Raw genomic sequence first — 56,888 nt, forward strand, 5'->3', positions numbered from 1 at the left:
ACAGCCGCTATTTCTGTGGTGTTGGAAGCTTTGTTTCTAGCCATAATGAATAGCCCTGTGGCAATAACTCCCGAACATAGCGCCACAATAGCAGTGCTAGTCAGTTGCCCCACAGATGGCGCCTCGGGTTGCACTACTGCTACCAGAACTAACCACAATGGTATGGTCCCCACCGAGAGCAACCATAATTTGGCAAAGACATCATTTAATAAGGGGCTTTTAATATGAGGAATGCGCTTGTGGGTGCCATACTTCGCTTCCCACAGTATTTGATTACCTAGCGGATAGCAAAATGCGGCAATCAGCACTGGTACAGCACCATAAATCAATTGATCCGAAGTCATGGTATGTAGGTGGCTTAAATTCACCAATACCACGCCAGCGAAAATAACGATAGCGAAGACCCAAACCAGTGGATGGAAGCTTTTTCCTAGTAAACCAAAGATAATTAAGCTCGCCACCAGCGTAAACTGCCAGGTAGCGGAAATAATCCAACCCGGCGTGTGATCAGCGCTATAACACAGAAACAAGTAGAAAAAGCCAAAACCGATAGTGCCGGTTATTGTCCAGAAGCTTTTGTACTCCAGTAACAACCTCGTTAACTCCTTTAAATAGGAAACACCTTTTCGCATTAAGAGAAACAGAGTTAAGAATATGATGACAAAGCCATAACGAAGACTGGCAGACCAAAGCCAATGACCGCCGGCGGCACTCATCGCCTCATTAAGTACAAAGGTTGCACTAAAGAACAACCCAGAGAGTATCCCCAAACCTATCAGTTTTAACATGTCTAGAACTCAAAGCTTTCGTGGCCGCTATTATCGTGTAAATTACTGGGTTTGGATAGAAGATTTAACGCTAAATTTCGTAACTATAATTCTTTTATTTTGATCATTTGTGGAGCTGATGCGGGCTCGTCATCATTGATGATTTTTTCATTAAAGCCGCATTCGATACACTCACGCACAAAGATTTCATCTTCGTAATAACAAACGGTTGTATCCATTTGCTGGCACTTAGGGCACTTAGCCCCAGCGACAAATCGTTTCGCGGTAACTTTTTGCTTCATTGAATTTACTGACCGATTGCTATAAGGTGCTTTTTCGACCTTACAACAAAGAATGACTTAGGCTTAACAGTCTAACATAAAACCTTAAAACCTATGAGTTGGTTAAGCATCTTACCGCCAATCGTGGCCATTATATTTGCCATCTGGAAGCGCGAAGTCACCATCGCCCTATTGTTGGCAATATTCACTGCGTCCCTCATTCTTGTCGGCGGCAACCCAATCTATGCGTTTACTGACAGCGTCGATCGTATTATTAACGTCTTTTCCAGCGCCTATAACACTCGAATCTTAATGTTCAGCCTGTTAATCGGCGCACTAATCCAACTTATCAAAATTTCTGGTGGTGTTACTGCTTTTGTCGATTGGCTAACTCATAGAAGTCTAGTCGATAATCAGCGCAAAGCTGGTCTACTGCCCACAATTTTAGGAAGCTCCATCTTTATTGACACCAACATGAGCGTCTTAACCGCTGGCCTCTCGTCGCAAGCTCTATTCGATAAGCTCAAGATGAGTCGACTTCGCTTAGCCTACATCATCGACTCGACCTGTGCGCCGATTAGCGTATTAATCCTGCTAAATGGTTGGGGCGCAGCTATTTTAGGCCATGTTGAAAAAACAGCGGTTACCGATCCGACGGCGGTTATGGTGGGTAGTATTGGACTTAATTTTTACGCTATCGTCACTCTGTTGATTGTTTTTTATACGGTGCTCAGCACCAAAGTACATGGCCCACTGAAGACCATGGAAAACAAAATCACCCATCAGCAACAAGCCGAACAAGACCTACCTAAAGCGACAAAAAAGCGCTACATGCTAGCACCCTTGATTCTTATGGTAGTGAGCATACTCATCTTTATGTTTATTACCGGCGACGGTGACTTACGCCAAGGATCTGGCTCTGAATCGGTGCTTTGGTCAGTAATCCTATCGACGCTTTTAGCGCTTGGCTTATTGCGCTATGACGCAAAAGTGCCAACTAAAGAGCTCATGACCGAAAGCTTCAAAGGATTAGGCAATCTTTTACCATTGGTCACACTGGTGCTATTAGCCTTCGCTCTCTCCTCGGTCATGGGCGAGCTTAAGACAGGTGAATTTGTAGCACAAGCGGTCGGTGACTTTATTCCGTTATGGTTAATCCCAGCGCTAATATTCGTCTTGGCGGGCTTTATCTCTTTCACCACAGGCACCTCTTGGGGCACCTTTGGTATTTTAATCCCTATCGCTGTTCCATTAGCTTTGGCTTTGGGTATTTCGCCGAGCCTCGTGTTAGGCGCAGTGTTGGGCGGCGCCGTGTTCGGTGATCATGCTTCACCAATTTCTGACACCACTGTGATTTCATCGCTAGCGGCTGGTTGTGACCTACTCGATCACGTAAAAACCCAGCTACCCTACGCCATGACCGCAGGCGGTATTAGTATCATTTTATACATTATTTTTGGTCTAATGCAGTAGCAGGCTTTCTAGATAAAACTATGAGCAAACCACTTCGCTACGGGGTTGTCGGCAACCCCATATCACACAGCTTGTCGCCACAGCTGCATCAACAGTTTGCGAGACAGACTGGCTTAGATATTGTGTATTCCAAATACTGCCCAAGCCATAAAGGTTTTAACCGCGTGATTAATGACTTTTTTCAAAGCGGTGGCAAAGGGCTTAACGTGACCGCACCTTTTAAGCTCGATGCTTTAGAATATGCCGACCTTATTACTGATCGCGCCAAAGATTCTAATAGCATCAATACATTGGTTTACACTCCCGAAGGCATTCTCGGCGACAGCACCGATGGCATGGGCTTCTTACGTGACCTATACGCCAAGCAAAAAGAACACAACATCGATTTCCAAAACAAGCGCGCAGTGCTCTTAGGCGCTGGCGGCGTCGCCCGCTGTATCGCTCAGTCGTTATTACTCGACGGCTTTGAGGTTTACCTCATTAATCGCACGCTAAGCAAGGCTGAACAGCTCGCCAATGACCTATCGCACCTCGGTACCATCAAGCTCTATTCTGAATCAATCGCGGTTGACCTCATCGTTAACTCCGTTAGCTTTAATGCTGACAAGTACCTAGACCAAGTTACTTTTGCCGATAATGCCGTTGCTTATGATCTTAATTACGGCGACAAGGCAGGGCAGTTCCTCAACGCCGCAAAGCCGCATACCAGCCACCAATTTCATGGCCTCGGCATGCTAATTGAACAAGGTGCCGAATCATTCGGGCTTTGGACTGGGAAGTATCCGGATACATCGTTGGTTCAACTAGATATCTAATTCACTCGTTTAACATCTTTGCATAATAACGGTATTATGAGAGGAAGGATTAACATAACAATTAACTTTTATCTATGGAAACTACAATAACTATATCAATAGCAATACTTACTAGCTTATTTGCTATAGCTCTTTCTAAGCCTGATTTTTACATCAAATATGTTTCACTAAAGATCTTTCTTTTGATTCTACTCTTAGCTTTCATGGCTTTTTCCTACGAATTAGGACTAACACTTGCTGAACTGTCGTTGCCAGATAGTTTAGATAAAGCTACTAAGAAGGTAATTGTTGATGCTATCAAAAGCTATGAAATACCTAGAGCTTGTATAACAATAGGCCTTGTTAGCATCATCTCAAACTTTATTTTTGAGTCCTTATCAAAAAGTTTAATTAAACATCAAAAGAACGTTTCATGAAAACTATGTGACAGGTATAACCTCGTAGAAGCCTAGACTCCTTCGAGGTTTTAGCTAATTAGTAATAGTAGAAATACAAGCTTCTTCCTTCAAAGTCATTGGTAATGACCGCTTCCATGTCTTTGATTAAATCAAGACTTTCCAGTTGTTGTGAAATTGCAAACATTTTAGGCATACGCTTTTTTATGTCGTCGACAGTAGCGTTCACTTCGAATCGTAACCGGTATGCAGCTTCACGACACTCCACACCAGAAAATACCACGCCTTTATCAACTAACTTGTCGTAGATCTGGTTTTCGTGGATGTAATTATTGATTGTGGCTTCATTAGCACTAGATTGCGCGTTCGACTGACTTTCTTCAAACGCTTCTACTACGCTATCAACGGTTTCTGTGATTTCTTCCTCGGACACTGTATCCCTCAATACCTTTTCAGCCATTTCTATTTTTGCTTTACTCACAGCGGCATCTAACTCTTCTTGCGTGTATAGGCGCTCTTTTTTATCACTAGTTTGCTTTTTATTAGCATGATCGCTTTTTTTTACCCCTTTTTCAGAGCTATTCTCGTAACTTGATGTGAGTTTTTTAGTCGAAGAACTTTCGGTTAGTCTATTTTCGAGCTGTTCCGATTCTTTTGATGTTTCCTTTGGCTCCATTAAAAATAATGTTGCCCCAACAATTAATGCTACTCCTAGCACCAAGACGATTATCTTTTTCAAACTTTATCTCCTTTTCCTTGTTAAATATTTAAATATTATCTTTGTTCATCCCCCCCTACTCTAGCTTCTGAGCTAAGGCAAGGCGCGGCAAAATGTCCTGAAAAAGCGCAGTGCACATCAAGTACATGAGCACGTTTTCAGGATATTTTAACAAAGCATTGCCGACGATCAGATGCTAGATACGATTGGTGGGTGGTGAATCATCTGCACCCGGTTCCCATCCGGATCCAAGCAATAAAAGCTGGTGGCGCCGTCGCGGTGTCTGCGTGGTTCGGTCAGCATCTGCACACCGTTTTCTTTCAAAAACTCATACCACTGGTCCACTTCTTCAGCTGTGTTCATGATAAAGCCTAGGTGATCGAGCTTTTGCCCGCCTGAAGTGTCTAAATCGGGCTGTTTGCTGTGTAGGGCTAGGTTGTCATGGCCTTGTGAGGTTAAATAGACGTTAGCGTCGTCTGGGCGCCATTCGACGTCCATTCCAAGCAATTCGACATAGAAATGCTCTGCTGCGGCTAAATCCTCGACAAACAGCGCTAGGTGGCGCATTCCTAAGTGTTTTGCGGGCCTTTTCATAACAGCTCCTTACACTGGCACTATTTGATAGCTGGTTTCGACAGGCATATTCGGATCGAGCGAGTGCATCACTGAGCAGTATTTCTCAACCGACAAGTCGATCGCTTTTTTAACCTGCTTTTCCGATAGACCTTTACCGCGAACGACAAACTTCATTCTCAAGCCTGTAAAACGGCGCGGTGGCTCGTCGGCTCTGTCAGAGTCTATCTCACAGTGACAGCCTGTAATGTCTTGGCGAGCTTTTTTAAGGATCATTACCACATCTACCGAGGCGCAGGCACCCACTGACATCAGTAAATTCTCCATTGGCGAGGCATAATCGCCTTCAGCGCCAAACATAACTTTTTGTCTTTTGCTGTTTTTCCCAATAAAATTAAGGTCGTTGACCCAGTCAATTGTTACTTTCATAATGATTTGTGACCTAGTTAAAGCTTTTAGAGGCTATATAGTGCCATATCGAATTTGATTTTAAAGGGGTACGGCACTAAGATTTCATGCTATATTCTGAATGATTACAACAAAATAGGAAATATCACATGGCGTTACCTTATCATCTGGCTCAAGACGAGACCATTCAGTGGTTCCTAAATCACTGTCAGAGACGCCGTTTCCCAACCAAAAGCACCCTTATCTACGCGGGTGACTCTTCTAACACTTTGTATTTTTTACTTGAAGGCTCGGTAACAGTATTAATCGAAGACGACGAAGGTCGTGAGTTAGTACTTGCTTACTTAAACCCTGGCGATTTCTTCGGTGAGATGGGTTTATTCACTGATGATCACGATCGCACGGCATGGGTAAGAACCAAAACCGAGTGCGAAGTTGCGGAAATCAGCTATGAAAAGTTCCGCCAGCTAACTAAGGATAATCCTGACGTTTTATTCAAGCTGGCCACTCAATTAGCGAGTCGTCTCCAAAAAACCAGCCGCAAGGTTGGTGATTTAGCCTTCCTCGACGTCACAGGCCGTGTTGCTCACGCTCTTCTTGAATTAGCTAAAGAGCCTGATGCGATGACACACCCTGATGGCATGCAAATTAAAGTTACTCGCCAAGAATTAAGTCGTATCGTCGGCTGCTCACGAGAAATGGTGGGTCGAGTATTAAAAGCTCTAGAAGAGCAAGACCATATCCATGTTAAAGGAAAAACTATGGTCATCTTTGGCGCCCGCTAATAGCACGCCGAGATACAATTATTGTTAGCCCTGCAATCGCAGGGCTTTTTTATGCCTGTTTACCTGTTTCAATAAAGTTCTTTAGCAGTTGGTGGCCCTTCTCGCTTAAGATCGATTCAGGGTGAAACTGTACCCCTTCTAGCTTCAAGCTTTTGTGCTTGATGCCCATAATGTATTCCAACTCGCCTTCTTCGTCTTCGGTCCATGCTGTTATTTCAAACTCTTTAGGCAGACTCGGCGTATCGACGACTAGCGAATGGTAACGTGTTGCCTGAAATGGATTGGGTAAACCGTTAAAGACGCCTGTGTCATTATGGTATATCTCTGAGGTTTTGCCGTGCATGACTTGCTTGGCCTTAATGACATTACCGCCAAACACTTGCGCCATCGCTTGGTGGCCTAAGCACACGCCTAAAATCGGGTAGTCGCCAGCAAGTTCTTTAATAATCTCCAAGCTCACACCCGATTCATTTGGCGTACAAGGCCCTGGCGAGATGACGATAAAGTCTGGCTCCATCTCACTCACCTCTTCAACCGACAGTTCATCGTTACGTTTTACGATGACATCGAGCCCAAGCTGGCCAAAATACTGCACTAAGTTGTAGGTAAACGAATCGTAATTATCGACCATTAACAGCTTTTTACGGCTCGCTGGTGGCTCTTTAATTATCAAGGAAGCAATTAGAAAGGCGATACTCAAGACGAGCATTGTCATTAATGGCCAGTGGTTATTTACAAAGCCGCTCTCGCCATCATAGATACTTTGTTTTGAGCAGAGGTGCTTATCGTAATGATAACTGTCGCCAGCGCTCACACACTGCTCAATCGCACTTAGATCGCTCATGTAGTGGCCAAGTGTCGCGACGATCATTAATGTCGCTAAAATCCACCATACTTTACGCATATATCACCTCAACCAGAGAAACCTTACGCATAGGCATCTCTCTCAACCGAAATCAAAGGGGTTAGTTGCTCTAAACTGTCGACAACAGTGTGCTTCACGCCTTGGGGACGAATATCACTAGGATTCAACGCATAACCATAAGTCACACCAACAAATGGCATTTTGGCGTTAACGGCGGCCTCTGCGTCCTTTGACGAATCGCCCACCATCCAGCACTTGTTGGGCTCGACCTTAAGCTCTCGGCAGACATGAAGCAGTGGCTCTGGGCTTGGTTTTTTCTCAGCCAAACTATCGCCTCCTAAGACAAGCTCGAAATAATCATCCAGCTTTAGATGTTTTATAATGGGGCCAATCAGTTCATGGGGCTTATTACTCACCACCGCCATTTTGACTCCCGACTGCTTTAACTGATCGAGCAATGTTTGTACGCCATCAAACATCACGGTCCTATCCGCCGGAAGGGCGCGATAAAACTGCATGAAAAGGCGATAGGTTTGTTCAAACCACTCGGGTTTGCCGAAATACTCTAGAGCTTGCTCAACAAAGACTTGAGCGCCACCACCAATCCAGCGTTTAATCTGATTCAATGGTTGCTCAGGCAAATCGAGCTCTTCAAAGGTATTATTAGCCGCAACCTGAATGTCGCCAGCACTATCAACGAGGGTCCCGTCGAGGTCAAAAATGACCAAGTCGGGAAAAGTAAGTTTGGTCATACTTATCGTGATGCGCCTTTCTCGGCATTCGCTTTCATCTGGCTGACCGTAGCTTGATAATCATCGGTATTAAAAATCGCCGAGCCAGCGACAAAGGTATCGACGCCACAGGCTGCGATCTCTTCGATGTTATCAATTTTCACGCCACCATCAATTTCCAAGCGAATATCACGCCCCGACTCATCGATTAGTTGGCGTACTTGCTGACACTTGCGCAAAGTCGAAGGAATGAAGCTTTGGCCGCCAAAGCCAGGGTTGACTGACATCAACAACACTAAATCGACCTTATCAATAATGTACTCAAGGATACTTACTGGTGTCGCAGGGTTTAATACCACGCCCGCTTTACAGCCGTGCTCTTTAATCAAACCGATGGTGCGATCGACGTGCTTCGAGGCTTCTGGGTGGAAACTGATGTAAGTAGCTCCCGCTTTGGCAAAATCTGGAATGATGCTATCCACTGGCTCAACCATCAGGTGCACATCAATCGGCGCCTCGATGCCGTAATCGCGAAGTGCTTTACAGACCATAGGGCCAATCGTGAGGTTAGGAACATAATGGTTATCCATTACGTCAAAGTGAACCCAGTCGGAACCCGCTTTTAGGACATTTTCGACTTCTTCACCAAGGCGTGCGAAGTCAGCGGAAAGAATAGAAGGCGCGATAACAATATTTTGCATAATAGGTCTATCGTAAGGTTTTTGCCCATTCTACAGAATCTTTATCACGACTTCTAATGACACAGCAAAAGCTTCCATGCTTTTTCAGATTATTCCTTATTCATTAAATTGCTCACGCAGCTATTCTTATGCCGCTTTCTCGCGCTTTTCATTAATCGCCGCAAGCACAGCGTCCCATAGACGTGACCTCAGTTTTAAACTCTCTACCGCGATGTCTTCAGCGCTTTGCCACTTAGCAGCATCATCGCCACAAAGAGCTTGCAGGCACTTTTCGGCTAACGGCCCATGTTCATCCCCATCCAGCTCAATATGTCGCTCTAGGTAATAAATCAAGGTAGGACAATCAACCTTCTCTGAGGACATCACATCTTTAATCGCCGTGAACATATCTGGGATCAACTTTTCACGGCCATACAAAAATGCTGAAGCAACTTCAACGTCACTGCCGTTCTTGGCGATCTCGAGATTATATTCCACAAACTGGCGCGCACCATCAGGGATCAAACTGAGATCTTGGGTTTCGATAAATTGCTTAATGCGGCTAGTATCTGCACCAACTTCCTCCATTGCTTTTAAATACAGCGAGTAATGGCTGACCGCGTTCCCTTCGGGGTCTAGATCGCTTTCTTCACCAATGACGATTTCGTTAATAAAGCGCACTACTTCAGGATCTTGCTTCGACTCGATCCAAGGCACATCAACGCAGGTTAAGTGTTGCTGCAAAGATTTAAGTAGGCTCATGAAATCCCAGACGGCGTAAATATGGTATTCCATAAAAGTGCGAACACTGGTCACACTATTCAGCGCTTGGTAGGCTTCGTGACGCGATAATTCTTGGTTTAATTGCGTTAATTTTGTCTTCAACATGGTCTTTCCTCACAGTGGGTATTTTGCATCTCCAAACCGGCTAATGCAGATTTGACTTTATAATTGTTGTTGGCATTTTTTTAGTATGCTCTCTATTTACTAATCACAGCCCTTATAAAAAATCCACGTTTTATAGGGCTTTTTTTTATTTTTTTATGACTTGGTTATCATTTAATCATTAGAAAATACTTTTCCTGCAAATTTGAATTGAATTCAATGCATCTGCGCATAATGCAGAAGCGCATTATTTCTATATATATTAATGACTTATAATTATTGAAAATGTCTTTTTTTTAGTGTCTACTAAGTTGTTACTACAACAAAAAAGTAACGATTTTTTATTTAGCTTAGGAGATAGCAATGGGGTTTATAAAAGACTTTTTTACAAAAAGGCCACAGGTTGAACAGAAAACTGCACCACCGCCACCGAGACAATCAAACGCGGCTCCCGCCAAAAAAGGTATTCAGTTTGATCCTGGCTTAGTCGATAATTTGAAAAATGACCATAGCCATTTGGTGACTCTTTTTGGGAAAATGTGGGAGCTCGGTTACCAAGCCAACGATCCACACAAACTTGCTGAGCTAGTGACTCAATTTAAGCGTGACTTTCAGGCGCATTTATTAAAAGAAAATGTGAAGTTTTATGCTTACCTAGAGCAGAACCTGACGGATGACGCATCCTCGATGCAGTTAGTAAAAGACTTTCGCAATGAAATGAATGATATCGCTCAGGCAGTGATTAAATTCTGTAAACGTTATTCAAAGCCAATCAAAATGTCCGTATTGCAGGAGCACTTTCCACAAGAGTACCAGCAGGTTGGCGAAGTATTAACCCACCGCGTATCGCTTGAGGAAAACGAGCTTTATACCTTATACACACCCTAGTCTGGGCTTTTATTCTGAAAGGGATTTCAGCGCGCTCTTTGGATCGCCTGTAACCGCACCAACAAAATACCGATCACCACCGCCATTACGAATAACGTAATATCTGGATACTTCCCCACCAAGAACAGTTGCAATACTGTGATAATGACCGATAAACACACTAATAATCCCGAAGCTAGTCGGTAGTTTGACCACCAGCGAGCACAAAAATACCCGACAGATGCTAATAACAACGATTCCTCGATAAGCTGGCTCAAGTTGTACCAAGTTGAGCCGGTCAAGAAATCATCAAATGGCAACCACTGAAAGCTGTTCATATTAGCTTTAAAGGTTAAGGGGTAAATCCCATCCCAAAGCAGCAAGCCAGTGGTCGCTATAGCCAGCATTGGTACCATCCAGCGTCGCGATACCGTTTGATGAATCAGGATAGCCAAAGGTATCGCAGTGATTTCGCTCCAGCCCATCTGCGAGCGATACATAGCAAGTTTAATGATTAAGACAAATACCGATAAAAAGACAATAAAACCTAAACGATATTCTTTTCCAAGCACCCGTTTGACTAAGTGATAAAAGATTAGCCAAAAAATAATGTTCTGTATCCACACGCTCAGTGACCAAGTGCTTTTAACGATAGTATCGAGACTCTGCCCAAATTGCTTGCTTTCAAACACCGGAATATAAGGAAAAAACTGCCACCCAATCCATAAAAACAATACTAAAAACGCTGGCGAGACGGCTATTCGCATTCGCGCTGGGATCATTCTTTGGATACGTTGGCTATTTGAATAAGCGGCTAGCGAAATACCAATTAGGATACCGATGGCGTTTAACAAGGCATCAGCGGCGTGGGAAACTCTTGATGGTAGATAAAACTGTATAAACTGTAAGCAAACCGCAAAAAGAATACCCCCACCGAGCATCAGCAATATCGACCACAGGATAGCTTTTCGCTGTTTCTGCTGGACGGTTAAAGCACCAAAAAAACCATAGGGGATGAATAATAAAATATTCGCAATCACATCCGAACGAATGGTTCGTTGCTGCCAGTTTAAGAGCCAGGCACCTAAATCCTCGGGGAGTGGGCGCGACAAATCGAAATTAAACGGGTACAAAGAGCCGTAAGCTATAAAAACTATAACTATGTACCAAATCAATCTCATTAATTGTCCTTCCCTTCTATTGCCTTTTACCGCTTCTTAATGGCTTGGTTAATTTTTAATGGGTTTAGCTGACGCGGTTGCTGTAAACCGCTAAAATGTGTTTTAGCTCATCCAATTCATAATAACGGAAAACAGATGCTTTGCCAGTTTGATGATATTGTTTCTACAAGCAGTCAGCATTTTGCCCATAAAGTTGCGCTCGACGATAACAAGCAACAGTTGACCTACCAACAACTGGAGCAAGCTATCGATCGTTTAGCCGATTACTTCATCGAGCTTGGTCTAGCGCCCATGACCCGTATCGGGGTTTATTTACCTAAGCAAGTCGAAGCCGTTATCAGCTTTTTCGCCGCCAGTCGCGCAGGCTTGGTTTTTGTGCCGATTAACCCGTTATTAAAACCCGCACAAGTCAGCTATATCGCCCAAAACTGTAATATCGAACTACTCGTGACCAGCTCGCAGCGGAGCAAGATATTACAGGGCATTTTTGATGAATGCGAGGATCTAGGTCACCTTTTAATAGTCGATGACTCGTCAAAGTTCAGTAAGCCGGAAACTGTCTCGACTTGGCTTTGGTCAGAATTACCAAGCCCAGAGCTACCGCGTCGCCGTCAGGGCATTTCCCTAGACTTGGCTGCAATTCTCTATACGTCTGGCTCTACCGGCCAGCCCAAAGGCGTCTGCCTTTCGCATCAAAACCTTATCGCCGGAGCGCAAAGTGTCAGCCAGTATCTGCATAATACGGCGGATGATATTTTATTGGCCGTCCTACCTTTAAGCTTTGATTATGGTTTGAGTCAGGTCACCACTGGGCTTTTAGTCGGCGCTAAAGTGGTTTTGATGGAATACTTGTTGCCAAGAGATGTCATTCGCCAAGTGGAGAAACATCAAGTCACAGGACTCGCCGCCGTACCGCCATTGTGGGTACAACTGGCGTCACTAGAGTGGCCACAATCGGCACAAAACTCCCTTCGCTATATTACCAATAGCGGAGGCGCCATGCCGGAAGCCACGTTAACTCAACTCAGAGAAGCGCTACCGCATACTTCGCCTTATTTGATGTATGGCTTAACAGAGGCTTTCCGCTCCACTTATTTAGAGCCCGATGAGATCGATAAACGCCCAAACTCCATGGGAAAAGCCATTCCTAACGCACAAATATTAGTACTGCGAGAAGATGGCACTGAATGTGCCGCTAATGAGCCTGGAGAGCTGGTGCACCGTGGGGTTCATGTCAGCCTTGGTTACTGGAATGCCCCTGAAAAAACTGCCGAACGCTTTAAGCCGTTACCTTCTGATGATCAATTTTTACCTGAAATCGCTGTGTGGTCGGGCGATACGGTTAGTCGTGACGAGGATGGCTTTCTTTATTTTATCGGTCGTAAAGACGATATGATAAAATGCTCAGGTTATCGAATCAGTCCAGCAGAGCTTGAAGATACTTTATATCATTTTGAGCTAGTGGACGAGGTCGCCGCGATAGGCATACCCCATCAACAATTGGGGCAGGCTGTGTTGCTCGTGATTAAGTTGGCCCAAGACGTGCATCCCAACGAGGACAGCACAAAAGCAATCAAGCGCTTTTGCCAACAGCAGCTACCAAACTATATGCAGCCAAAATTTGTCGAATTTGTCGATCAGTTACCGCGCAATGCCAACGGTAAGATTGATAGACCGGCGCTAAAAAATACATTTCTGCATTTAGCAGAAGCCTAAACCCCTAACTGGGCAACAGGTACAAAGGTTATTTATGACAACTAAAACACACGCACCGATGGATCAGTTTTCCAGCGACAAAGGCGAGCTAATGATCGCAGGCAAGACAGTTAGCCAAGTGGTGCAAATCACCGGTCAAACGCCTTGTTACGTTTATGATAAAAGCGTTATCAAAGCGAATGTGGATCGTTTACGTCATTATTTCCCAGATATTAGCCTGCATTACGCGATGAAGGCGAATCCTTATGCGCCACTGCTGTGCTACCTTTCCGATTTAGTTGATGGCTTAGACGTCGCCTCTGGAATGGAGCTGGGCTTAGCATTATCAACCTCAACCGACGCGCATAACATCAGTTTTGCCGGCCCTGGAAAGTCCATCAAGGAATTAACCATGGCGTTGGCGAGCGGCATCACCATTAATGTGGAGTCGAAAACGGAACTCAAACGCATTGCCGAGCTTAGCGAGAAGCTAGACTGCAACGCCTCGATTGCGATGCGTTTAAATCCTGACTTTGAGCTAAAGTCGTCAGGAATGAAGATGGGCGGTGGCGCGCAACAGTTCGGTATCGATGTTGAACAATTCAGCGACTTATTAGAACTTCTACAACACCCTAATCTTGAGCTTCGCGGGTTGCATATTTTTACCGGCTCACAAAACCTGCGTCCAGAATCCATCATCAGCGCTCATAACAATATCTTCGCTTTAGTCGCACGTTTAATAGAGCAGTACGACATCAAGCTGACTCATATCAATATCGGTGGTGGCTTTGGTATTCCTTACTTCCCTGGCGATACGCCACTTGAGCTCGAACCGATTGCCGAAAACCTGAAAAAGCTTCGCCAAGAATACAGCGACTATTTAAACAATTGCGAAATTATTCTCGAACTTGGTCGCTACCTGGTCGGTAATGCAGGCGTTTATTTGTGTGAAGTCACTGACATTAAAATTTCTCGTGGTAAACAGTTCTTAATTACTAATGGCGGTCTACATCATCATCTCGCTGCTTCCGGTAATTTTGGGCAAGTCATTCGTAAAAACTACCCGCTCGCGGTCGCCACCAAAATGGACGCCACAGAGTTAGAAACGGTCGACGTTGTTGGCCCTTTGTGCACCCCGCTTGATATTTTGGGTAGCAATATGAACTTACCGAAGGCTGAGGTTGGCGATATTATCGCTGTATACCAGTCTGGCGCTTATGGTTTTAGCGCCAGTCCGCGCGACTTTTTAAGTCACCCTCACCCAACACAATTATTACTATAATAGGTTACTTTAACGTATGTCTTTTTCCTCGAGTTTAAAAAACCTTTCTTTAGCCATATTGCGTCTTCCGCTTAAACTGTTGGTCAGAGAAAAACGGGTGCCTTCAGATCCGGTGACCGAATTTAACCTATCGCCTCAGGATCATATTATTTATATACTTCGCACCCAGTCGATGACTTCAATAGAGTTGTTACGACGTCAAGGCGAACAGCTCGACTTACCTCTTGGTAAAGCGAACGACCACAGCTTATCGGTTCCTGCTAAAGGCAGCTGTTTGTTTTTAAACAAACGCCCAAGCATTTTCCGTCGTAATAAGGTCAACGAGCTACACAAAGAGAGTCTAGTTAAACTACTTGAGGCACAAAAAGCCAACCCCAATACGCGTTTTAAGTTAGTGCCTGTTTCGGTCTATTGGGGGCGTAATCCCGGCAAAGAGCGTTCGTTTTTCCGTTATTTTATTTCAAGCATTGAAGAGTCGGGGCGTTTCGGTAAATTTCTTATCATTTTATTCTCGGGTCGTAAATGTTTGCTGCAGTACGGACAACCGCTCGAGCTTACCTCTGAGGAACTTAATTTAGAACTCGACGCAAAACGCAACGCGCATAAACTTAGTCGTATTTTGCGAGTTCACTTCAACCGCGCATGGGTTGCGACGGTTGGCCCGCGCACCCAGAACCGTCGCGAACTGATTGCCGGCATTGTCGCTTCAGATCCGGTACAACAAGTTATCCAGCGCGAAGCAGCAAAAGGTAAACGCACCGAGCAAGAGCTTAAAAAAGAAGCCGGCAAATACGTCAAAGAGATTGCCGCTAACTTTAGTCCGCGTATGATTCGTTTTCTTTCCGGTATCCTAACTCGGGTCTGGTACAAAATTTATGCGGGTATCGAAGTTAACAACCTCAAGCAAGTGCGCCAGATGGCTAAAGATCATGAGATTATCTATGTGCCATGCCACCGCAGTCATGCCGACTATTTATTGCTGTCTTATCAGCTTTATCACGAAGGCTTAGCACCACCGCATATTGCCGCTGGTATTAATCTTAATTTCTGGCCAGCAGGCTCTATTTTGCGCCGTGGCGGTGCTTTTTTCCTGCGCCGCAGTTTCCGCGGTAACCGCCTTTACGCCGCTGTTTTTAACGAGTATTTGTACCGTTTGTTCAACAAAGGCACGCCTGTGGAATACTTCCAAGAAGGCGGTCGTAGTCGCACAGGGCGTTTATTAACGCCGAAAACCGGCATGCTTGCCATGACCATACAAGCTTTATTGCGTGGACTTAAAAAGCCGATACTATTTGTTCCCGTTTATATCGGGTATGAGCGTATGTTCGAGGGTAAAAGTTATGTTGGTGAGCTGCGCGGCAAGTCCAAACAGAAAGAATCCTTTGGTCAGTTACTAGGCGTGCGTAAAGCTTTAAAACGCTTTTATGGCAAGGTCTATTTAAATTTTGGCGAACCACTCAAGTTGCACGACTTCCTAGAGCAACGCAATATTGATTGGCGCCAATCCTCGATTGACCAAGACGAACGTCCAGATTGGCTATCCAATACGGTAACCGCCCTAGGCGACGAAATTAACCGTCGCATTAACTCAGCGGCTAGCATCAATAGCATTTGTTTGGTCAGCCTGACGTTATTAGCCACACCGCGACAGGCGATGGATAAACGTGAACTGATTTCACACCTCGATATGTTAGTGACTCTGGCTAAATCCGCTCCTTATAGCGAGCATATTAATTTGCCGGAAAATAGTGGCCTAGAGTTAATCGAAACGGCGCTGAAACTGGGTGTAGTGCAAGAGTTCACCGATCCGACTGGAGCCGTGGTTTTCATTGAAGGCGACGAAGCTGTACTTTCAACCTATTACAGCAACAACATTCTCCACGTTTACGCCCTACCATCTTTAATAGCGGCTATTTTCCAACGTCATCACGAAGTTACCCGTACTCAAGTGGTTGACCTCGTTCAATTGATCTACCCATTCTTGCACCAGGAACTTTATGTTCGCTGGACGCAAGACGAAATTGAGCCACAGGTAAATACCATTATCGATAGCTTTGTCACCCTTGGCATGCTCAAGGAAAGCGACAACACCCTTACCGCCGCCGAGGATACGGATCCAAACTGGGCACGCCTTATGACCTTAGCACAAGCTGTTCAGCCGGCCTTACAGCGTTACGCTATTAGTCTGACGTTATTACACAGCTTGCAGGATGGCGAAACGATTCGTCGCGCAGAATTAGAGCAAGAAAGTCAGCGCTTGGCACAGCGTATAGCTGCGCTTAATGGTATTAACGCACCTGAGTTTTTCGACAAAAATCTGTTTAGAAACTTGGTAAAAATACTGAAAGACGAAGAGTGGGTTAGCCACACCGAAGGCGCTGGTATGCGCGCAACGGATGCGTGTTTACTGCTTTACAACACAGTGATGAGTCTATTAAGCGTACCGGTACAGCAAGGCTTGCAACAAGCATCTCGTAGCTTGCAGCAAAGCAAACAGCTAGCCCAGCCAGTAGTGGAAGACAAGTCCGAGGAATAAGACCATTCCGACGTAATTATTATTTAAAAAGGCGTTGAAGCATTCGTTTTCTTCCCGATTGCGACAGCGCCATATTTGTCGCGCAATTAACGCTAGCGCGACAACCCAACCACAATAATAATAGAAAGATAATTCTAACTGCTGCCCAAGTAGTAACATACCGAATAAAAACATCCCTTGGATAACACTGATCACCATTAAATCCATTTCACCGAAAAGAATCGCCGTGGATTTAAGCCCCAACCGAATATCATCTTCTCGATCGACCATGCCATAAAGCGTGTCATAGGCCAGCACCCACAGCAATGTCGAGATATATAACAACCACACAAGATTTGGCACTTCGCCCGTAACTGCCGCAAATGCCATAGGAATGCCCCACGAGAATGCCGCTCCAAGTACCGCTTGTGGGTAATAGGTATATCGCTTCATAAAAGGATACATGGCAGCTAACAATACAGCTATGACGCTCAAACCAATCGTTAGCCAGTTAAGCGTTAGCACTAGAGCTAGAGCCATCAACACCAAAACTAAAAATAGCGTTATTGCTTCTTTACTACTCACCTTGTCTTGCGCCAAGGGTCTTTGTTTAGTACGTTTAACGTGTGCATCAAAATCGCGATCGGCAAAATCGTTAATGACACAACCCGCTGAACGCATTAAAAACACACCCAAGCAAAACACTACCAATATCCACCAATTCGGTAGTCCCTCTGCTGCAATCCACAACGCCCAAAGCGTAGGCCACAACAATAGATAGGTGCCGATAGGCTTATTCAAGCGCATCAGCTGTGCATAGTGTTGCCAATGATTTTTTTTCAGTAGTAGTTTCATGGTGTTGGTTGATTCTTGTTATCTGTATTTTGCTCGCGCTACATTCTTTGTTAATAAAGTGGCGATGCTGGTAAGAACACTTCCAATAATAGTAACTTCTTTTGGCTTCCGTCACTAGCCTGTTGACTATTCTGCCAATAAGAACGTCTGGCCCATAAGCATTGCTCTTGATCTTGCACTAAGCCGTAATTTTTTGCTTGTTGGAACATGGCGTGATTTGAGTCAAGTCTCCTCACTTCAAGTGACTCACGTCGTAGCTCTTTTGAACTAAAAAGAATACTGCCTAAGGGAGTCGTGCCTAAATCCAAAATAAGCTTTTCTTCTGATACTGGCACTAGAGTTCGTGCAAAAATCCATGGGGCATCTGGTCCATAGAGTACGACCTCTCTGAGCTGTGCTTGCTCTTGGGGCTGCAGTTTAAGTATCTGACTTTCACTTGGACTAGCCTGAACTTTGTCTTCTTTTAACAAGTCGAGCCTGACTTTGTCGACGTAATGCCCTAGCTTCTGAGTTAACGATCCAAACTCAGCGACCCATTCAGCGATATGGTATGGAAGCTCACGAACAACCTCGTCCGTAGCTTTACGCCAAACCTTAAAATCCATGATCTCAGCCCAATATCATTGTAGTTGCGGCTATTGTACTGGATTCACTGCTTAAACCCTAGTTTGTGATGATTCAGTTATCTCTATCGACTGGTTACTTGAAAATCCGCATCGTGCGTGACTTAATAATAGATATGGACCTAATAGCGCGGGAGTTTTTGATGGCATTAGTCACGGTAGAAACTTATGCTGACAATATGCAGGCGCATATTGCGAAGGGCTTACTCGAAACCCATGGCATCGAGGCGACAATCCTACACGATGGATTTCACAGCACTTATGGTTCGGCTATTGGTGAGGTGCCATTACTGGTAGAAGAGGAAAATTTGATTCGTGCTAAGCAAATTCTAAATAAAGAGCTGACTGACGATAACTTCGATAGCTTCTCGGCTTAAACCTCTACAGGATTATTCAGCTTCCACACTTCAAAGCCACCATCCATACTGTAAACGTCCTTAAAGCCTTGCGCTGCAAAGTATCGCGCCGCAGGCTGACTACTGTGCCCATGATAGCAAACCACTATTAACGGCATTTCTTTGTCGGTATTTTCGATGTAATCAGCGGCATTTTGATTATTAATATTAACCGCATTCGGCATGTGCCCCGCGGCAAAAGCCTGTGGATCGCGTATATCAATCACATTCGTCGCCTGACTTTCTTGTAAGCGATTAACTTCTTCTATAGTGATTCTTTTAAAATTCATAAATACCGTCGAGTTTAATAATAAGTTTAAAAAGCTTTAGTTTTTGCCGTGATAATACCAAGGGCGCCACCTGCTACCAATCCAATAAGGTGTGCCGCGTTGGCAATTCCTATCATACCGGTTGAATTCAAGACAAAACCCAGCACCAACCAAATCAGCATGAACTGCATAATACCTGGATGTAATGGCACTCTATAGAAAGGGTCAAACTTGCGGCGCATAAAGATAAAGCCTAATAAGCCATAGACTACGCCTGACATACCGCCAAAGATATAACGCGGGCTGACGTAACCTTCCATCCAGTATTCTGCAAAATACTGCGCCATATTCGAGGCAATACCAATGATTAGAACTAACGTAAGCAAATACCAAGGCCCGCGATCTTTCTCGATTGAACCACCTAAATCCCACAACCACATCATGTTAAAGATTAAATGGATCGGCAAGGAGCCTATCATAAAGTGTAAAAAGATTGGTGTGACTAGCCGGTGCAGTTGCCCTTGCTGGATCAATTCCCAGTTAAAGGTAAATAAACTGGTTATTTCTCGATTAGTACCTGAGAGCGTGATGATCGATACCAAAACACTGATCCCGACTAAAAGTTTAGTCATCCAGCCGGTACGTTTCATAAAGTCTTCAAGCATCCGTTATGCCCCTAGTTCATCTTTAATCATTCTAATGTGTGGGATTCCATCTTCCAGATAAGGTTCCGAAACCGTTGCAAAGCCGAGCGATTGATAGAATTGCTCCAGATAAGCTTGGGCGCTGACGGTTATTGGCTTCTTCTGATTCGATTCAATATAGGATATCGCTTGCTGCATGAGCTGCCTTGAAATGCCTTGGCCTCGATACGCTTCAGCGGTACAGACTCGGCCAATAGCGACATAATCTTTAGTGTCTATTTGTGTCTCGTAAAGTCTTGCGTAAGCGACTAAGGTTTGATGCTCGTCGCTTGCTAACAGGTGCAGTGCTTCGGGATCTTGTCCATCAAGGTCTTGATAAGCACACTCTTGTTCAACGACAAATATCTGCGCTCGAAGCTGTAGTAGCTGGTAGAGCTCGCTTTTTTCAAGCTCTGCCCAGCTTTTCAGTTTGAACTGTATTAGCTGCATTAATCCTTCAACTAATCCCAGCTCAAGACCACTTTGCCTGATTGGCCACTGGCCATTGTCTCGAATCCTTCTTCAAACTTATCGATGTCAAAGCGGTGAGTAATCACCGGCGATAAATCCAAACCAGACTGAACCATAGCAATCATTTTATACCAGGTTTCATACATTTCGCGGCCATAGATACCTTTAATGACCAAGCCTTTAAAGATCACCTGATTCCAGTCAATCGCCATATCGCTTGATGGAATACCGAGCATGGCAATCTTGCCGCCATGATTCATGGTATTCAACATTGACGCAAAAGCCGGCGGTGCACCTGACATTTCTAGGCCGACATCGAAGCCTTCCTTCATGCCTAACTCTTGCATTACATCTTCCAACTTTTCGTTGGCGACATTAACGGTACGAGTAGCGCCCATCTGCTTGGCTAAGTCCAAGCGGTAATCGTTCATGTCAGTGATCACCACATGGCGCGCACCAACGTGCTTAGCGATAGCCGCCGCCATCATGCCAATTGGGCCAGCCCCAGTAATCAAGACATCTTCACCGACTAAATCAAAAGATAACGCTGTGTGTGCGGCGTTACCGAATGGATCTAAAATCGAAGCAATATCGTCTGAGATATCGTCTGGGATTTTGTAAGCATTTTCCGCTGGGATAACGAGGTATTCGCCAAATGCGCCAGGACGGTTTACGCCAACGCCTTCTGTGTTGCGGCATAAATGACGACGGCCAGCGCGGCAGTTACGACAGAAGCCACAAGTGATATGACCTTCGCCAGAAACGCGATCGCCAACTTGAAAACCTTTTACTTCTTGCCCCACTTCTTCGATGATACCGACGTACTCATGCCCAACCGTCATCGGCACTGGAATGGTTTCTTGCGCCCATTCATCCCAATGATAAATGTGCATATCGGTGCCACAGATCGCGGTTTTCTTGATTTTGATTAACACATCATTGTGCCCAAGCTCAGGTTTTGGATGATCAACCATCCAGATCCCTTTCTCCGCTTTTGCTTTACTCAATGTTTTCATAAAATTCTCTAACGTTTGAAGGCAATCACTGTTGATCGCCTTATATCATTCAAATTTGTATCATCAACAAATTATTTTATCACACCCAGCTCTTTACCTACTTTCTCGAAAGCAGCAATAGCGCGGTCAATGTGCTCGATATCATGTGCCGCAGACATTTGCGTACGGATACGCGCTTGCCCCTTCGGTACTACTGGGAACGAGAAGCCAATAACATAGATGCCTTCTTGTAGCATTTTGTCAGCGAAATTACTGGCTAATGAAGCATCGCCTAGCATCACTGGAATGATTGGGTGTTCGCCAGGAACTAACTCGAATCCTAGCGCGGTCATTTTTTTGCGGAAGTATTCGCTATTGGTTCTTAACTTTTGACGTAATTCATCACCATTTTCGAGCATATCCAACACATGCAAACTGGTAGATGCGATTACTGGCGCAAGCGTGTTTGAGAATAGGTATGGACGCGAACGCTGACGTAACCATTCAACAATTTCTTTGCGCGCTGAAGTATAACCACCTGAGGCACCACCTAACGCTTTACCTAAAGTACCGGTGATAATATCGACTCGGTCCATGACACCACAGTGTTCATGAGTTCCGCGACCCTTGTCACCAATAAAGCCAACCGCGTGAGAATCATCGACCATGACCAATGCGTTGTATTTATCCGCTAAGTCACAGACGCTTTCCAAGTCAGCAATAATGCCGTCCATCGAGAAAACACCGTCTGTCACGATTAATTTATAGCGCGCACCGTCAGCATCGGCTTGCTTCAACTTTTCTTCCAGATCTGCCATATCGTTGTTGCTGTAGCGATAGCGCATGGCCTTACATAAACGCACCCCATCGATAATCGAAGCATGGTTTAGTGCGTCTGAAATAATGGCGTCTTCTTTAGAAAGAATGGTTTCGAATAGACCGGTATTGGCGTCAAAACAAGAGGAATAAAGAATCGTATCTTCCATGCCGAGGAAGTCGCTAATACGATTTTCTAGCTCTTTATGCACATCTTGCGTACCACAAATAAAGCGTACCGAAGCCATGCCGTAGCCTTGCTTATCAAGCGCATCTTTACCGGCTTGGATAAGTTCAGGGTGGTTAGCTAAGCCTAGGTAGTTATTGGCACAAAAGTTAAGAACATTCTCGCCTGTGGTGACGCTGATGTCAGCCGCCTGTTGAGAGTCGATAACGCGCTCTTTTTTGTATAAACCTTCGGCTTTGACGTCTTCAATTTGTGCTTGAAGGTGACTTAAGAATTCTTTATTCATGGGATACCCTTACTAAAAATCGTCATTAATAAGCTCCGGCGCTCATTCGAGCCGATGAGAACTCATGTAAATTGCGCTTATTCTAACATTGATCAGCATCGCTTTGATACGCTAGCCCACGTTTATGAACAAACTCTAAGCGTTACCAAACAAATTGCTTATGACTGACGCGCTCTACCAACTTGCTTTGAATCGCCAGGGCATCTTTTAGCATGATATAAGGGATTTCTACATGATGTGCACCAACCGTTGCACCCGCGGTATCCACCTCGAGTTTTGCCATGCTGTAGCGCCTGTCAAAAGGGCTTTCTTTGACTTGCACGGTTTGAATTTTACCAATTCTTGCGAAAGTCTCTTTCTTGAAAATAACGCCACTTTTAAAACCGATCACATCATGATTAAGGCAGTATGCCGTATTTTTCACATAAACCTTGGCATACCAATAGCCTAAAATCGATAACACGACAGCGGCTAAAGGCACCCAGGCCCAGTGCAACCAAAACAGCGGTATAGAAACAATGACACTCGCGAGAACTGACTTTTTTGTGATGCGCTTAACCGCTGCTGACTCAATCGGCTGCCATTTAATGTCTTGCCAAGCCACATCCGGCTGGATTTGATACAAAATGTCAGCACGCTGATCGGCTTTAAACAAAGGCGCGATCTCTTTTATGGTCAGCCCCTGCTGCTCGTGGTTAACGCCACCAGCGGTTTCAACGCTCATGGTTAAGCGCTTAAACCAGCGGTGAAATAAAGAGTTTCGCACTGTTAACGTTTGGATTCGGCTCATCGGAATGGTCGCTTGCATCCGCGTCATCAAGCCCATGGTTGCTTGTAATTTGCCTCGATTTTTGACTAACTCAAAGTCGTGCAGTTTAAATAAAGCGAAAGTTATCGATAGAATCCATAGACCTAAAATCCCAAAAATACACAACACCAGAGTATATACAACAATGCTCAAAGCGCCCAAGTCACCAACAACACTATCAAAACTCGTGCTTATCCAGTTAGCAATCAGCACTAATTTGTCTTCAATAAAGTTCTTTATTACGCCATCTGTAAGCTGTGATAAAAAACCAAAAGCCACTGCTAAGATAACCAAGCCCTTATTGGTAATAACGCCATAGCGCACGATTTCTGCAAAAGGTAGCGTCAGGATGGCTGGCTTTGTAGTAGCCTTGGCTTTATCATTTTCTGTACTGCTAGCTTCATCGGATGGCTCTGAACCTTGATTCTCTTCCTTGCCATGGATTAACTCTTTTAATTCTTTTACCGCTTGCATGTCGACAACGTTAATCACAGCCTCGGGCTTGCCGCCTGAGGCAGATTCCAGCTGTACCGTGACCACACCAAGAATCCTGTGTAACGGGTTTTGTGATAGGTTGATATTTTGAATGCGGTTATAAGGCACCTGTCGCTCGTTGCGAAAGATAATCCCTTCTTTTACGCGAATCTGGTTAGGCTCCAACCAATAACGATAAAACCGATATTGAACAATGGCGCCGAGACTGACGATAAGCGCCACCGCCAGCGCAATGTATTCCCAATAACTACCGCCAGGGCCAATTAAAGCAATCAATACTGGGAATAATATCTTTTTAATATTGTCCAGCAGGATAAATATTGGCGATGTTTTATGGAGTGTGCGTTCGTCTTTAGACTGCATCGTCGTCGCCATCTTGTCGCAGTTGCTCTCGAAGTTCGTTTGCTACATCAAAGCTTAACCCGTCAAGCGGTACCGACGCATCGCGTGTTCCGGCGGTGTAAACCACGAGCTTTGCTAAACTAAATTTTCGCTGCAAAGGTCCTTGCGCAACATCGGTATGCTGTATGCGGTTTCGTGGTACTAGCGTTTTACGGCGCCAGAAGACTCCGCTCTGAATATATAAGCCCTCATCGGTCAGCCAGTAACAAGTATAGCGATAGGACTTTTTTGCCCAAATAAACCCCAACACAAAAATAAGCAATACCGCGCCGACGACGATTGAGCAAACCAGCCAGCTGCTGATAAAAAAGGAAACCACAGTTCCCGCAATTAGCAGCACTAGGCTAGCAATGCTGTGACTAATTCTTGAAGCCTTTACGGAGTCGGGATGAAGACGCTTCGCCTCTTCAGGTATTGCATCGATAAGTGATTGTTGTGACATTCTTTTCTCCTTATTGTCATTCTTATTATAAGCAGAGTTTTACTTCAGGCCAGCGCCAAGATGTTACATTTCTTATCTAAACAAAAGGTTACTATACTGCTTCCCGCTTCCAAGCCTCTAATCCGCCATGCAAACTAAAAACACAACTATAATCCGATTCAATTAAACGTTGCGCCGCATTAAAGCTCTTTTGTCCTAACTGGCAAACAATGACTACTGGCTCATCGGGATCGAGTTCATTCACCAAACTGGCAAACTCTGTGATTGCCACTGAAATTTGGTTATTCGCTTCGACGCCGTGTTCTTGTAACGCTGTATCTTCCCCTGTGACATTAATCACTAAAGGTGCATCCTCTTGCTTTAACCAACGTTTGAGGTCTTTCGGCTCTATAAATTGAACTTGCTCTGCTTCTTCAAAAGTAAAAAGGCTCATGCTTTAAATAACTCCAACATTGTTTTGGTTATTGCTTCGGAATCGCACGCTTGTGTGATAGCGGAAATCATCGCAATGCCTGAGACACCAGTCTTTACAACCCGTGGGAAGCGCTCCAAGTTGATGCCTCCAATCGCCACCCAGGGGTAATCAGGAAGCAATGCCTGCCACTTCATTAAATTATCGATACCGTGCGGTATCCATGGCATATCCTTACTGTCCGTATGATACACCGGCCCACAAGCGAGATAGCTCGGCTTAATGGTGTGCGCGCGGGCAACTTCATAATAACAGTGGGTGCTGAGGCCGAGGCGCAAACCAGCGTCTGCGATAGCGGATACATCCGTCGCTTCTAAATCTTCTTGCCCTAGATGCACGCCATAGGCATTATATTTAATCGCTAATTGCCAGTAGTCATTAATAAATAGTCGCGCCTTATGGGCTTCAGCAATGGCCACTGCTTTTCTAATTTCTTCTTCTAGCGCCTCGCCTTCCAAATCCTTCACCCGTAACTGAATGGTGGTTACGCCAAGCGGTAACAATCGCTCTAGCCATTCTGCGCGATCGACCACCGGATATAAACCCAAGGGCTTATCCTCATCACAAGCTGGAAATTGATATTTCTGGGGATTTTGCATATTGGACGTTAACAGTGGCACATCCCCAGTTTCCTGAGGCCAAGCGAGGGGCTTTAATGGTCCTTTTTGTAAACCCTGCTCAGAGGTCAAACTGTAGCCGTTTCTAAGCGCCTGATTTAACAGCATTTTGCCAAGAACTACCGCATCCTCGAGTGAATATTTTTGTGCTAATGCTGCGGCAATCGCCGACGCCAATACACAGCCAGTACCGCGAGTATTTTCAGTCGATTGCTTTTCTTGGTGTAGCCAAAAGGATTGCGACTGGCTCACAAAATAATCATGCACAAAACCTTCGCCAACATCATCAAGCTCTATAGTTTCCTGATGACCACCTTTAACCAGCACAGCATTTACACCTTGCTCAAGCAGCTTGTCGGCAGCAGCTTTGATAGAAGCTTCATCGCAAACATTAATGCCAGTTAAGGCCGCTAACTCTGGAATGTTCGGAGTAATTAACGTTGTTTTGCTAAAGAGCGATGGGTAGCGTTCCATAACCCCCTCTTCCACCAATAACTTTCCTGAAGAACTCATTAACACAGGATCTAGCACCAACTGCCCCTGATAATCCTGTAAGAATCCACTCAAGGCATTTAAGGCATCTACCGTTGGTAATAAACCCACTTTGATGGCTTCGGGTTGTAACTGATTTTTTAGCGCTTCAAACTGAGAGTTGATTTGCTCATAACTTAGTGCGTTTAGCGCAACCACACCTTGATTGTTTTGAGCCGTAACCGCGGTAGTGATCATACAAGGATGCGTATTTAAAGCTTCCATGGCGCGGATGTCGGCTACTTGCCCCGCGAGGCCTGCGGTGTCAGATCCCGCCACAGTCCACACAATCGGTTTTACATCTATGGTCTGCTCTTTGTTCGACATTAATGATCGCCTTTGTCTTGCTGCCAAAAAGGCGTGCCAAGGACTGGCGTGCTTGGCTTTGCAATATCACGCACCGGCATGGCTCCGGCTTCAAAACCTTGGCGCCCTGCTTCGACGCTGTTCTTGAAAGCTTTCGCCATTAAGACAGGAGCTTCTGCTTGTGCCACCGCCGTGTTTAAAAGCACCGCATCAAAACCCATCTCCATCGCCTGTGCAGCGTGTGACGGCAGGCCGAGCCCAGCGTCAATAACCATAGGTACATCGGGTAATCTTTGGCGCAAAGTTTGCAATGCATAGGGATCGCTTAAACCACGACCAGTACCGATCGGTGCGCCCCAAGGCATTAGAATATCGCAGCCCGCGTCTAGCAAACGCTGACAAAGCACTAAGTCATCGGTGCAATAAGGGAATACTTTAAAGCCTCTTTTAACCAACTCTTTGGTGGCATCAACTAACTGAAACGGATCCGGCTGCAAATTGTACTCATCGCCAATCACTTCGAGCTTAATCCAGTCAGTTTGAAAAACTTCACGCGCCATTTCGGCCGTAGTTACAGCTTCTTTAGCTGAATGACAGCCTGCGGTATTGGGTAACCATTGGCAATCGAGTTGATTGATTTGTTTCCAGAAATTCTCGCCGCCTTGCCCCTCGCGCCGTACTGAAACAGTAACCACCTCAGCGCCCGACTCTCTAATCGAATCTAACATCACCTGAGGCGACGGATATAAAGCCGTACCTAGAAATAGTCGACTTGAAATTTCTTTACCACCGATCTTTAACATTCTATGTCTCTTTAGTGATTGTTGACTCTTTAGTTGGCTTAATTACAAGGTACAGACAAAGTCTTAACCGCCCTGCATTGGCTCTACAATTTCGAGCTTATCGTTTTCTTTCAGCACTGTTTCTGCGTACAAAGAGCGTGGCACAAACTCCATATTTACGGCCACTGCAAAATTGCCGCTTTGCTTGTGCCACTTCAGAAATTCCGCAAGCGTCATTTTCTGCTCGATATCCAATAACTCACTATTCACTTCAATTTGCATGTTGAACCTTTTCTAAAGCATGATTAGATATGTGTTTAAACTCTTGTATCGTTTGTTCTATCACTGCTGGCGACATTAGAATTCCGTGTCGGTACAAACCATTAACTCGCGTTAGCCCAGGCGTGGTCTCTATTAACGGCAAGTTATCAGGTAGTGCCGGGCGGCAGTTGACGACACTTTTCACAATCCTCGCCTCGCCAAAACCACGGTGCACGCTATAAGCCGCTGACAGCAATTCTAAGCTAGAGCGGACAGACACAGGGCTAAAGTCTTCACTTTGGATCTCTGTTGCGCCGACAAGGTATATATCATTCGGTCTGGGCACGACATAAATCCGATAACGCGGATGAATCAGTCGCGTCAGGTGTTTGATGTTGACGTCTTTACTTTGAAGCCACAAGAGTTCACCACGCACAGCCCGAAGTGGTAAGTCACTTTTCGCGCCTAAGCCACGACAATCGAACACCCAGTCAAAAGTTAAACTTTCGTTGCCACACTTGAGTTTGTGAGCACTTACATTACTCACCTTTAACTGACTATGCCAGTTAACGTTAGCGCTATTGTCAATCTCAAAGGCCAAGGCTTTTAACAGTTCGATAGGATCGATTTGTCCTTCGCTTGGGATATAAAGCCCTTGCCCTAAGTGAGCCATCTCAGGCTCGAGGGTTTCAACCGATACTTTCTCAATAGCTTCGCTTTTTGCTTCGGCTTCAAAGACTTTTAACTCACGAGTTTTGCGCTGTACTAGCCGATAAAAATGATCAAGCTCAATTTTATCGCTGCCATGAGCAGTGACCAGCGAGCCGGTCACTTTAAAAAAAACGTCTTGAGTTAATTGTGGAAGCCACTCTTGATAAAGCTCCATGGAGCGGCTGCCATATTGATAAATATCCGGCTCAGCCATTTCTAGCTCAGCTAGGGGCGACAAAATCCCAGCCGCGGCAAAAGAGCAAGCGGACTCAGCGTCGCGTTTATTCTTATCGAACAACTCTACGTGATAACCTAGCTTCGCTAGACGCCATGCTAATAAGCGTCCAGCGATTCCGGCACCGACAATAGCGACTGCCATCAAGGTTAGTCCGTTAGCTCAACGTAAATTTCGCCGCCCTGCTTCTTAAACTCTTCCGACTTTTCCTGCATACCCTTTTCAATCTTTTCTTTTTCCGCAGCATAGTCACGAACATCCTGACTAATACGCATTGAACAGAATTTAGGGCCACACATAGAGCAGAAGTGAGCAACTTTTGCAGAGTCTTTTGGTAGAGTTTCATCGTGGAATTCACGCGCCGTATCAGGATCAAGGCCTAAGTTAAACTGATCTTCCCAGCGGAATTCGAAGCGTGCTTTTGATAATTCATCATCACGGTAACGCGCACCAGGGTGACCTTTCGCCACGTCCGCCGCATGGGCTGCTAGTTTATAAGTAATGATACCGGTCTTAACGTCATCACGGTTTGGTAAGCCTAAGTGCTCTTTTGGTGTCACGTAACACAACATAGCACAACCGTACCAACCAATCATGGCCGCACCAATGCCTGAAGTAATGTGGTCATAGCCTGGCGCAATATCGGTGGTTAAAGGCCCTAAAGTATAGAAAGGCGCTTCGTCACAGACTTCTAGCTGCTTATCCATGTTTTCTTTAATCATGTGCATCGGCACGTGACCAGGACCTTCGATCATAACCTGAACGTCGTGCTTCCAGGCAATCTTAGTCAACTCACCAAGCGTTTCTAGCTCGCCGAATTGCGCTTCATCGTTAGCGTCTGCCAGTGAACCTGGACGTAAGCCATCGCCTAGCGAGAAGCTAACGTCATAGGTTTTCATGATCTCACAGATTTCTTCGAAGTGTGTGTATAAGAAGTTTTCTTTGTGATGCGCAATACACCATTTCGCCATGATAGAGCCACCACGCGAAACAATACCAGTCACACGGTTTGCCGTTAGCGGCACATAACGCAGCAAGACACCAGCGTGTATCGTGAAATAGTCCACACCTTGCTCCGCCTGTTCGATTAAGGTATCGCGAAACACTTCCCACGTTAAATCTTCGGCTACGCCATTCACTTTCTCTAGCGCTTGGTAAATCGGTACGGTACCGATAGGCACTGGTGAGTTACGTAAAATATAGTCGCGGGTTGCATGAATGTTTTTACCGGTAGATAAATCCATCACTGTATCGCCGCCCCATCGAATGCCCCAAACCAGCTTCTCAACTTCTTCTTCGATACTCGAAGTTACCGCCGAGTTGCCAATGTTTGCGTTAATTTTAACTAAGAAATTACGGCCAATAATCATCGGCTCTAATTCTGTGTGGTTAATGTTTGCTGGAATAATGGCACGCCCTTTGGCGACTTCATCACGCACAAATTCTGGTGTAATTAGATCTGGCGTAGCGGCACCAAAAGAGTTACCTTTTAGACGCTTTTCACGCTCTTCTGAGGTTTCAGCTTCTAACCATTCTTGGCGACGCTGATTTTCACGGATGGCAATATATTCCATCTCAGGCGTGATAATACCTTTTCGAGCATAGTGAAGCTGAGTCACGTTATGCCCTTTTTTCGCACGCAACGGCTTACGCTGTAAGTCTGGGTTGTGAGTAGCAAAGGCTTTTTCATCGTCGGTATAGCCGTTGTCGATAGGCTTTACCTCACGACCTTCATACTCCTCTACGTCGCCACGGCCGATAACCCAAGCACGGCGAGTTTGCTCTAAACCTTTACGCACATTTACTTCTGCAGTTGGATCTGTGTAAGGCCCTGAAGTATCGTAAACCGTTACTTTTTCTTTGTTGGTCAGCTGGATTTCGCGCATAGGCACGCGAATATCTTTGTGGATCTCACCCTCAACATAGATTTTCTTTGATGCAGGTAAAGGATCACGAGTAATCGTGTGTTGATTTAATTCAATAGGATCATTTTTCGCCATGTCGGTCTCCAAAGACTGGTGTTCCAAACATTAAGACCGGCGCAATAAAGATGATAGGACAAGGGATTTATGCAGAGCAGCGTTAAACCTTGAATCAACTCTTCCCTACGCCGATACTAATCGGATCAGGTAATACGGGTTCTTAATTTCGTCATTAATCAATGACTTATATTAAGTCTCAGCCTAGCGCTACTAACTGTAAAATATATAAAATCGCTTCGGCACCCCGAGAGGTGAGGCCATTATAGGATTAATAGTTAGCGAATTCCATTAATCTAGTATGATTTCCACACTTTCCACATAAACCAGTTCACAGGCCCCATTTCCTGTGTCATCGCGCCGCAAAGAACTGCGCCACTTCCAACCATCGTCTTTCGAGACTTCGACTAATTTACCTCTAATTCGCACAACTTGTCCGGCGCTTATATCCTCTAAATCATCCTGAATCCATGATTCGGCTGGAATCATGTGCATATTGGCGCTGTGTGTTTCTATTTCTTTTTGTGGGATAGGCGCAGACTGATAACGATATCGATACCAACGCCCCGACTGACTGAAGTTAATTTGCTCCAGAACCGCTTCATCAGACATACGCCCCCAACCTAACGCCAAGTCCATCGGCGAAATCGCTGCACCTTGATCGTATTTGTAGTTTTCACGCCGAATGACTTTTGCTGTGATATCAAATTCGGCCAGTGGCTTTACTTTGAAGCCGCGATGTTGAAACGGTGTTGCCGCATTGATGAGCTCTTGCCTAGGTTCTTCTGGTGCATAAACGCCGGCACCAAGCTCTACTTGCTTGCTCGAAAAGAGGACATACAAGACAATACCGACCGCACCAACTAGCAACCATTTTTTCAAATTCACTTACCTTTAATTAAAGTAAAACCTCTAAATCGCCTGCTCATCATAGCAAAAAGGCGACCTAAGCCGCCTTTGTTTTGCTGTTGAAACAATTATTTAACCAGCTTCATCGAGAACGGGTATTCGTACACTCCGCCTTCGCTTGCCTTTATCGCCGCCAATATGGTCACGATAAAGTGGAAGATGATTAAGCCAAATAGAATTGGTATTCCTATTAGGATGAAGCACAGCACGAATGCCACACAGTAAGCGATGAACATGGTGATATTAAAGTTCAAAGCTTCGACACCGTTTTGCGCTACCAGTGGCATCTCTTCTTTCTTAAACAACCATACGAAAAGTGGGCCTAACACCATACCAATCAACGGGATCAAAGGTATTAAGGCAGCAAAAGAAGCAATATGACTGATCATTGCCCAGTTTTTTTCTTCAGGACTGGCCACCTTACTGCTTAATACTTCAGCTTCACCATCAACCACATTCTCGTCATGAACTCGCTGAGCATTTTCTTGCTCACCCGAGTTCTGCTCACTGTTCTGTGACGCTTCTGGTTCATGGTTAGCGTCGTTACCATTGTTTTTGTCATGTTCGTTAGTCATTACTAAATCTCCTCAATCAATCGACATAAACAGATTAGCAATATTCGATATTTCAAAGTGTTACCAAAAGAAATCCTTTTTGACGATGATTCACTGCTTCCATTTCAAGAGCTCCTTTTGTACGAAACGAGCTTATAACTTATTGAATTTTCATTATTTTTTCGGTTAACTTTTGCAAAGCTATTCGCTACGAATTCTCTAGCAGTTAATCAAAGAATTGGTAAGCTATTGATTTTAAATAAGAAAAAAGTTTTTAACTGAAGAGCCACTATAGAAATGAGCTAAGCTGCTGATTTTATTGACTTTATACTTTACTCTTAGTCTGGCGCACAAAAAAACATATTAAAAACAATAGGTTAAACGCTAAATGTTTTTATATTCTAAGGATATTAGCAGGTCCTAGTTTGCGCTTTTAGCCGCGAAAATGGCCTAGAGTGTTACCAATTCGTAACACTCTGGCATGAGATTTTTAATAAAATTTATTGCTCTTGCTCGGGATCGACCTTTTCTTCGAGTTCATCAACCAACAAGCCGCGCTTCTTAGCTCTGTGTAGCCACTGCTCACGAGCTAATTTTTGCATATCTCTAACTTCATCCACCTCATCCATGATTTCTAACCCGAGCAACGTTTCCACCAAATCCTCTAGCGTCACTAAGCCGCGCGTATCGCCATATTCATCCACCACTAAAGCAATGTGCTGACGCTGATCAAGCAAGGTTTCTAGTAAATTTGGCAATTTCATTTCATCCAGCACACAAACCATTTCACGTTGAATTTGTTTCAGCTGCCAATCTTCTTGGCCTTGTGCTTGTGCCATCAAAACGTCATCCTTCAGTACAAAAGCAGTTATATCATCGATATCTTGGCTGTAAATTGGGATTCTTGAAAACTTGGTTTTTACCACATGATCAAAAACATCATTGATCCTATCGGTTTCTTGTAAGTAATGAATCACGCGCCGCGGCGTCATAATGTCTTTAGCTTTTAAAGAGCCAAGACGAAACAAATTATCGATAATTCGGGACTCATGTTCATCGATGTCGCCAGTCTTTTTACCCAGCCCCGCCATTGCCAAGAACTCTTCGCGGCTAAAAATGTGCTGTTGTTTACCCTTCGAGATAAATTTCGTTAGTCTCTCCGAGACCCAAATCAAAGGATACAATATTTTGGTCAACCACATAACAAACACAGCCGTCACCACCGCAAGTTTTTCCCAATAAACGGCTCCGATGGTTTTAGGAATGATTTCTGAGAAAAAGAGTATGGCTAGCGTCATGATTGCGGAAAAGATCCCAATCCATGTTTCGCCAAACACCACAGCAGCTTTCGCCCCAGCAACAATAGCGCCGACCGTATGGGCAATAGTGTTCAAGGTCAAAATTGCAGCGAGTGAGCGATCGATATTTTTCAACCGCAAATTGTTCAGCAACTTGGCACTTTTTGGACGGGTGCCTTGCAAGCGTTCAATATAGGATGGCGTGATGCTTAATAACACCGCCTCGGCGATCGAGCACAAAAATGAAAAGAATAATGCTATGAAGACATAAACGAATAGCAGTATGAGATCCCACTGTTCCACAAGTTTCCTCGCAATGGATTAAAACCGACACTATGACTCTAACGTTACCACAGAGCCATAATCGCATCTATTAGGTAGCGTTAAGCGCACCCTGATTCATGAACCGTAGTTATAACATAGTTCCCGCTAACACCACCGAAGCAACACTAAAATAAATCACTAAGCCAGTAACGTCGACCAAAGTGGCGACAAAGGGCGCTGAAGAAACGGCGGGATCGGCGCCTAATCGTTTCATAACAAAAGGTAGCATAGAACCAGCTATGGTGCCCCAAAGCACAACACCGACTAAAGCTATGCCAACAGTGACTCCAAGCAACATCCAGTGTTCGCCGTATAAGCCAAAAGCTGATGCCCAAACTACCACGCGTAAAAACCCCATGAGACCAAGTATTCCACCTAGTACTAGTCCTGAGATCATCTCACGGCGCATCACCCGCCACCAGTCTTTTAGAGTGATTTCGTTGACCGCTAAAGAACGGATTATCAAGGTCGCGGCCTGACTTCCTGAGTTACCGCCCGAAGAAATTACAAGCGGTACAAATAACGCTAGCACCACAGCCTTAGCAATTTCTGATTCGAAATAGCCCATGGCGGTAGCGGTAAACATTTCACCAATAAATAACACCGCTAACCAGCGCGAGCGTTTTTTAATTAAGGTTGATAAAGGAGTTTCAATATAAGAGTCGTCTAACGCTTCCACACCACCAAGCTTTTGAATATCCTCGGTAGCTTCTTCTTCAACCACGTCGAGAATATCGTCACTGGTGATGATACCAATTAGGGTGCCATCCGTTTCGATTACAGGGAGCGCAGCGCGGTCATATTCACGGAAAATCCGTATTGAATTTTCTTGGTCTTCGCTGGCGTCCAACGCGACAAAACGATGGTCCATCAATGATTCAATACTCCCCTCTGGCTCTGCCAGCAACAACTCTCTTAAACGAATGTCGTCTAGCAATTTCCAGTTTTCATCAACAATATAGATGACATTAATCGTTTCACTATCGCGTCCAAAGCGACGGATGTGACGAAGTGCTTGCTCCACCGTCCAGCTCTTGCGAATCGCCACATAATCCGTGGTGGCCAATCGCCCGACACTATCTTCAGGATAACTTAGTAACTGCTTGGCATTTTCTAGTTCTTTGGGTGCTAATAATGATAAATAGTCTTCACGTGTTTCTTCTGGTAGCTCAATAAAAAAAGCAGTACGATCATCTGGCGTTAGTTTATTCAGAACCTCAGCCATCTTCTCTTTATCAACTTCCAAACTGTGGATCAGGTCGAGTTGGGTTTGATGAGGGAAGTGCTTAAATGTTTTAGAAATTATATCGCTAGAAATTGCTTTGAATACGACTTGTTGTTCACTGTCCGACAGTTCTACCACCATAGCAGCAGCCTCAGTCGGCTCCACTCTTTCCAGCTCTTGGTTAAGCAACTCAAACTGATTTTTGCTAATCAGTTTTTGAATATCCGTTTTAGGCTCAAGATTTAACATTGTTATAACCTTAATCGCTTAGCAGAGATGGGATAGTGGTTTTTAACAGTTTAAATCATTCGGCGGATATTGCTAGCTGAAGAATAGGCATAAAAAAAGGAGAGTGAAATCACTCTCCTTCATTAAACATTTAGAATTTCTGCTTTGCAAACTTGGCTTTCTTAATGACTTTTTTTCGGCCCTAAGTTTTTAGGCATTAGCGTCCATAACACGAAAGCCACCACAAAAAACGCTGGAATATCGCCAAAAATGTTGGCGTGTTCAGCTTCATCGATAATGGCCTGAACCAGCGTGACTCCACCGTGAACTAAACTGGAAACAACGGTAAACCAAATTAAGCTCTTATGATTCATTGGGTTCTTTGCTGCGTACAATAAAAATGCACCTAAGGTGATGTACATTGCCATTAAGACTTGTTCATACTCTGGTTGAGCTGGCGATAGTCCCCAGCCAGAAGGCCAGATCTGCATCATCGCTGGTATACCCGCCATGAAAACTACACCAAAAACACAAAGTGCAACTCGTAAATATTTGAGCTTCTTCTCTCTATTCATGACATATCCTCACTTTACTAACTATTTCCTGAGGTGAAAATGCATCACTCATTACCTTCAGCCTTAACCCTAAACTGATGGTTTAGATTAAGGATCTTTACTCTCTATCTTTTCCCTTTATGCCATTATACTTTCAAAATACAGTTTAAAATTCGGGCACACCGACTTCCCTCTTTTTCGCAAAGGGGCATTTAAAAGATTAGATTACCCCTATAGTGGGGATGATTCATTTTATTTAAAGGACAAATGCTTATTATTGTTGCTTTTTATGCACGTTTATACCGTTTTAACGGTATTTTTATGCATTTAGCGCAATTTAACTGCATTTTCGTAACAAAAACCAGCTGTTTCTGCGCGGTTTAGCCTAATCGGTTTATATACTCTTTCAGAACCACAGCATTGTTATGGTCCGTATCTTTTGCTGCATAGAGTAAGACCAGCGTATTCCTATCAACTTCTTGCAAACGCTCTTTAATGATTTCTTTATTTGCACTAAGTTCTTTTAAATACTTTTTCCGAAAATCAGCCCATTTATCAGAATCATGATCAAACCACTTTCTTAACTCATCGCTCGGGGCTATCTCTTTCCAATGATCGTCTAAGTCAGCATCCTCTTTCGAAATTCCGCGAGGCCACAGTCGATCGACTAAAACACGAAAGCCTTTAGGCTGTTCTTTCTCATAAATTCTATGGACTTTAATTTCCATCACTTAACTCCGTTTTAGTCGAATCGATTTATGAACTAAAAAGTCTTTTTTAGACTTTATTATTGCTGGCAAAGACTTCGGGCAGCATCTAAACTTTAACGACCTTATCCGACATTTCAGCGTATCTTTGCGCTAACTCTTGCGCCGTTTCAAAATCTTCACTGACGCCTTTTTCTTGCAAGAACTCTTGGTTGTACAGTTTTGAAAACGAACGTTCTCCCAAATCACACGCAAAGGTCACGATATTTCTTCCTTTTGGGCCTTGAACCGCCGCCATCACCGCTCCGGCAACGTTTAGCGCTGAACTACTGCCTAGCACTAAGCCATCTTGATCACGCACATAGCGTGAAATCGTCACTAAATCTTGATCAGGTAGCGTCACCGCATGATCAATTTTGGCTTTCTTAAAATTTTCCACTAAGCGCATAATGCCTATACCCTCGGTAAAAGAACCGCCTTCAGCTTTATACTCGCCATTTTTCAAATAATTCACGATTCCCGAACCTTCCGGGTCGACCAACCAAACATCGATATCTTTGTTTTGCTGCTTAAGATAGTCTGAGTTGCCGGCGATGGTACCGCCCGTGCCACAAACGGATACCAGTGCATCTACTTTTCCTGCCGTTTGTTGCCAAACCTCTGGGCCAGTTTGCTCGAAGTGTGCTTTGTAATTGCTCAGGTTTTCAAACTGATTCGCCCACCAATAATCGGTATTTTCTTCGGCGATACGACGAGCGGTATGGTAAAAGTGGTTTTCATTAGCGAAAGGACACGGATCGACCAATTTCAATTCGGCACCGTGCAGCGAAATCATGCGTTCTTTTTCTGGGGTTTGCCCTTTCGGCATCACAGTAAGCATTTTAAAACCAAGCGCCTTGGCCACTAACGCCAAACCAATCCCTGTATTTCCTGCGGTTCCTTCAACAATAGTCATGCCAGGCTTTAGATCGCCGCGCTCTATGGCGTCTAAGACAATCTGTAACGCAGCTCGATCTTTAACCGAACCGCCAGGGTTTTGGAACTCACACTTAACGTAAATATTACTACCCGTTAATTTAGACACTGACTCAAGCTTTACTAAGTCGGTATTTCCAATGAGTTCGGTGACATTACTTTTAATCTTAGACATTTTGAATTCCCAATCCTAAGTTACAGTTGTTCTTGCCTGTTAATCATTATCTCATAGATTGGTCCTAACCCTTATAAAACAAGGGTTAGGATATAGTAGAACTAGATTTGTCACTAGACAGAGCTTTATTTCTCAACACAGCTTTCTAACGTATCGCCGGTCGTTCCATCACTATTATGCTCAAATAAAGTACCCACAGTTCCTGCACCAACGCCTTTGACCCACCACTCATATCGTTCACCAACGTAACGCGTACCACTTCCAGAGACTGCAATCTTCATGGCGTAATCCTGACCTTGATAGTTTACCTTTGCCGTTTCAGTTGATGTATAGCTCACATTAATTGCCTCGCCACTGTCGCATTCATATTGCGTCACCTGCGTTGCCATTTGCTGTGTTGCAGCGTCCGACTCTTTTTTCGAACTCTCAGAGTTGTCGTTACAGGCAGCCAATACAAACACACTTGCCATGGCGATTGAAATTAACTTTTTCATGAGGTTCTCCTAATTCGTTTTCGCCAACCAGCACCCTATTGGTGCGGTCATCCATAACAACACCCTATGGCTTTAAGCCCAATCTTTCAAGATTTTGTCGGCTCCTTTTTCGGCGATCATCACAGTAGGCGCATGAATATTACTGCCGGTAATCCTCGGCATAATCGACGCATCAATCACTCTTAAGCCAGTTAAACCGTGAACTTTCAGATCCGAGTCCACCACTGCCATGTCATCACGCCCCATCTTGCAACCGCCGGCGGTGTGGTAAACCGATTCAACGTGTTGTTTGATCCATTCTTTTAACTGCTCATCGCTTTGTATCTCTTTACCGGGGCGCTCTTCTTCATCATTAAAAGCGGCCAACGCAGGCTGACTGGCAATGTCGCGGCACAGTCGTATGCCTTTGACTAAAGCGTTCAATTCTTTGTCTTTTTCAAAATAATTAGCTTCGATCTTAGGCGCATCAAAAGGATCATTGCTGGCTAACTTAACGCTACCGCAACTTTCGGGGCGTAAGTGACAAATGTGCATCACATAGCCGCTCTTAAGTGGCGTAAACAATCCTCGCCCATGTGGCTCCATGCGCACTGAAGCAAACTGGATCTGCAAATCAGGGATCGGTTGGTCAGGACTGGATTTTATAAAACCACCAACATCGGTGGGTGTCGAAATGAAGTTTTTCTTAAACAGCACTTTGCAAAAGAACTTAATACTTTCCCAGTTAGGTAGTAGCGTTAAAGAGCCACCGGCTTTACTCGAATAACGCACTATCAGGTCTGGATGATCTTGTAGGTTTTCACCGACGCCAGGCAAGTCATGCACCAATGGTATATCGTGAGCCTTTAACTCTGCCTCAGGTCCAACACCAGAAAGCTTTAATACTTGCGGGCTATTAATAACTCCCGAACTCAGTATGACCTCTTTATTGGCGACTAATTGCTCACGTTTACCCTGCCTGCCCTCTCGACTAATTTCCACACCTACAGCTTTTTTATCTTCGAACAAAATCCTAGTTACTTGTGTATTAGTCATCACTGTCAGATTCGGACGCTCAAGAGCTTCATCCAAAAACGCATAAGCCGCATTGGCCCTTTGTCCAAAGGGTGTTTGAGTGACCTGATAAAAACCACAGCCTTCTTGCTCGGCACCATTAAAGTCATCGTTAATTTTATAACCAGCTTGGCCAGACGCTTCAACAAAAGCCTCGCTAATGGGGAATCGGAAGTTAGTATCGACCACATCCATGGTACCTTTGTCAGAATGGTAATCGTTCGCTCCTCTCGACCAGCGTTCCGACTTTTTAAACCAAGGTAAAACGTCTTTGTAACCCCAACCCTCACTGCCAAGCTCAGCCCAATGATCAAAGTCCCAGCGATGACCTCGCGTATAAATCATCGCGTTAATCGAGCTACAGCCGCCTAGACCTTTACCTCGTGGCCAGAAGAAGCGACGGTTTCCGGTATTCGGCTCGGGCTCGCAATGATAGCCCCAGTTGTAACGTTTGCTATTCATTAGAACTAGCATATTTAGTGGGTTGGTTTTACGCACCACATACTTACGATCGCTGCCACCCGCTTCAATCAAGCAAACCTTATGTTCCGGATTCGAACTCAAGCGATTGGCAAGAACGCACCCAGCCGAACCAGCGCCGATAATAATAAAGTCATACATCATAAAATCCGCATCCTTCCAACCTATTCTTCACCATGCCTAACTCCGCGTAACATTATAATTGCCTTACCTTACTATAAGTTTGTATTCTCACACCAACGCAAATTCTGAAATCACACCGTATGCCAGTGGGTTATTAGTTTAATTCTTAATAACAGGTCCGCTTGCCAACTACACAGACTATTTTTATGGCTTATGATACCCTCACACACAGAACAACTTTCAATGCTCAGATTAGAGCAAAACCTTACAAAAATTGAGCAATACCACCATGAGCGAACAGATCGTGAGCACACAAAAGAATTCCGAGCAAACACAGCAAGCCTTTCCTTGGGTAATCATGATCCTGATGTCTTCAGTAACCTTTGTTGGCTTATTATCAGAATTATTACCATCCGGTGTCTTACCTTCAATAATGGCTGACTTAAGCATTTCTGAAATTCAAGCTGGTAATCTTGTCGGCTACTACGCCGTTGCCTCAGCTATCTTTGCCATTCCGCTAATTGCATTAACCATGCAATACAATCGAAAATATTTGCTGCTAGCGTTGCTTAGCGGCTTTGCCGTTTCGAACATCCTTTCCGGCTTAGTCGACGATTACAGCATTATTGTAAGTCTCAGAGTGATAGGCGGTATCTGTGCCGGCATCATGTGGCCGATGATTGCAGCCTACGGCATGCGTTTAGTGGGCAAAGAACACCACGGCAAAGCCATAGCGGTCATTATGGCCGGCTCCACTCTAGGTATCAGTATTGGTATGCCAGTCATGACAGCTATTGGTAACGATTTCGGCTGGAGGTTTGAGTTTGTAGCCTTAGGGTGTTTTATTGCTTTAATCGCGCTTCTCAGCGTTTTTGTGTTGCCTTCGGCGCCGGGAGAAAAGCTCACCAAGAATACATCACCCTTCGCTGTCTTAAAAATACCAGCGGTGCTGATTGTAATGTTACTGACCCTGCTTGGCGTCGTTGCGCACTACGTGGTCTATGTTTATATCACCAGTTTGGTGGAGAACGTTCACTTATCAGGCGGTATCGAAAGCGCCTTACTCTTTTTTGGTATTGGCTCTTTAATATCAGTGCTTCTAGCCGTCAAGCTCACCGACAATCATCTTAGAAGTTTAACTATCGGCATGTTTGTATTATTAGTGCTTTCCATGCTCATACTACGATTTTTCAGCTCGATACCTGGCGCAGGACACTTTGCCTTCTTTATATGGGGATTGTCGTTTGGCCCATTAGTAACTCTATTTCAGGCAGCAGTCAGCCGACAGGTAAAACAAGCTAAAGACATCGCCACCTCGGTGCAGTCGTCCGTCTTTAACCTGTCGATTATGATCGCATCTTCAATAGGCGGCGTGCTACTCGCAAGTTACTCACCAATGAGCTTAGCTTACCTAGCCATCGCCCTATCGATCCCCGGCATACTAATTTCACTTTTCGCTAAAAAGACTTTGGGGAGGGATGAATAAAAGCTAGCGAAAAACTCATAGTGCTTGCCCTAAAACAAAACTAGATGCTTACTAACCCCCGCAAGGCTGTAGCGAAAACAAAAAAAGCCCCAAGTGACAACTTGAGGCTTTGATTCTGAATATTAATTTACTCTGACACCATTAATTTCCGAAAGGCGCAATGTAATGGGCGTCCCGTGCCTGCATTAGTTAAGCGCAATCTACCTACTTTTGCCACTTGTACCAATCTCTTGCAGCCGCCAGAGCACTGAGGACGCACGACCGACACACCCAATATGGATCAGTAAAATTATAAGCTGGGCTCTTGCCACAGTAGCTACACTGTTCTGAAACCGAACCGTCGCTTGTCTCAGTTTCGCTCACTAAATGCTCAAGACAGTTTTCACATGCATACCCCTCAAGACCAGAAGCCGTTGGTCCGCCACAATTCACGAGCCTCAATACGCATTCTCGATTGCATGCGCCTTCAAACGTGAGCCGATCTCGTTTCATATTCAACGCCCCAATCACCGGGCCGGCGTAGTGAAGCGATTTTTGTGGTATAAAGGAGCGCAGCGACACCACAAAAATTGCGTAACGTAGCAGGCTCCGCGTGCATTGGCTTGTTATACCTTTGGCTAGGGTTGATAGAATATTGCATCTAACATCGCTGCCCGACCAAGCCAAACTTGCTTAGCCTCATTTTGCTTTGGTTTAGGCGAGTTCCACCACGCAGAATCCATAATTCGGCATACAACATCATCCCAATAACGCTCATATTCCATCCCAGACTGCTTAATCCCAAAGTCTTTGCAAAGTTGTGTTTTATTTTTCGAATCTAAGCAAACAAACTGGTCTGGTCTTTTTAATGCAAGTAATCTACTAGCGATACTTATGCCGTGTCGTCCATTGGGAAACGCGCGCACAAATTCATCAACATAGGCATCATAGTTATCGCGTGTCACAATTCCTTGCAAGGGTATTTCGTCTAATGCCGATGATATGTGTTTGTTATTTTCGTTGATTGCCTGATGGTAATAGCCTGCGCCTTTCATGCTCCCGAACCAGCCCCAGTATTCGTTCCAAGCATTAGGCAATCCAGCAATAGTTTTCCTCTTGCCCAACTCCATTTCAGCAAAAGTCTTACTTTCAGTGAAACATCCACGCACTAACTCAAGGAGATTGCAGCGCTCTTTAAAGCCATGGTAAGGGTCATCTTTAACTCGCGCCAAAAAAGCATCCCATGACATGGTCATTATTTCAGTGTGAACCGGAGATTTGCTTTTTGTGGTAGGGCTGTAACTGCCAGAAATACGTCTCAATGCTCCTTGCTGAGCCTTCCAAAGCTCTCTGTAAGCTTTTGCTTTTTCGACATCTACAACCTTACCTTGCAGCCAAAAGTCGTCAATTGCCTGTTCTGTTTCTGCACGAAATTCTTCACTGGAATCCTTTGACGTTATATGAACTAGCAATTCAGTATTTTCTGTCAAAGCTCCCTTCGTTAAATTTGCACTTCCAATTAGCAAATCCCAATCTGATTTTGACCAAAAGAGAAAAACCTTTGGATGGAACACACCTTTGGGTTGCATTACAAAATGACAATTATCGAATCCGACAAATTTATCAACAACATCAGGGTGTGTCTGGTAAAAATGCGTTCCAATAACGGCTTTCTTTATCTTGCTTCGAGCAGAATATATGGCATCAAATGCATCTGTACCTGAACTCGCCCAAGCGACAGCGAAGGATATGTTTTCATGCTTTTCAGAAAGCTTCTTCAATTTAGAGTTGAGCGAGCTTCCGCCTTTAGATAACTGCATCTCTTTGCCTTAATTAGGTATAACGCCGCCAGCACAGGCCGGAGCACGCAGTGCGGAGGTCCAGCCCACGAAGTGGGCGATTGTGCCTGGCCTTGTTAGGCACTTTTCATTCTCGACTGCATAGCTGGCACGGCATACTTTGAAATCGCTTCTACAACTTGCCGAACCAGCTCGCTTTCATTTGTTTGGCTATTGAACTCCCACCAGTGATCTAGTTTGGAGGGCATTAAAGTACCAATTCGCTCAGACCAGCCAATCTGCCATTTGGTATTGGCAGAGGGCTTTTGTGGAAAGTAACTGTATTTTTCTCGGCTTTCTTCCCATTCCTGTTTAGGAACCACATAGATGTTAATTGTAAACTTTAAACCCTGTGAGTCGCTGTACAATGATTTTTGAAAGCCAATAAGCGCCCAATATTCATCGGACTTAATTGAGTAAGTTTGACCCGAACCTTTGAGACCACTCTCTCTTAAGGCTGGCGCTAAAGAGATTTTCATCAACTCTTTAAACTTGACTTGCACTGTGCTCATAATGATGCCTAACGCCGCCATAAACGGCGCGAGCTTGCGAGCGTCCGGCGACCGAAGGGAGCGAGTTTAATGGCCTTGTTAGGCATTTGATTCCCCAAGAAACTCGGAGATTAAATGCCATTTTTCTTCATACTCTTCGTAGCAGGGAATATCTTTCAGGTTTACCTTACCCCAATCTTTGCTGCGTGGAGCGGATTCAATTACGCCAACAGGAAAGACATAATACTTTGGAGGAAGCACTTCTTTTTTACCGTCTTTAGAGCCACGATTGAGTAAAACTACAACAACGAAATCACAGCCAAAATTTTTGATAGGGAAGCCACCAGCACCCGTGCGCCACCTACTTTTGACCTGAACCATAGCCGATTTATTTGATTCTGGATTTGTTGCGACCAGGTCATAGCCCGGCATATTCGTATACGTTTTGTACGAAGCTATTTTGTGAAGTAGAAGCTGACCAAGCACTAAAAATTCTGCGCCCTCAGCCTCCAGTCTTGTATCTAATCTTGGCATGATGCTCCCTGATGCCTAACGCCCGCATTTGCGGCGCACCGGAGCGCCAGCGTAGGTGCGTCCGACAACAGCCACTTGTTATAACCTACTTCCACTTAGCCACGGCGTTAGCTTGACAGGAAGTGATGCCAGTCAGCCCATTTCGGCCCATGGAAATCCGAATTCTTTGCTCGTTGACGGGCTCTATATCCCGCCCCTTATTATCTGCGTGCTCCCAAGCGATGGCTGTGAGCTGGCTTTTGCAAGCTGTCGCTACCGCATCACTTTCAGGTATGAATTGATAGCGTGAATAGTAAACGGTGATCGCGAATCCATCGTCCCGTTTTTCGATACCATACTCGGTATCTTTGTCATAGGTTGAAAGAGGTATGTTTGTATGACTGACAGGTGTCGCACATCCAGTCAGCAACATCACAAACAGCAAAGCACCCCAAATTTTCATAGTGACTCCATGTAGTTATAACATTTTATTATACGAATTCGTTCGTAACACTCTATTATTACTACTATTTTTATTCAAGTGTGGGTTTTATTGTTATTTTGAGGATCAGCGGACCTGTTGACCGCTATATCCCGTATATTTAAGACATAATCAGTAGCTTTTTTAGCTATTTCTCATCGCTTATTAAGAATATCGATATTTGCCCTTTGTAAGTATTTACTTACTATCTCATTTAATTTAATAGGGATTGTTTATGACTAAGTCTCGATTTATTATAAGCATTTGTGAAAACCTTCATTTAAACCATTAACTTCTACAGCTCTACTCATTCTCCATATACCAAAGCTCAGAGATAATCTGGTACAAGTCTTTCATCGCTTCAAGCTTGTCTATATCAACCTTTATTCCTGACTGTTTACGGTATTCTGTAACCAACTCCTGTTCCTGTTGGTCGGAAAGATCGAAGTTAACAACGACTCCCGCCAGCTCGAACAGCGGATCGCTTATAGCTGCGTACTCCCAGTCCACCAAAAACAATTGATACCCCGAAAGCAAATTGCCTGGCGAAATATCATTGTGGCAGCTATTCGACGCCACGAAATAACCAGTCAACTTTTGTCCTTGTTTATATAGCGTTTCTAAGCGTAAGGGATCTGCGTTCTTATTGGCTCGCGCGATTTCATAATATTTTGCGAGATGCTTTTTCATATCAAGCTCTGGCAACGATAATTCAGAGTGATGAAGCTCGCTTAATAAACGACTCAACTCAACCACCCGATCAGGGTTATTGAAGTCTTGATTTATTGTCGGTCTAGCATCAAGCCAAGTCGAGACACGAATCACTTCCGTGTCTAACAAACATTTCGGTAACCACTTTGATAAAACCGGATTCTCGCTGACCAAACGAGTCTGTGAAGCATACTCTCCACTTGGAAGCTGTTCGAGTTTTGCCTGATCGACGAACTGGACAAAGTAGTCCTGATGGGCAAGGCTCAATTTAAAGTTAGTATTGGTATCACCGACTTTAAGCAACTGCCAGCTAGCTTGATTGGCGCATTGGCCGACTGTAGTGGGCTGCAATTCAGACATCAATTCAAGCAACTGATGCCAACTTGTTGCTGAATAGCGCCACCAATCAGGCTGTTGTTTGCTGTTCATAGTGTTTTTTCCACCCCAGCCAGCCAACAATTGCCATTAGGGTATATACCGCGAATAGAATGGCGGTAATTAATAAGCCTTTTTCCCAATACAAAAACATAGAGATAAAATCTATCACAACCCAATACAACCAGTTCTCCAGAACTTTCTGCGCCAATAAATAGGTCGTAAATACCGCAAACCAGGTTGTGAACGAATCAATGTATGCAAAGTCCTGCGTGGTGTATTTATCGAGTAGATAGCCGCTGACAGTTACAATAACTGATAGTCCAACAATCCAGCACAAGTGCGTTTTAAATGACCAGCGACTAATCGGCTTGTCATCGCCTTTACGCCCTGTAAAGCGCCATAGATAAAAGCCATAAACTGCCATCAATAAATAATAAATATTAAGCAACGACTCCATGAACAGATTAACGTCAAAGAACAATACGGTGTAAATCGCTGTACTAAAAAAGGCGGCTACCCAACACCAGATGTTTTCTTTAATCGCTAATAGAAGATAAGCAACGGCCAACGCAACCGCCAACCATTCCCAAACGGAAGTAGCCGCTATCTGCTGACCAAATGTTTCTAAGAAGTTGCCCATTCTGTTCCTTATTGCTTTTAATCCGGCTTAACGTCACTGTTTAAAAACTTAGCGACAAACACCTGCTTGCCATAGGTCCTAAACGAATACTCAACGGTTTCATTAACCACCGCCATGACCGACTCAAAGTCACCAAAAATCTGCGTGCTCATGGTATTAACGATAGCTTCAACGCGCTTATCGCCCGTTATACGCTCAACAATGTCCTGAATAATCGGCAGGAACTTATCGTCCAGCGGATACAAACTTAATTCGACTGAAATTCTCATCATGCTTCCTTCTATTTCTTAAAATTGATACGTCGCACGAACACCAACGATTCTTGGTGTGCCATATTGGAAATAAGGTTCTGTTTCATAAAAATTACGCGGATCATTACCGAAGCTACCAAAGCCACGCGTCACAATCGTTTCATCGGTAAGATTACGACCATACACCTCAACTAACCAATCAGCATCCTCATAGGTCAACGCCAGATGCCACAACTGATAATCATCGGCTTTAACCTGATGACGATCCGACAAATAAAACTCGTCTTTGAATTCGGTTTGCAGATTCAGACTCCAGTTGTCGGTCAAGTAAAAATCTGCCCCAGCCATCCACTGCAACTTCGGTGAATGCGCCAGCTCGCGCCCGCTCAAATCAAAAGCCACTGGCGGATTAGCGGTTAAGTCGGCCTCAACATGGGTCAAGCTCTGCAAGTCTTCGAACTCAGTTTTAAGCACACCTAATGAACCATAGAAGTGTACCCAATCCAGCGAATACCAGTTCCATTCAACTTCCGCACCGTAGCTGTTAGCGCCACCGGCGTTAATGTTGTAATCGGTGAAATTACAGGGGCACTCGCCGCCTTCTTGCAAAGTCCGGCCATCGGCCTGTGAAGTGACGTAAGATTGTTTGGACTGTATATCATCGCGGTTTTGATAAAACACAGACGCCTGCAACGTGAGTCCAGCATCGGGCCACATACCTTTAACACCCAGCTCATGATTAAGCATATATTCTGAGTCATACTCGCGTTGCGACTCTGGTAGTTCTTGCGCAGTATTAAAGCCCCCGGCTTTGTAGCCGCGCGACAGTAAGGCATAAAGCATAGTCTGCTCATTAGCCTGATATTCAAGCGAAACCTTACCACCCCAGAAATTCTCAGAACGATAATCGACAAACGGCTGGTTGTCGCTGTAATCAGCGGCCTGACGTTCATAGCGAAGACCACTTGCTAAAGTCCAAGCTTGATTCAATGGAATATCTAGCTGGCCATAAAGCGCAGCATTTCGCGTGTCATATTGGTTAGTGAAATCCACAGGATTAAAGGTGTACTGACGTAACAAATCAACCGACTGGTCACGGAAATAAGCGCCGACCACCCATTGATTCGATAAGGTTTCAGATGATGACTCTGATAAAGAGCCCTGCCCACCTATTAGTTTCACGTCTAAACTCAGGTTGCGGTTGTCTCTTAAGAAACGATCAAATGACGAATACCACCAATCAAAGCCCCAGTCGTCACTATCGCACAGCGTACCCTCACAAATACCTGTATGGCTCCAGTCTTCGTCATACGCATAGTCCAATTCGCTATCAGCAAAAGACAAGGTGCTTTGAAGCTTAGTGGATTCCCATGCCCATTCCGCGATAAAGGAAGCGCCAATGGTTTCTTGGCGATCATGACCTGGTTCATCAGAATAGGTCTGGCGCGTATTGTCGAGACTATAGGCATCGTAACCATTGTCCACATCCACCAAAATCAAATTGGTAGTCAATGAAAAACTATCATCCGGCTGATAAACCAGACGGCCTTTGAGGCTCGACTCATCAAACTTCTGCGTATCCTCGCGCCCCAGGAAGATATTATCGGTATAACCATCACTGCGATACTGGCCCACCGCAAAACGATAGCCCCAGGCATCCGACAATTGATCGCTGCTGATTAAAGAAGCGCTGCGTCCATTGTAAGATTCAAGCGATGCGGAAACCTTCAATAAATCTGCTTCCGGAGCAGCCGACACCATATTGACCAAACCGGCCAAAGCGTTAGCGCCATACAATGTGCCCTGTGGCCCACGGAGAATCTCAACCTGCTGCGTATCCAGCATCAAGGCTCCGCCAGCAATCCCCGTCATATCAATTCCATCAACAATCAGGCCGACTGAATAATTAACCGGCTCAACAAACTCGCTACGCTCGCCTACGCCACGGATCTGAATGAAACGACCACGCGAAGCGCCGGTCGCGAAATTCACATTCGGCGCCAGATTGAAAATACCATCAATGTGATGAGCATTGTTCTTACGAGCCGTCTCACTATCAACAACGGTCACACTCGACGGCAAGGTCAAAGGACTCTCGGACAGGTGCTCGGCAGTAACCACCAAAGTTTCCACCCCGTCTTCCAACTGTTCCTCAGCAAGCGCACCAAGCGACGCCACAAACAGACTGGTCAGAACAAAGGGTTTGGAAGAACGAATAGCGTGTTTCAAAAGACAACTCCACAATACATTAAGTATTCAGCAATGATGCAATTTATTAACAACGGGCTGCGGAGTAATAACAGAAAGGGCAAAGATACGAGCTTATAAGGCCAATCAATCCCTGTAAAACAATCGACCTCAAGCGAATTAAAAACAAAAAAGCCAAAGGTCATTCCATAAGCGGCAAAGCAAATCATCTGCACTCCCTGTCCCTACGCCGGAATAACCCAGATCAGGTTCTAAGGGTCTGGCGCTCAATCAGTCATTAACAACAACCGCATTGAGCCAATTCTCAGGCAAAAGCCGCCCCTCGGGAATGGCCTGCATTATACACGTCTTAAAAATAAACAGCGAATAGAAAGATAGTGGTGTCATTGTGAGGGCTTGGGGATATCCGTAAGGTCAACAGATAACCAGCTGCATGGGTGCGTCTTGGGTAGATCCTGCACTAGGGGCCCGCTCTTGGTCGAGGTTTGTGCATGTCCGAAACTTTATTCTCGATCTTACGAATTATCAAAAATACTAAATAAAAGTAGAATGATTACTACCGCACTTTGCACTTTTTTTGTCACCTAACGCCGCCATAAATTGCGTCTTTGTAGTTGATTGTTTTGTGGTAGCGTAGCGTAAAACCACAAAACAAGCGACGGAAAAGCCGTCAATTTGATGGCCTTGTTAAATGCTGACCGCCAACCCAACTAGGCTTGTTGACATAGTGGTAGTGGAACAGCAAGCCAGTTACACCACCGGCCAAATTCCAATAGATATTCTCTAGAGAGGTAGAAAAACCAAAACAAGCGAATGTGACTGCCAAGCCAAGTGAGGATGCCGTGTAATAGTTAGCGAGATTATATTTGGCTAGAACAACATAGACTGGCCCAGCGACTACCATTGCAATAAAGCAGGAAGCAATGGCAGTAATGAAGTAGAACAGTACCGCCCCGCCAATTGCATCACCAATAAGCTCCCAACCATCACCCATGAACGAAGCAAACATTCCAATAAAGACCACCACGCTCCCCGAAAACGAGGAATAGACAGCACTGGTAAAAATATTGGCGATGATTTTCTTCATAGACATTTAACGCCCGCATTTGGGGCCGTAGTGAAGCGCAGCGTAACGGAGGTCCCAGCCCCGCAGGGGCGAACAACATGCGTTTGTTAGGTGTGGCGCTACCACGGACGAACACCTTTTTTAGCTGGGCTGACGGTGCCGTTTTTTAGATTTACAATGAAGTCTAGGCCAATCCAGTTGCCAGCTATAAGCTGACCGTCTTTTACCTGAATATCCATATATGCTTTATCTTCATTCTTTCCACCTGCCGGGCATTCTTGAATTACCCAAGCAAGGTCACCATCTGCTTTATAAGCCTCAATATTTCTATTTAGCTTCTCACGAGGATAATCAGAAAGAGCATTATTAGAAGGATAACGTCTGATTATTTCCAATCCCTCAATTTCAATTCTCTGTTTAATATTACCAGTATCCATGAGTACACCTAACGCCCGCATTTGCGGCTGGTTTGGAGCGCAGCGGAAAAATTGTCCGATAACAGTACCTTGTAGGTGTTTTTGTGAAGGGGTACGACACAAGAGATATGCCATAGAATCTACACTATCATCCAGTCGACAAGTCTTTGTTCGTTAGCGGTATACGCTCCGCCCTCATAATAGGTTGCATTTGCATATTGCTGAAGCTTTGTTTGTTTATTGTCGTCTAGAGCATCCCACCACTGATGGGAGAAGAATGTGTTTTCACAATTAACAAGGCAATACTGCACAAAAATATCGCCTTTTTCGTCATCGGGCAGGTCATCAAAACTTTCGACCACGCGTTCTGGGTGTGGGTCACCCTTCAACCATACAAATATGATAGCCCCGCCGCCATCAGTATTAACTACGGTATGAGATAGCATTTCTGCATCTTTGCTAATGTCCCACATATCAATTAGCTTGTTGCCTAGAAAATCAAATTCGCAGTGAATAATACTTGAACTTACAACATCTAGTTTTCCATTAAAAAAGTAGCACGCGCTTTCGAACTTATCATAATTATCCCAACGAATTGCCTCTTCCAGAATATCTCGATAATTTCCGTTTTCTTCTAGGGATTTTTTTTGACCTTCAATATTTTCTGAAATTGAAAGCTGAATGTTAATTTGACGATCAATTTCCATGCCTCGATCAATCACGCTTCGCTGAAACTCAAGCGATTCGACTAGAGCCTGTTTTTTATAATATTCATTACAGACATTTCTAAAAGCATGAAGGACGCATTGCTTGTGATCACCCGTAAAAGTCGATGTTTCTATTGGGCTGAAAAGGCTTGAGTCGTGAAAAGAGCAGAAACCTGGAAAAACCGATGCTTTCCTCCAGCTTATTGATTTGGCTTCTGCAGCCCCGCCTTCTTGTGTTACTTGAGATTGCATTACATGTCCGGATGAGCTCACGATCCTTTCTAACGGTCCCTTTCGCTGAATGGTATGCGCATCGATTATTTGTCCTCTGCAGGTATCGACAGATGCGAGAGGATGCATGCAACCGCGCTTTCTCCAAAAAACTTTTCTTTGGAGATTTAGAATCTTTCCCAAAGGGTAAGGTTGCTCTTCACCTCTTCCTCTATGGCACTTTTTATACTTTTTCCCTGAGCCACACCAGCATGCTTCGAAGTGCTTCCGCTTTCTAAGCGCGTCCACGACAAATGGATGCTGATTATCAACTTCAAAAACTCGAAAAGGATTCGGAGGTATATTGATCATCGTGCTTGAGACTCCTCCTCAGCTAACATTTTATTATACGAATTCGTGCGTAACACTCTATTATCATTATGTTTTTTTTACAAGTGTTACAAAAGTAGCTATTTTGGGGATTAGCGGACTTCAAAACCGCTATATCTAGTATATTTACGACATTATCAGTAACTTTTTCAGCCATGTCTCACCTCTTTTTAAGAATATCGATATTTCCCCGTTGTAAGTATTCACTTACCATTTCTGTAACTTTAACAAGGATTGTTTATGGCTAAATCTCGATTTATTACAAGCATTCGTGAAACCTTCAATTAAATCGTTACAGTTACCCAACCTAAAAAGCCTATATCTACTGGATCATGGGGTTTATTCGTTTTCATAGGAATAAAGAAAAGGGCGAATGCAGTTAAAAGCCCTCTCGATAATTTATAAGGATATTTATGTCGCTCGCTGTTGTGTTTTCCCGTGCTGGGATGGGAATCGAGGCACCACTCGTTACGGTTGAGGTTCATCTGTCTCATGGTTTACCGAGCCTCAATATCGTGGGCTTGCCGGAGGCGGCGGTTAAGGAGAGCAAGGATCGCGTGCGCAGTGCGATTATTAATTCTAACTTTGAGTTTCCCGCGCGCCGTATTACGATTAATCTCGCACCTGCGGATCTGCCCAAAGACGGCGGGCGCTTTGATCTGCCGATCGCTTTAGGGATTTTAGCGGCCTCGGAGCAGATCCCTGCCGAGCGTTTGTCTACCTTTGAATTTATTGGTGAGTTAGCGCTAACTGGTGAGTTACGCCCTGTTAAAGGGACTTTACCAGTAGCTTTGTCTTGCACCGAAGCTAAGCGGACTTTGGTTGTACCCAAAGATAATGCTGAAGAAGCTGGGCTAGTTCCTTCGAATAATACGCTCTATGCCGAGCATTTATTAGAGGTCTGCCAGAGCCTAGCCCATAACCAACCTTTGCCCGAGTGCGTTTCTAATACTTCACTTAACCATTTTAGCTTTGCCACCGATATGTCTGACGTTATCGCGCAGGAATCGGCTAAACGAGCCATGACGATTGCCGCGAGTGGTAAGCATCACTTGATGTTTATTGGCCCTCCTGGGACTGGCAAAAGTATGTTGGCATCACGAATGCCGACGATATTAACCCCAATGTCAGAACAAGAAGCGAAAGAATCAGCTTCGATTTACTCGGTGAGCCACCTCGGTTTCGACGCGACCACTTATTTTTCCCGCAAATACCGCGATCCGCACCACTCCTGCTCTGCTCCTGCCTTAATAGGCGGCGGAAGTCAGCCAAAGCCTGGCGAAATTAGCTTGGCGCATAAGGGCGTTTTATTTTTAGATGAGCTCACCGAGTTTTCGAGGCAAGTGTTGGATAACTTACGAGAGCCACTCGAAACCGGTCGCGTCACGATTTCACGTGCCGCGCATCAGGCCGAATATCCCGCCGATTTCTTACTTTTAGCCGCGACCAACCCTTGTCCTTGTGGGCATTTCGGCAATCAAAAGCAACATTGTCGCTGTACGCCCGACAATATTCGTCGTTATTTAAGTAAGATTTCAGGGCCACTGCTCGATCGTATCGATATGCAGGTTGAAGTGCCGTTAATTTCGCAAGACGACCTACTCAACGGTCGCCAACGTAAACAAATATCCAGCGCTGAAATTCGCCAAGCGGTCGAATCCAGCCAAAAACTACAGTTTAAGCGCCAAGGAAAGCTTAATGGGCAGCTCGAATCAGCTGATATCGAGCAATACTGTACGCTAGGTAAAGGTTCTAAAGACCTATTAACTAAAGCGTTAAACCAGCTCAACCTTTCCGCCCGCTCATATCATCGGATCTTGAAAGTCTCTCGCACCATTGCCGATCTAGAGCAATCAGAGCTGATCGAACCTAAGCACATCAGCGAAACACTAAACTACCGCAAAATGGAGCGTTATCTAGCGCAGCTTCCTTAACACGATAATACGAAGTATTTAAAGTGCTTTGTGTTCGTCATTCTTTCCTTGTATTAGCGAAGTGCTCACTATATATTAGGAAACATTAATATTATCAATTTCAATTTTCTCTTATGAGTCTTACAGAGCACTTTTCGCGTTTTAGACAGCACATTATTGGTGAAGGTCACGACTATTCCGAGTCCAGCCATAACCGTGACATCTTGTATGCGGATTGGACCGCCAGTGGTCGCCTTTATCGTCCGATTGAGGATTTTATAATCAATGAGTTAGGGCCTTACGTTGCCAATACTCATACCGAAACCACGCTCACTGGCACGACTATGACCGAGGCTTATCACGATGCGCAAAAAATCATTAAGAAGCATGTGAACGCTCACCCGAGCGACGTGTTAATCGCGGCCGGCTCGGGGATGACGCTAGTGATTAACAAGTTTCAGCGTATGTTGGGCTTGCGTGTTCCAGAGAAGTGGCGCGAGCGTTTGGATATCGCGGAACACGAAAAGCCGTTGGTTTTGGTTACGCACATGGAACACCATTCCAACCAAACCACTTGGCATGAGTGTGAAGTGACGCTAGAGATTGTACGCTCTGATAAAGAGGGTCGTCCTGATTTAGACCATATGCGTGAATTGCTGGAACAGTACAAAGAGCGCCTAGTAAAGATTGGCTCTTTTACCGCTTGCAGTAACGTTACCGGGATAACTACGCCTTACCATGAAATGGCTGAAATCATGCATGAACATGGTGGCCTTTGCTTTGTTGATTTCGCAGCTTCAGCGCCTTATGTCGATATTGATATGCACCCTGAAAACCCTGCGCAACGTCTCGACGCGATCTTTATGTCACCTCATAAGTTTTTAGGCGGCCCAGGTAGCAGCGGTATTTTGATTTTTGATGAAAAGTTATATAACTGCAAAGTTCCCGATCAACCTGGTGGCGGTACCGTTTCTTGGACCAACCCTTGGGGCGAGCACCGTTTCTTCGATAATATCGAAGCGCGAGAAGATGGTGGCACACCTGCTTTTTTACAAACCATTAAGGCGGCTTTAGCGATTAAACTTAAAGACGCGATGCAAGTTGACAAAATTAAGCAGCGCGAAGAGCAGCTGGTTAAAATTTTATTAGAGGGTTTACGCCAGCACCCTGACGTTCGTATTTTAGAAGATCAGCAAAACGATCGTCTTTGCATCGTTTCGTTTTATGTATTGGGCATTCACCACAATTTATTAGTGCGTTTATTAAACGATCGCTTAGGCATTCAAAGTCGTGGTGGTTGCTCTTGTGCCGGAACTTATGGCCACCTATTACTTGGCGTCGATCAATTGCAAAGCCATGAAATCACCAACCGCATCGATCAAGGTGACTTGACTGATAAACCTGGTTGGGTACGCATTTCGTTACACCCGACCAACACTGATGAAGAAGCTCGTTTTTTAGTGGAGTCTATTCACGAAGTTATTTCTAACGCAGAAGCTTGGTCTAAAGACTATGATTTTGATCAAAGCTCTGGCGAGTTCCGCCCGAAACATAAACAAAAGCCTCTGCGCTCTTTATCAGACTTTAGTGCGCTATAATTGCGCATCTTAGTGCCATAAGGCACAATTTTAATAGATTAGAATAGACTGGTGTTAGGATGGACGTAGTAAACATTACTGATGAGATGCAAAAACATTCGGCTCAAGCTGCTCGATTTTTAAAGAATATTTCTAACGAGCAACGATTGCTTATTTTATGTCTTTTACATGAACAAGAATTATCAGTCGGACAGCTGAATCAGATGATTCCTAAGCTCAGCCAGTCAGCACTCTCACAGCACTTAGCGCTTTTACGTAAAGAAGGCTTAGTAACGACTCGCCGCGATTCACAAACGATTTACTATCGGTTGTCGTCAAACGAAGCCACACAAATCATACATTTATTACACACATTATTTTGTAAGGAAGAATGCTCATGAAACCTTGTGTTGCTGAATACCTTAAATCAGTAAAGTCTCAAATTAATGAAGTTAATGTTGAGCACCTAAAACAATCAGAACTTGCCGATGCACTTATTCTTGATGTGCGTGAACCTCAGGAGCATCAGCAGGGCATAATCCCAAATGCGACGCCATTGCCGCGCGGCGTTCTGGAGTTCAAACTTTTCGACTTACCCGCGTTAAAAGATTTATCAGAAGAAGAAGCTCACAATAAACCTATCTATGTTTATTGCGCATCAGGTGGCCGTTCCGCCTGTGCTGCTCTCACATTACAAAACTTAGGTTTTAAGCAGGTTGCTTCTGTTGCTGGTGGCTATCAGGAATGGACGAAATCTGGCGGTGAAGTTTCTCAATAACTTCTATTCAATAGAAGGCAATAGAAGGTCTCTGCAACTCTTGCCGTAGAGACCTTCTTATTTCATTAAAGTTTATCCTGTCCTAATTTTTTCCGACCATTAATCTCGCTACAATCATACCGATCACTAAGGGCACTAAAAACCACATCAGTTCTGTAATGATGAGCGGCGACACGCTAATAGCAGGGCCTGGGCAGTAGCCACTTAAGCCCCAGCCGATCCCAAAAAGAGCGCTGCCGGTGATTAATTTAGTATCGATATCACCCTGCTTAATTTGTGCGCGCTCTTCCTTAGTTAACAACAAACTAAAGCCTGGTACAGAAACTAATAGTGCGCCGCCCATGACCCAAGCCAAGGTTGGATCCCAATCGCCGAAGATATCTAAAAAGCCTTGGACTTTGTCGGGGTTAATCATTTGTGACATGGATAAGCCGAAACCAAAGAGCGTTCCACAAATCAGTGCGATTATCATTTTAGTGATAGCTGTTTTCTTCATGATACGCCCCCCATTATCGCGACCGTTATAACCGCAGTCGCCATAAATATTATGGTTGCCACGATTGACCGTTTAGACAAACGCCCTATTCCACAAACGCCATGACCGCTGGTACAACCGTTACCAATGTAAGTGCCTATTCCCACTAACAAGCCAGATGCAACCAACAACTCTTTTGGGTAACCTTGTCGGAGCGCTGGCTCTACATTATAGAAAGCACTATATATTAGGGTTCCAAGCATCAAGCCAATTAAAAACAATAACGGCCACCAGTCGCCGATAGAGCTTTTACTGGACGTTATAAGTCGCTTGACCATGCCACTGATACCAGCAATTTTACGCATGCTAATAAAGAACACTATTGAGGAGACGCCAATCATCATGCCTCCAATTAATGCTTGCCACTGAATGTCCAAAGTTACACCACAATTTGATTATTAGAGTTTTCTAATATATTATCCTTACATCACTTTTTCAATCTTTATCGAATGATGTCTGACATAAATAACGAAAAAATCAGTATCACCCCTTTCTATCACGAAGATACAGGGACTTGGAGCTATGTTGTGACAGACAAAGCGACCAGTATTACGGCTATCGTCGATCCTGTGTTGGATTTTGATCTACCCTCAGGAGAAGCCAGTTATGAATCTGCGGATGAACTGGTGCAATTTGTTAAAAACAATAATTTGCAGTTCCAATGGGTATTAGAAACCCATGCTC

The 56,888-nt window shown here is 44.6% G+C and carries 61 protein-coding genes and 2 riboswitches (2 of these 63 running past the window's edge); of the genes, 14 read left to right on the forward strand and 47 right to left on the reverse strand.

Annotated elements, in window-relative coordinates; translation table 11 throughout:
- Together DL796_RS03595 and DL796_RS03600 are read right to left on the reverse strand one after the other, a co-directional pair.
- Positions 1-788 carry the 5' portion of a multidrug resistance efflux transporter family protein gene (locus DL796_RS03595; RefSeq protein ID WP_110200053.1) on the reverse strand. Its footprint begins 184 nt before the window's first position, so 788 of the gene's 972 nt are visible here — the first part of the coding sequence; the start codon lies at positions 786-788; its stop codon lies beyond the left edge, outside the window.
- An 83-nt stretch (positions 789-871) separates the two neighbouring features.
- The gene (locus tag DL796_RS03600; protein ID WP_110200055.1) at positions 872-1,069 is read right to left on the reverse strand and encodes a YheV family putative zinc ribbon protein; all 198 of its coding nucleotides are present in this window, start codon (positions 1,067-1,069) and stop codon (positions 872-874) included.
- Between the two features lie 93 nt (positions 1,070-1,162).
- Between DL796_RS03600 and DL796_RS03605 the strand changes: the two genes are divergently transcribed.
- Together DL796_RS03605 and aroE are read left to right on the forward strand one after the other, a co-directional pair.
- Positions 1,163-2,521: a Na+/H+ antiporter NhaC family protein gene (locus tag DL796_RS03605; RefSeq protein ID WP_110200057.1), complete on the forward strand. Its 1,359-nt coding sequence runs from the start codon at positions 1,163-1,165 to the stop codon at positions 2,519-2,521.
- Positions 2,522-2,541: 20 nt separating this feature from the next.
- Positions 2,542-3,336: a shikimate dehydrogenase gene (aroE, locus tag DL796_RS03610; RefSeq protein ID WP_110200059.1), complete on the forward strand. Its 795-nt coding sequence runs from the start codon at positions 2,542-2,544 to the stop codon at positions 3,334-3,336.
- Between the two features lie 474 nt (positions 3,337-3,810).
- Here aroE and DL796_RS03615 read toward each other — a convergent pair whose 3' ends face one another.
- The 3 genes from DL796_RS03615 to DL796_RS03625 all read right to left on the reverse strand — a co-directional run bounded on the left by DL796_RS03615 (position 3,811) and on the right by DL796_RS03625 (position 5,451).
- A complete protein-coding gene (locus DL796_RS03615) occupies positions 3,811-4,470 on the reverse strand; it encodes a hypothetical protein (RefSeq protein WP_110200063.1) in 660 nt (219 codons plus the stop codon).
- A 168-nt stretch (positions 4,471-4,638) separates the two neighbouring features.
- Positions 4,639-5,043 (reverse strand): VOC family protein, encoded by a 405-nt coding sequence (locus DL796_RS03620; protein ID WP_110200065.1) that lies wholly within the window; start codon positions 5,041-5,043, stop codon positions 4,639-4,641.
- 9 nt (positions 5,044-5,052) lie between these two features.
- The gene (locus DL796_RS03625; RefSeq protein WP_110200067.1) at positions 5,053-5,451 is read right to left on the reverse strand and encodes an OsmC family protein; all 399 of its coding nucleotides are present in this window, start codon (positions 5,449-5,451) and stop codon (positions 5,053-5,055) included.
- 128 nt (positions 5,452-5,579) lie between these two features.
- Between DL796_RS03625 and crp the strand changes: the two genes are divergently transcribed.
- Positions 5,580-6,215 carry a cAMP-activated global transcriptional regulator CRP gene (gene crp / locus DL796_RS03630; RefSeq protein WP_110200069.1) on the forward strand — a complete coding sequence of 212 codons (636 nt, stop codon included), beginning with the start codon at positions 5,580-5,582 and terminating at the stop codon, positions 6,213-6,215.
- Between the two features lie 49 nt (positions 6,216-6,264).
- Here the strand turns inward: crp and DL796_RS03635 are convergent, their stop codons facing one another.
- The 4 genes from DL796_RS03635 to DL796_RS03650 form a co-directional block, all read right to left on the reverse strand.
- The gene (locus tag DL796_RS03635) at positions 6,265-6,846 is read right to left on the reverse strand and encodes an anthranilate synthase component II (RefSeq protein ID WP_227592988.1); all 582 of its coding nucleotides are present in this window, start codon (positions 6,844-6,846) and stop codon (positions 6,265-6,267) included.
- A 296-nt stretch (positions 6,847-7,142) separates the two neighbouring features.
- Entirely contained in the window at positions 7,143-7,832 is a 690-nt protein-coding gene (gph, locus tag DL796_RS03640) for a phosphoglycolate phosphatase (protein WP_110200073.1), read from the reverse strand.
- Between the two features lie 2 nt (positions 7,833-7,834).
- Positions 7,835-8,512, reverse strand: a complete 678-nt coding sequence (gene rpe, locus DL796_RS03645) for a ribulose-phosphate 3-epimerase (RefSeq protein ID WP_110200075.1) — start codon at positions 8,510-8,512, stop codon at positions 7,835-7,837.
- 126 nt (positions 8,513-8,638) lie between these two features.
- Entirely contained in the window at positions 8,639-9,379 is a 741-nt protein-coding gene (locus tag DL796_RS03650) for a DUF3050 domain-containing protein (protein ID WP_110200077.1), read from the reverse strand.
- Between the two features lie 360 nt (positions 9,380-9,739).
- Here DL796_RS03650 and DL796_RS03655 point away from each other — a divergent pair, with 360 nt between their 5' ends.
- Positions 9,740-10,264 (forward strand): hemerythrin domain-containing protein, encoded by a 525-nt coding sequence (locus tag DL796_RS03655; protein WP_110200079.1) that lies wholly within the window; start codon positions 9,740-9,742, stop codon positions 10,262-10,264.
- A 26-nt stretch (positions 10,265-10,290) separates the two neighbouring features.
- On the opposite strand, the gene DL796_RS03660 is transcribed toward DL796_RS03655, so the two are convergent.
- Positions 10,291-11,424, reverse strand: a complete 1,134-nt coding sequence (locus DL796_RS03660) for a VanZ family protein (protein WP_110200081.1) — start codon at positions 11,422-11,424, stop codon at positions 10,291-10,293.
- A 135-nt stretch (positions 11,425-11,559) separates the two neighbouring features.
- Between DL796_RS03660 and DL796_RS03665 the strand changes: the two genes are divergently transcribed.
- Genes DL796_RS03665 through plsB form a run of 3 tightly spaced genes read left to right on the forward strand, consistent with a single transcriptional unit; the run spans position 11,560 to position 16,937 of the window.
- The gene (locus tag DL796_RS03665; RefSeq protein WP_110200083.1) at positions 11,560-13,140 is read left to right on the forward strand and encodes an acyl-CoA ligase (AMP-forming), exosortase A system-associated; all 1,581 of its coding nucleotides are present in this window, start codon (positions 11,560-11,562) and stop codon (positions 13,138-13,140) included.
- Between the two features lie 34 nt (positions 13,141-13,174).
- Complete coding sequence (locus DL796_RS03670) at positions 13,175-14,401, forward strand: pyridoxal-dependent decarboxylase, exosortase A system-associated (RefSeq protein WP_110200085.1); 1,227 nt, start codon at positions 13,175-13,177, stop codon at positions 14,399-14,401.
- Between the two features lie 16 nt (positions 14,402-14,417).
- Positions 14,418-16,937 carry a glycerol-3-phosphate 1-O-acyltransferase PlsB gene (gene plsB, locus DL796_RS03675; protein WP_110200087.1) on the forward strand — a complete coding sequence of 840 codons (2,520 nt, stop codon included), beginning with the start codon at positions 14,418-14,420 and terminating at the stop codon, positions 16,935-16,937.
- Here plsB and ubiA read toward each other — a convergent pair.
- Positions 16,899-17,771, reverse strand: coding sequence for a 4-hydroxybenzoate octaprenyltransferase (ubiA, locus tag DL796_RS03680; RefSeq protein ID WP_110200089.1), 873 nt, complete (start codon positions 17,769-17,771; stop codon positions 16,899-16,901). The genes plsB and ubiA overlap by 39 nt on opposite strands.
- Before the next feature lie 50 nt (positions 17,772-17,821).
- Positions 17,822-18,376 (reverse strand): chorismate--pyruvate lyase family protein, encoded by a 555-nt coding sequence (locus tag DL796_RS03685; protein ID WP_110200091.1) that lies wholly within the window; start codon positions 18,374-18,376, stop codon positions 17,822-17,824.
- 68 nt (positions 18,377-18,444) lie between these two features.
- On the opposite strand from DL796_RS03685, the gene DL796_RS03690 reads away from it, so the two are divergent.
- Positions 18,445-18,771: a putative signal transducing protein gene (locus tag DL796_RS03690; RefSeq protein ID WP_227592955.1), complete on the forward strand. Its 327-nt coding sequence runs from the start codon at positions 18,445-18,447 to the stop codon at positions 18,769-18,771.
- On the opposite strand, the gene glpE is transcribed toward DL796_RS03690, so the two are convergent.
- The 22 genes from glpE to DL796_RS03800 form a co-directional block, all read right to left on the reverse strand.
- The gene (glpE, locus tag DL796_RS03695; RefSeq protein ID WP_110200093.1) at positions 18,768-19,079 is read right to left on the reverse strand and encodes a thiosulfate sulfurtransferase GlpE; all 312 of its coding nucleotides are present in this window, start codon (positions 19,077-19,079) and stop codon (positions 18,768-18,770) included. The two genes, DL796_RS03690 and glpE, sit on opposite strands and share 4 nt — an antisense overlap.
- A gap of 26 nt (positions 19,080-19,105) precedes the next feature.
- Entirely contained in the window at positions 19,106-19,723 is a 618-nt protein-coding gene (locus DL796_RS03700) for a rhomboid family intramembrane serine protease (RefSeq protein WP_110200095.1), read from the reverse strand.
- 3 nt (positions 19,724-19,726) lie between these two features.
- Positions 19,727-20,191 carry a GNAT family N-acetyltransferase gene (locus DL796_RS03705; RefSeq protein ID WP_196597946.1) on the reverse strand — a complete coding sequence of 155 codons (465 nt, stop codon included), beginning with the start codon at positions 20,189-20,191 and terminating at the stop codon, positions 19,727-19,729.
- An 11-nt stretch (positions 20,192-20,202) separates the two neighbouring features.
- Positions 20,203-21,228, reverse strand: a complete 1,026-nt coding sequence (gene tdh / locus DL796_RS03710; RefSeq protein ID WP_110200097.1) for an L-threonine 3-dehydrogenase — start codon at positions 21,226-21,228, stop codon at positions 20,203-20,205.
- A gap of 71 nt (positions 21,229-21,299) precedes the next feature.
- Positions 21,300-22,496, reverse strand: coding sequence for a glycine C-acetyltransferase (locus tag DL796_RS03715; protein ID WP_110200099.1), 1,197 nt, complete (start codon positions 22,494-22,496; stop codon positions 21,300-21,302).
- Between the two features lie 142 nt (positions 22,497-22,638).
- Positions 22,639-24,174, reverse strand: coding sequence for a PH domain-containing protein (locus DL796_RS03720; RefSeq protein WP_227592956.1), 1,536 nt, complete (start codon positions 24,172-24,174; stop codon positions 22,639-22,641).
- Entirely contained in the window at positions 24,152-24,643 is a 492-nt protein-coding gene (locus tag DL796_RS03725; RefSeq protein WP_110200103.1) for a PH domain-containing protein, read from the reverse strand. The genes DL796_RS03720 and DL796_RS03725 overlap by 23 nt, the downstream gene beginning before the upstream one ends.
- Before the next feature lie 91 nt (positions 24,644-24,734).
- Entirely contained in the window at positions 24,735-25,076 is a 342-nt protein-coding gene (locus tag DL796_RS03730) for a rhodanese-like domain-containing protein (protein WP_110200105.1), read from the reverse strand.
- On the reverse strand, positions 25,073-26,590 hold the full coding sequence (thiE, locus tag DL796_RS03735) for a thiamine phosphate synthase (RefSeq protein WP_110200107.1): 1,518 nt from the start codon (positions 26,588-26,590) through the stop codon (positions 25,073-25,075). Before thiE ends, DL796_RS03730 begins: the two co-directional genes overlap by 4 nt.
- Positions 26,590-27,372: a thiazole synthase gene (locus tag DL796_RS03740; RefSeq protein ID WP_110200109.1), complete on the reverse strand. Its 783-nt coding sequence runs from the start codon at positions 27,370-27,372 to the stop codon at positions 26,590-26,592. The genes thiE and DL796_RS03740 overlap by 1 nt, the downstream gene beginning before the upstream one ends.
- 63 nt (positions 27,373-27,435) lie before the next feature.
- Positions 27,436-27,633, reverse strand: coding sequence for a sulfur carrier protein ThiS (gene thiS / locus DL796_RS03745; protein WP_110200111.1), 198 nt, complete (start codon positions 27,631-27,633; stop codon positions 27,436-27,438).
- Complete coding sequence (locus DL796_RS03750) at positions 27,623-28,702, reverse strand: FAD-dependent oxidoreductase (protein ID WP_110200113.1); 1,080 nt, start codon at positions 28,700-28,702, stop codon at positions 27,623-27,625. Before DL796_RS03750 ends, thiS begins: the two co-directional genes overlap by 11 nt.
- Positions 28,703-28,707: 5 nt before the next feature.
- Complete coding sequence (gene thiC, locus DL796_RS03755; protein ID WP_110200115.1) at positions 28,708-30,558, reverse strand: phosphomethylpyrimidine synthase ThiC; 1,851 nt, start codon at positions 30,556-30,558, stop codon at positions 28,708-28,710.
- Between the two features lie 85 nt (positions 30,559-30,643).
- Positions 30,644-30,797: riboswitch (TPP riboswitch) on the reverse strand.
- Positions 30,798-30,828: 31 nt separating this feature from the next.
- Positions 30,829-31,419 carry a hypothetical protein gene (locus DL796_RS03760; protein ID WP_110200117.1) on the reverse strand — a complete coding sequence of 197 codons (591 nt, stop codon included), beginning with the start codon at positions 31,417-31,419 and terminating at the stop codon, positions 30,829-30,831.
- A gap of 95 nt (positions 31,420-31,514) precedes the next feature.
- On the reverse strand, positions 31,515-32,021 hold the full coding sequence (locus tag DL796_RS03765) for a DUF4870 domain-containing protein (RefSeq protein ID WP_110200119.1): 507 nt from the start codon (positions 32,019-32,021) through the stop codon (positions 31,515-31,517).
- A 479-nt stretch (positions 32,022-32,500) separates the two neighbouring features.
- Positions 32,501-33,601 (reverse strand): hemolysin family protein, encoded by a 1,101-nt coding sequence (locus DL796_RS03770; protein ID WP_227592957.1) that lies wholly within the window; start codon positions 33,599-33,601, stop codon positions 32,501-32,503.
- Positions 33,602-33,710: 109 nt separating this feature from the next.
- On the reverse strand, positions 33,711-35,096 hold the full coding sequence (mgtE, locus tag DL796_RS03775) for a magnesium transporter (protein WP_110200123.1): 1,386 nt from the start codon (positions 35,094-35,096) through the stop codon (positions 33,711-33,713).
- A 161-nt stretch (positions 35,097-35,257) separates the two neighbouring features.
- The gene (locus DL796_RS03780) at positions 35,258-35,650 is read right to left on the reverse strand and encodes a DUF6632 domain-containing protein (protein WP_110200125.1); all 393 of its coding nucleotides are present in this window, start codon (positions 35,648-35,650) and stop codon (positions 35,258-35,260) included.
- A 359-nt stretch (positions 35,651-36,009) separates the two neighbouring features.
- The gene (locus DL796_RS03785) at positions 36,010-36,357 is read right to left on the reverse strand and encodes a DUF488 domain-containing protein (protein ID WP_196597947.1); all 348 of its coding nucleotides are present in this window, start codon (positions 36,355-36,357) and stop codon (positions 36,010-36,012) included.
- 88 nt (positions 36,358-36,445) lie between these two features.
- Positions 36,446-37,486, reverse strand: a complete 1,041-nt coding sequence (locus DL796_RS03790) for a cysteine synthase A (RefSeq protein WP_110200129.1) — start codon at positions 37,484-37,486, stop codon at positions 36,446-36,448.
- Positions 37,487-37,611: 125 nt separating this feature from the next.
- Complete coding sequence (locus tag DL796_RS03795; RefSeq protein WP_110200131.1) at positions 37,612-37,980, reverse strand: MliC family protein; 369 nt, start codon at positions 37,978-37,980, stop codon at positions 37,612-37,614.
- Positions 37,981-38,052: 72 nt separating this feature from the next.
- Positions 38,053-39,657 (reverse strand): GMC family oxidoreductase, encoded by a 1,605-nt coding sequence (locus DL796_RS03800; protein WP_196597948.1) that lies wholly within the window; start codon positions 39,655-39,657, stop codon positions 38,053-38,055.
- Between the two features lie 268 nt (positions 39,658-39,925).
- Here DL796_RS03800 and DL796_RS03805 point away from each other — a divergent pair, with 268 nt between their 5' ends.
- Entirely contained in the window at positions 39,926-41,122 is a 1,197-nt protein-coding gene (locus DL796_RS03805) for an MFS transporter (protein WP_110200133.1), read from the forward strand.
- Positions 41,123-41,739: 617 nt separating this feature from the next.
- On the opposite strand, the gene DL796_RS03810 is transcribed toward DL796_RS03805, so the two are convergent.
- The 11 genes from DL796_RS03810 to DL796_RS03860 all read right to left on the reverse strand — a co-directional run bounded on the left by DL796_RS03810 (position 41,740) and on the right by DL796_RS03860 (position 51,383).
- Positions 41,740-42,921 (reverse strand): phospholipase D family protein, encoded by a 1,182-nt coding sequence (locus DL796_RS03810; RefSeq protein WP_110200135.1) that lies wholly within the window; start codon positions 42,919-42,921, stop codon positions 41,740-41,742.
- 95 nt (positions 42,922-43,016) lie between these two features.
- Complete coding sequence (locus DL796_RS03815) at positions 43,017-43,451, reverse strand: DUF4304 domain-containing protein (RefSeq protein WP_170114207.1); 435 nt, start codon at positions 43,449-43,451, stop codon at positions 43,017-43,019.
- Positions 43,452-43,529: 78 nt separating this feature from the next.
- Positions 43,530-43,964, reverse strand: a complete 435-nt coding sequence (locus DL796_RS03820; RefSeq protein ID WP_110200139.1) for a hypothetical protein — start codon at positions 43,962-43,964, stop codon at positions 43,530-43,532.
- An 85-nt stretch (positions 43,965-44,049) separates the two neighbouring features.
- A complete protein-coding gene (locus DL796_RS03825) occupies positions 44,050-44,406 on the reverse strand; it encodes a hypothetical protein (RefSeq protein WP_110200141.1) in 357 nt (118 codons plus the stop codon).
- Between the two features lie 321 nt (positions 44,407-44,727).
- Entirely contained in the window at positions 44,728-45,564 is an 837-nt protein-coding gene (locus tag DL796_RS03830; RefSeq protein ID WP_110200143.1) for a phosphotransferase, read from the reverse strand.
- Positions 45,542-46,153, reverse strand: coding sequence for a nicotinamide riboside transporter PnuC (gene pnuC / locus DL796_RS03835; RefSeq protein WP_110200145.1), 612 nt, complete (start codon positions 46,151-46,153; stop codon positions 45,542-45,544). Before pnuC ends, DL796_RS03830 begins: the two co-directional genes overlap by 23 nt.
- A gap of 17 nt (positions 46,154-46,170) precedes the next feature.
- Positions 46,171-46,425 carry a thiamine-binding protein gene (locus DL796_RS03840; RefSeq protein WP_227592958.1) on the reverse strand — a complete coding sequence of 85 codons (255 nt, stop codon included), beginning with the start codon at positions 46,423-46,425 and terminating at the stop codon, positions 46,171-46,173.
- Between the two features lie 15 nt (positions 46,426-46,440).
- On the reverse strand, positions 46,441-48,633 hold the full coding sequence (locus tag DL796_RS03845; RefSeq protein ID WP_110200149.1) for a TonB-dependent receptor: 2,193 nt from the start codon (positions 48,631-48,633) through the stop codon (positions 46,441-46,443).
- Between the two features lie 182 nt (positions 48,634-48,815).
- Positions 48,816-48,945, reverse strand: a riboswitch (TPP riboswitch).
- Between the two features lie 337 nt (positions 48,946-49,282).
- A complete protein-coding gene (locus DL796_RS03850; protein ID WP_170114208.1) occupies positions 49,283-49,699 on the reverse strand; it encodes a hypothetical protein in 417 nt (138 codons plus the stop codon).
- Between the two features lie 98 nt (positions 49,700-49,797).
- Positions 49,798-50,115: a hypothetical protein gene (locus DL796_RS03855; RefSeq protein WP_110200155.1), complete on the reverse strand. Its 318-nt coding sequence runs from the start codon at positions 50,113-50,115 to the stop codon at positions 49,798-49,800.
- Between the two features lie 119 nt (positions 50,116-50,234).
- Positions 50,235-51,383 carry an SEC-C domain-containing protein gene (locus DL796_RS03860; RefSeq protein WP_110200157.1) on the reverse strand — a complete coding sequence of 383 codons (1,149 nt, stop codon included), beginning with the start codon at positions 51,381-51,383 and terminating at the stop codon, positions 50,235-50,237.
- 431 nt (positions 51,384-51,814) lie between these two features.
- On the opposite strand from DL796_RS03860, the gene DL796_RS03865 reads away from it, so the two are divergent.
- The 4 genes from DL796_RS03865 to DL796_RS03880 all read left to right on the forward strand — a co-directional run bounded on the left by DL796_RS03865 (position 51,815) and on the right by DL796_RS03880 (position 55,669).
- Entirely contained in the window at positions 51,815-53,335 is a 1,521-nt protein-coding gene (locus DL796_RS03865; protein ID WP_110200159.1) for a YifB family Mg chelatase-like AAA ATPase, read from the forward strand.
- 113 nt (positions 53,336-53,448) lie between these two features.
- Complete coding sequence (locus DL796_RS03870) at positions 53,449-54,912, forward strand: aminotransferase class V-fold PLP-dependent enzyme (protein WP_110200160.1); 1,464 nt, start codon at positions 53,449-53,451, stop codon at positions 54,910-54,912.
- Between the two features lie 59 nt (positions 54,913-54,971).
- Entirely contained in the window at positions 54,972-55,292 is a 321-nt protein-coding gene (locus DL796_RS03875) for an ArsR/SmtB family transcription factor (RefSeq protein WP_110200162.1), read from the forward strand.
- Positions 55,289-55,669: a rhodanese-like domain-containing protein gene (locus DL796_RS03880; protein ID WP_110200164.1), complete on the forward strand. Its 381-nt coding sequence runs from the start codon at positions 55,289-55,291 to the stop codon at positions 55,667-55,669. The genes DL796_RS03875 and DL796_RS03880 overlap by 4 nt, the downstream gene beginning before the upstream one ends.
- A gap of 82 nt (positions 55,670-55,751) precedes the next feature.
- Here DL796_RS03880 and DL796_RS03885 read toward each other — a convergent pair whose 3' ends face one another.
- Together DL796_RS03885 and DL796_RS03890 are read right to left on the reverse strand one after the other, a co-directional pair.
- Complete coding sequence (locus DL796_RS03885; RefSeq protein ID WP_110200166.1) at positions 55,752-56,165, reverse strand: DUF6691 family protein; 414 nt, start codon at positions 56,163-56,165, stop codon at positions 55,752-55,754.
- Positions 56,162-56,581, reverse strand: a complete 420-nt coding sequence (locus tag DL796_RS03890; protein WP_110200168.1) for a YeeE/YedE family protein — start codon at positions 56,579-56,581, stop codon at positions 56,162-56,164. Before DL796_RS03890 ends, DL796_RS03885 begins: the two co-directional genes overlap by 4 nt.
- Positions 56,582-56,653: 72 nt before the next feature.
- On the opposite strand from DL796_RS03890, the gene DL796_RS03895 reads away from it, so the two are divergent.
- Positions 56,654-56,888: the 5' end (the start) of an MBL fold metallo-hydrolase gene (locus DL796_RS03895; protein ID WP_227592959.1), read on the forward strand. 644 nt of this gene lie beyond the right edge of the window; 235 of the gene's 879 nt are visible here — the first part of the coding sequence; the start codon lies at positions 56,654-56,656; its stop codon lies off the right edge, out of view.

Origin of the sequence: Kangiella spongicola (assembly GCF_003194565.2) — a bacterium.
Classification (GTDB): domain Bacteria; phylum Pseudomonadota; class Gammaproteobacteria; order Enterobacterales; family Kangiellaceae; genus Kangiella; species Kangiella spongicola.

What these genes read in the sequence shown, in the direction of transcription:
- DL796_RS03600 (WP_110200055.1), bottom strand. Translation starts at nt 1,069, where the DNA reads ATGAAGCAAAAAGTTACCGCGAAACGATTTGTCGCTGGGGCTAAGTGC.
- DL796_RS03605 (WP_110200057.1), top strand. Translation starts at nt 1,163, where the DNA reads ATGAGTTGGTTAAGCATCTTACCGCCAATCGTGGCCATTATATTTGCC.
- aroE (WP_110200059.1), top strand. Translation starts at nt 2,542, where the DNA reads ATGAGCAAACCACTTCGCTACGGGGTTGTCGGCAACCCCATATCACAC.
- DL796_RS03620 (WP_110200065.1), bottom strand. Translation starts at nt 5,043, where the DNA reads ATGAAAAGGCCCGCAAAACACTTAGGAATGCGCCACCTAGCGCTGTTT.
- DL796_RS03625 (WP_110200067.1), bottom strand. Translation starts at nt 5,451, where the DNA reads ATGAAAGTAACAATTGACTGGGTCAACGACCTTAATTTTATTGGGAAA.
- crp (WP_110200069.1), top strand. Translation starts at nt 5,580, where the DNA reads ATGGCGTTACCTTATCATCTGGCTCAAGACGAGACCATTCAGTGGTTC.
- DL796_RS03635 (WP_227592988.1), bottom strand. Translation starts at nt 6,846, where the DNA reads ATGGTCGATAATTACGATTCGTTTACCTACAACTTAGTGCAGTATTTT.
- gph (WP_110200073.1), bottom strand. Translation starts at nt 7,832, where the DNA reads ATGACCAAACTTACTTTTCCCGACTTGGTCATTTTTGACCTCGACGGG.
- rpe (WP_110200075.1), bottom strand. Translation starts at nt 8,512, where the DNA reads ATGCAAAATATTGTTATCGCGCCTTCTATTCTTTCCGCTGACTTCGCA.
- DL796_RS03650 (WP_110200077.1), bottom strand. Translation starts at nt 9,379, where the DNA reads ATGTTGAAGACAAAATTAACGCAATTAAACCAAGAATTATCGCGTCAC.
- DL796_RS03655 (WP_110200079.1), top strand. Translation starts at nt 9,740, where the DNA reads ATGGGGTTTATAAAAGACTTTTTTACAAAAAGGCCACAGGTTGAACAG.
- DL796_RS03660 (WP_110200081.1), bottom strand. Translation starts at nt 11,424, where the DNA reads ATGAGATTGATTTGGTACATAGTTATAGTTTTTATAGCTTACGGCTCT.
- DL796_RS03665 (WP_110200083.1), top strand. Translation starts at nt 11,560, where the DNA reads ATGCTTTGCCAGTTTGATGATATTGTTTCTACAAGCAGTCAGCATTTT.
- DL796_RS03670 (WP_110200085.1), top strand. Translation starts at nt 13,175, where the DNA reads ATGACAACTAAAACACACGCACCGATGGATCAGTTTTCCAGCGACAAA.
- plsB (WP_110200087.1), top strand. Translation starts at nt 14,418, where the DNA reads ATGTCTTTTTCCTCGAGTTTAAAAAACCTTTCTTTAGCCATATTGCGT.
- ubiA (WP_110200089.1), bottom strand. Translation starts at nt 17,771, where the DNA reads ATGAAACTACTACTGAAAAAAAATCATTGGCAACACTATGCACAGCTG.
- DL796_RS03685 (WP_110200091.1), bottom strand. Translation starts at nt 18,376, where the DNA reads ATGGATTTTAAGGTTTGGCGTAAAGCTACGGACGAGGTTGTTCGTGAG.
- DL796_RS03690 (WP_227592955.1), top strand. Translation starts at nt 18,445, where the DNA reads ATGATTCAGTTATCTCTATCGACTGGTTACTTGAAAATCCGCATCGTG.
- glpE (WP_110200093.1), bottom strand. Translation starts at nt 19,079, where the DNA reads ATGAATTTTAAAAGAATCACTATAGAAGAAGTTAATCGCTTACAAGAA.
- DL796_RS03700 (WP_110200095.1), bottom strand. Translation starts at nt 19,723, where the DNA reads ATGCTTGAAGACTTTATGAAACGTACCGGCTGGATGACTAAACTTTTA.
- DL796_RS03705 (WP_196597946.1), bottom strand. Translation starts at nt 20,191, where the DNA reads ATGCAGCTAATACAGTTCAAACTGAAAAGCTGGGCAGAGCTTGAAAAA.
- tdh (WP_110200097.1), bottom strand. Translation starts at nt 21,228, where the DNA reads ATGAAAACATTGAGTAAAGCAAAAGCGGAGAAAGGGATCTGGATGGTT.
- DL796_RS03715 (WP_110200099.1), bottom strand. Translation starts at nt 22,496, where the DNA reads ATGAATAAAGAATTCTTAAGTCACCTTCAAGCACAAATTGAAGACGTC.
- DL796_RS03720 (WP_227592956.1), bottom strand. Translation starts at nt 24,174, where the DNA reads ATGGCGACGACGATGCAGTCTAAAGACGAACGCACACTCCATAAAACA.
- DL796_RS03725 (WP_110200103.1), bottom strand. Translation starts at nt 24,643, where the DNA reads ATGTCACAACAATCACTTATCGATGCAATACCTGAAGAGGCGAAGCGT.
- DL796_RS03730 (WP_110200105.1), bottom strand. Translation starts at nt 25,076, where the DNA reads ATGAGCCTTTTTACTTTTGAAGAAGCAGAGCAAGTTCAATTTATAGAG.
- thiE (WP_110200107.1), bottom strand. Translation starts at nt 26,590, where the DNA reads ATGTCGAACAAAGAGCAGACCATAGATGTAAAACCGATTGTGTGGACT.
- DL796_RS03740 (WP_110200109.1), bottom strand. Translation starts at nt 27,372, where the DNA reads ATGTTAAAGATCGGTGGTAAAGAAATTTCAAGTCGACTATTTCTAGGT.
- thiS (WP_110200111.1), bottom strand. Translation starts at nt 27,633, where the DNA reads ATGCAAATTGAAGTGAATAGTGAGTTATTGGATATCGAGCAGAAAATG.
- DL796_RS03750 (WP_110200113.1), bottom strand. Translation starts at nt 28,702, where the DNA reads ATGGCAGTCGCTATTGTCGGTGCCGGAATCGCTGGACGCTTATTAGCA.
- thiC (WP_110200115.1), bottom strand. Translation starts at nt 30,558, where the DNA reads ATGGCGAAAAATGATCCTATTGAATTAAATCAACACACGATTACTCGT.
- DL796_RS03765 (WP_110200119.1), bottom strand. Translation starts at nt 32,021, where the DNA reads ATGACTAACGAACATGACAAAAACAATGGTAACGACGCTAACCATGAA.
- mgtE (WP_110200123.1), bottom strand. Translation starts at nt 35,096, where the DNA reads ATGTTAAATCTTGAGCCTAAAACGGATATTCAAAAACTGATTAGCAAA.
- DL796_RS03780 (WP_110200125.1), bottom strand. Translation starts at nt 35,650, where the DNA reads ATGAATAGAGAGAAGAAGCTCAAATATTTACGAGTTGCACTTTGTGTT.
- DL796_RS03785 (WP_196597947.1), bottom strand. Translation starts at nt 36,357, where the DNA reads ATGGAAATTAAAGTCCATAGAATTTATGAGAAAGAACAGCCTAAAGGC.
- DL796_RS03790 (WP_110200129.1), bottom strand. Translation starts at nt 37,486, where the DNA reads ATGTCTAAGATTAAAAGTAATGTCACCGAACTCATTGGAAATACCGAC.
- DL796_RS03795 (WP_110200131.1), bottom strand. Translation starts at nt 37,980, where the DNA reads ATGAAAAAGTTAATTTCAATCGCCATGGCAAGTGTGTTTGTATTGGCT.
- DL796_RS03800 (WP_196597948.1), bottom strand. Translation starts at nt 39,657, where the DNA reads ATGATGTATGACTTTATTATTATCGGCGCTGGTTCGGCTGGGTGCGTT.
- DL796_RS03805 (WP_110200133.1), top strand. Translation starts at nt 39,926, where the DNA reads ATGAGCGAACAGATCGTGAGCACACAAAAGAATTCCGAGCAAACACAG.
- DL796_RS03810 (WP_110200135.1), bottom strand. Translation starts at nt 42,921, where the DNA reads ATGCAGTTATCTAAAGGCGGAAGCTCGCTCAACTCTAAATTGAAGAAG.
- DL796_RS03815 (WP_170114207.1), bottom strand. Translation starts at nt 43,451, where the DNA reads ATGAGCACAGTGCAAGTCAAGTTTAAAGAGTTGATGAAAATCTCTTTA.
- DL796_RS03820 (WP_110200139.1), bottom strand. Translation starts at nt 43,964, where the DNA reads ATGCCAAGATTAGATACAAGACTGGAGGCTGAGGGCGCAGAATTTTTA.
- DL796_RS03825 (WP_110200141.1), bottom strand. Translation starts at nt 44,406, where the DNA reads ATGAAAATTTGGGGTGCTTTGCTGTTTGTGATGTTGCTGACTGGATGT.
- DL796_RS03830 (WP_110200143.1), bottom strand. Translation starts at nt 45,564, where the DNA reads ATGAACAGCAAACAACAGCCTGATTGGTGGCGCTATTCAGCAACAAGT.
- pnuC (WP_110200145.1), bottom strand. Translation starts at nt 46,153, where the DNA reads ATGGGCAACTTCTTAGAAACATTTGGTCAGCAGATAGCGGCTACTTCC.
- DL796_RS03840 (WP_227592958.1), bottom strand. Translation starts at nt 46,425, where the DNA reads ATGATGAGAATTTCAGTCGAATTAAGTTTGTATCCGCTGGACGATAAG.
- DL796_RS03850 (WP_170114208.1), bottom strand. Translation starts at nt 49,699, where the DNA reads ATGAAGAAAATCATCGCCAATATTTTTACCAGTGCTGTCTATTCCTCG.
- DL796_RS03855 (WP_110200155.1), bottom strand. Translation starts at nt 50,115, where the DNA reads ATGGATACTGGTAATATTAAACAGAGAATTGAAATTGAGGGATTGGAA.
- DL796_RS03860 (WP_110200157.1), bottom strand. Translation starts at nt 51,383, where the DNA reads ATGATCAATATACCTCCGAATCCTTTTCGAGTTTTTGAAGTTGATAAT.
- DL796_RS03865 (WP_110200159.1), top strand. Translation starts at nt 51,815, where the DNA reads ATGTCGCTCGCTGTTGTGTTTTCCCGTGCTGGGATGGGAATCGAGGCA.
- DL796_RS03870 (WP_110200160.1), top strand. Translation starts at nt 53,449, where the DNA reads ATGAGTCTTACAGAGCACTTTTCGCGTTTTAGACAGCACATTATTGGT.
- DL796_RS03875 (WP_110200162.1), top strand. Translation starts at nt 54,972, where the DNA reads ATGGACGTAGTAAACATTACTGATGAGATGCAAAAACATTCGGCTCAA.
- DL796_RS03880 (WP_110200164.1), top strand. Translation starts at nt 55,289, where the DNA reads ATGAAACCTTGTGTTGCTGAATACCTTAAATCAGTAAAGTCTCAAATT.
- DL796_RS03885 (WP_110200166.1), bottom strand. Translation starts at nt 56,165, where the DNA reads ATGAAGAAAACAGCTATCACTAAAATGATAATCGCACTGATTTGTGGA.